The 57283-nt window shown below is 52.7% G+C and carries 54 protein-coding genes, 1 tRNA gene and 1 pseudogene (2 of these 56 cut by a window edge); 38 read left to right on the top strand and 18 right to left on the bottom strand.

The annotated features are described in order from the left end of the window. The 3 genes and pseudogenes from DK872_RS10895 to DK872_RS10905 all read left to right on the top strand — a co-directional run. A protein-coding gene (locus tag DK872_RS10895) for a 1-acylglycerol-3-phosphate O-acyltransferase (RefSeq protein WP_035889663.1) crosses the window boundary here: on the top strand, positions 1 to 716 show its 3' portion. 22 nt of this gene lie to the left of the window's left edge; only the last 716 of its 738 coding nucleotides appear in the window; the start codon falls outside the window, past its left edge; it ends in the stop codon at positions 714 to 716. Between the two features lie 72 nt (positions 717 to 788). Then, positions 789 to 2201 (top strand): cell division protein FtsP, encoded by a 1413-nt coding sequence (gene ftsP / locus DK872_RS10900; RefSeq protein ID WP_035889661.1) that lies wholly within the window; start codon positions 789 to 791, stop codon positions 2199 to 2201. 83 nt (positions 2202 to 2284) lie between these two features. Beyond that, positions 2285 to 4536: pseudogene (locus DK872_RS10905) on the top strand (YgiQ family radical SAM protein). Positions 4537 to 4596: 60 nt separating this feature from the next. Here the strand turns inward: DK872_RS10905 and dkgA are convergent. Further along, positions 4597 to 5424, bottom strand: a complete 828-nt coding sequence (gene dkgA, locus DK872_RS10910; protein ID WP_007370124.1) for a 2,5-didehydrogluconate reductase DkgA — start codon at positions 5422 to 5424, stop codon at positions 4597 to 4599. A gap of 101 nt (positions 5425 to 5525) precedes the next feature. Continuing rightward, positions 5526 to 6689, bottom strand: a complete 1164-nt coding sequence (gene yqhD / locus DK872_RS10915) for an alcohol dehydrogenase (RefSeq protein ID WP_035889659.1) — start codon at positions 6687 to 6689, stop codon at positions 5526 to 5528. A 197-nt stretch (positions 6690 to 6886) separates the two neighbouring features. On the opposite strand from yqhD, the gene DK872_RS10920 reads away from it, so the two are divergent. Next, a complete protein-coding gene (locus DK872_RS10920; RefSeq protein WP_007370127.1) occupies positions 6887 to 7786 on the top strand; it encodes an AraC family transcriptional regulator in 900 nt (299 codons plus the stop codon). Positions 7787 to 7817: 31 nt separating this feature from the next. Here the strand turns inward: DK872_RS10920 and DK872_RS10925 are convergent, their stop codons facing one another. Then, positions 7818 to 8477, bottom strand: coding sequence for a DedA family protein (locus DK872_RS10925; protein ID WP_007370128.1), 660 nt, complete (start codon positions 8475 to 8477; stop codon positions 7818 to 7820). 116 nt (positions 8478 to 8593) lie between these two features. Then, positions 8594 to 9781, bottom strand: a complete 1188-nt coding sequence (gene metC / locus DK872_RS10930; RefSeq protein ID WP_161518354.1) for a cystathionine beta-lyase — start codon at positions 9779 to 9781, stop codon at positions 8594 to 8596. A gap of 252 nt (positions 9782 to 10033) precedes the next feature. On the opposite strand from metC, the gene exbB reads away from it, so the two are divergent. After that, a complete protein-coding gene (gene exbB, locus DK872_RS10935) occupies positions 10034 to 10765 on the top strand; it encodes a tol-pal system-associated acyl-CoA thioesterase (protein ID WP_035889656.1) in 732 nt (243 codons plus the stop codon). A 6-nt stretch (positions 10766 to 10771) separates the two neighbouring features. Then, positions 10772 to 11197 (top strand): TonB system transport protein ExbD, encoded by a 426-nt coding sequence (exbD, locus tag DK872_RS10940; RefSeq protein ID WP_007370131.1) that lies wholly within the window; start codon positions 10772 to 10774, stop codon positions 11195 to 11197. Positions 11198 to 11281: 84 nt separating this feature from the next. Here exbD and DK872_RS10945 read toward each other — a convergent pair whose 3' ends face one another. Both DK872_RS10945 and DK872_RS10950 read right to left on the bottom strand, forming a co-directional pair. After that, positions 11282 to 11746, bottom strand: a complete 465-nt coding sequence (locus DK872_RS10945) for a hypothetical protein (RefSeq protein ID WP_035889654.1) — start codon at positions 11744 to 11746, stop codon at positions 11282 to 11284. Beyond that, positions 11739 to 12143 carry a hypothetical protein gene (locus tag DK872_RS10950; RefSeq protein WP_007370133.1) on the bottom strand — a complete coding sequence of 135 codons (405 nt, stop codon included), beginning with the start codon at positions 12141 to 12143 and terminating at the stop codon, positions 11739 to 11741. The genes DK872_RS10945 and DK872_RS10950 overlap by 8 nt, the downstream gene beginning before the upstream one ends. Positions 12144 to 12245: 102 nt before the next feature. On the opposite strand from DK872_RS10950, the gene DK872_RS10955 reads away from it, so the two are divergent. Both DK872_RS10955 and DK872_RS10960 read left to right on the top strand, forming a co-directional pair. Continuing rightward, on the top strand, positions 12246 to 12752 hold the full coding sequence (locus tag DK872_RS10955; RefSeq protein WP_007370134.1) for an ESA_00282 family adhesion-associated protein: 507 nt from the start codon (positions 12246 to 12248) through the stop codon (positions 12750 to 12752). Positions 12753 to 12839: 87 nt separating this feature from the next. Then, positions 12840 to 13334 (top strand): TIGR00645 family protein, encoded by a 495-nt coding sequence (locus DK872_RS10960; RefSeq protein ID WP_007370135.1) that lies wholly within the window; start codon positions 12840 to 12842, stop codon positions 13332 to 13334. Between the two features lie 54 nt (positions 13335 to 13388). Here the strand turns inward: DK872_RS10960 and DK872_RS10965 are convergent, their stop codons facing one another. Beyond that, positions 13389 to 14429, bottom strand: a complete 1041-nt coding sequence (locus tag DK872_RS10965) for an aldo/keto reductase (protein ID WP_035889653.1) — start codon at positions 14427 to 14429, stop codon at positions 13389 to 13391. Positions 14430 to 14593: 164 nt separating this feature from the next. On the opposite strand from DK872_RS10965, the gene yghX reads away from it, so the two are divergent. The 11 genes from yghX to hybG all read left to right on the top strand — a co-directional run bounded on the left by yghX (position 14594) and on the right by hybG (position 25232). After that, positions 14594 to 15481 carry a YghX family hydrolase gene (yghX, locus tag DK872_RS10970; RefSeq protein WP_161518355.1) on the top strand — a complete coding sequence of 296 codons (888 nt, stop codon included), beginning with the start codon at positions 14594 to 14596 and terminating at the stop codon, positions 15479 to 15481. Positions 15482 to 16468: 987 nt separating this feature from the next. Then, entirely contained in the window at positions 16469 to 18118 is a 1650-nt protein-coding gene (locus tag DK872_RS10975; RefSeq protein WP_007370141.1) for a methyl-accepting chemotaxis protein, read from the top strand. Positions 18119 to 18183: 65 nt separating this feature from the next. Further along, positions 18184 to 18471 carry a DUF2623 family protein gene (locus DK872_RS10980; RefSeq protein ID WP_035889649.1) on the top strand — a complete coding sequence of 96 codons (288 nt, stop codon included), beginning with the start codon at positions 18184 to 18186 and terminating at the stop codon, positions 18469 to 18471. Positions 18472 to 18712: 241 nt separating this feature from the next. Beyond that, positions 18713 to 19831, top strand: coding sequence for a hydrogenase 2 small subunit (gene hybO / locus DK872_RS10985; RefSeq protein ID WP_007370143.1), 1119 nt, complete (start codon positions 18713 to 18715; stop codon positions 19829 to 19831). A 2-nt stretch (positions 19832 to 19833) separates the two neighbouring features. Next, positions 19834 to 20811, top strand: coding sequence for a hydrogenase 2 operon protein HybA (gene hybA, locus DK872_RS10990; RefSeq protein ID WP_007370144.1), 978 nt, complete (start codon positions 19834 to 19836; stop codon positions 20809 to 20811). Next, complete coding sequence (gene hybB / locus DK872_RS10995) at positions 20801 to 21973, top strand: Ni/Fe-hydrogenase cytochrome b subunit (protein ID WP_161518356.1); 1173 nt, start codon at positions 20801 to 20803, stop codon at positions 21971 to 21973. Before hybA ends, hybB begins: the two co-directional genes overlap by 11 nt. After that, a complete protein-coding gene (gene hybC / locus DK872_RS11000) occupies positions 21970 to 23673 on the top strand; it encodes a hydrogenase 2 large subunit (protein WP_071921521.1) in 1704 nt (567 codons plus the stop codon). Before hybB ends, hybC begins: the two co-directional genes overlap by 4 nt. Beyond that, complete coding sequence (locus tag DK872_RS11005) at positions 23673 to 24170, top strand: HyaD/HybD family hydrogenase maturation endopeptidase (protein WP_071921520.1); 498 nt, start codon at positions 23673 to 23675, stop codon at positions 24168 to 24170. Before hybC ends, DK872_RS11005 begins: the two co-directional genes overlap by 1 nt. After that, the gene (gene hybE, locus DK872_RS11010; protein ID WP_071921519.1) at positions 24160 to 24642 is read left to right on the top strand and encodes a hydrogenase-2 assembly chaperone; all 483 of its coding nucleotides are present in this window, start codon (positions 24160 to 24162) and stop codon (positions 24640 to 24642) included. Before DK872_RS11005 ends, hybE begins: the two co-directional genes overlap by 11 nt. Next, the gene (gene hypA, locus DK872_RS11015; protein ID WP_007370149.1) at positions 24635 to 24973 is read left to right on the top strand and encodes a hydrogenase maturation nickel metallochaperone HypA; all 339 of its coding nucleotides are present in this window, start codon (positions 24635 to 24637) and stop codon (positions 24971 to 24973) included. Before hybE ends, hypA begins: the two co-directional genes overlap by 8 nt. 7 nt (positions 24974 to 24980) lie before the next feature. Beyond that, complete coding sequence (hybG, locus tag DK872_RS11020; protein WP_007370150.1) at positions 24981 to 25232, top strand: hydrogenase maturation factor HybG; 252 nt, start codon at positions 24981 to 24983, stop codon at positions 25230 to 25232. Positions 25233 to 25265: 33 nt separating this feature from the next. Here the strand turns inward: hybG and yghU are convergent, their stop codons facing one another. Further along, on the bottom strand, positions 25266 to 26129 hold the full coding sequence (gene yghU, locus DK872_RS11025; protein WP_161518357.1) for a glutathione-dependent disulfide-bond oxidoreductase: 864 nt from the start codon (positions 26127 to 26129) through the stop codon (positions 25266 to 25268). A 63-nt stretch (positions 26130 to 26192) separates the two neighbouring features. Beyond that, the gene (locus DK872_RS11030; protein WP_071921518.1) at positions 26193 to 26750 is read right to left on the bottom strand and encodes a thioredoxin domain-containing protein; all 558 of its coding nucleotides are present in this window, start codon (positions 26748 to 26750) and stop codon (positions 26193 to 26195) included. A 409-nt stretch (positions 26751 to 27159) separates the two neighbouring features. Here DK872_RS11030 and DK872_RS11035 point away from each other — a divergent pair, with 409 nt between their 5' ends. Continuing rightward, a complete protein-coding gene (locus tag DK872_RS11035) occupies positions 27160 to 27651 on the top strand; it encodes a hypothetical protein (RefSeq protein WP_227136372.1) in 492 nt (163 codons plus the stop codon). Positions 27652 to 27998: 347 nt separating this feature from the next. On the opposite strand, the gene DK872_RS11040 is transcribed toward DK872_RS11035, so the two are convergent. Further along, entirely contained in the window at positions 27999 to 28235 is a 237-nt protein-coding gene (locus DK872_RS11040) for a hypothetical protein (protein WP_007370154.1), read from the bottom strand. Between the two features lie 341 nt (positions 28236 to 28576). Between DK872_RS11040 and DK872_RS11045 the strand changes: the two genes are divergently transcribed. From DK872_RS11045 to DK872_RS11065, 5 genes are all read left to right on the top strand, one after another. Next, complete coding sequence (locus tag DK872_RS11045) at positions 28577 to 29593, top strand: iron ABC transporter substrate-binding protein (RefSeq protein ID WP_007370155.1); 1017 nt, start codon at positions 28577 to 28579, stop codon at positions 29591 to 29593. A gap of 22 nt (positions 29594 to 29615) precedes the next feature. Then, the gene (locus tag DK872_RS11050) at positions 29616 to 31190 is read left to right on the top strand and encodes an iron ABC transporter permease (protein WP_161518358.1); all 1575 of its coding nucleotides are present in this window, start codon (positions 29616 to 29618) and stop codon (positions 31188 to 31190) included. A gap of 1 nt (position 31191) precedes the next feature. Continuing rightward, on the top strand, positions 31192 to 32226 hold the full coding sequence (locus DK872_RS11055) for an ABC transporter ATP-binding protein (protein ID WP_035889639.1): 1035 nt from the start codon (positions 31192 to 31194) through the stop codon (positions 32224 to 32226). Between the two features lie 244 nt (positions 32227 to 32470). After that, positions 32471 to 32614 carry a hypothetical protein gene (locus tag DK872_RS11060; protein WP_007370159.1) on the top strand — a complete coding sequence of 48 codons (144 nt, stop codon included), beginning with the start codon at positions 32471 to 32473 and terminating at the stop codon, positions 32612 to 32614. Beyond that, positions 32614 to 33699 carry a pectinesterase family protein gene (locus DK872_RS11065; RefSeq protein WP_079517341.1) on the top strand — a complete coding sequence of 362 codons (1086 nt, stop codon included), beginning with the start codon at positions 32614 to 32616 and terminating at the stop codon, positions 33697 to 33699. The genes DK872_RS11060 and DK872_RS11065 overlap by 1 nt, the downstream gene beginning before the upstream one ends. 42 nt (positions 33700 to 33741) lie before the next feature. On the opposite strand, the gene DK872_RS11070 is transcribed toward DK872_RS11065, so the two are convergent. Further along, on the bottom strand, positions 33742 to 34329 hold the full coding sequence (locus DK872_RS11070) for a flavin reductase family protein (protein WP_007370161.1): 588 nt from the start codon (positions 34327 to 34329) through the stop codon (positions 33742 to 33744). A gap of 212 nt (positions 34330 to 34541) precedes the next feature. On the opposite strand from DK872_RS11070, the gene DK872_RS11075 reads away from it, so the two are divergent. From DK872_RS11075 to DK872_RS11085, 3 genes are read left to right on the top strand one after another with little or no spacing between them, the layout of a single operon-like run. After that, positions 34542 to 34874, top strand: a complete 333-nt coding sequence (locus tag DK872_RS11075; RefSeq protein WP_035889637.1) for a DUF1971 domain-containing protein — start codon at positions 34542 to 34544, stop codon at positions 34872 to 34874. Positions 34875 to 34884: 10 nt separating this feature from the next. Beyond that, a complete protein-coding gene (locus DK872_RS11080; protein ID WP_161518403.1) occupies positions 34885 to 35214 on the top strand; it encodes a DUF1869 domain-containing protein in 330 nt (109 codons plus the stop codon). Positions 35215 to 35237: 23 nt separating this feature from the next. After that, positions 35238 to 35594 carry a DUF1971 domain-containing protein gene (locus DK872_RS11085; RefSeq protein ID WP_072439397.1) on the top strand — a complete coding sequence of 119 codons (357 nt, stop codon included), beginning with the start codon at positions 35238 to 35240 and terminating at the stop codon, positions 35592 to 35594. A gap of 35 nt (positions 35595 to 35629) precedes the next feature. Here the strand turns inward: DK872_RS11085 and DK872_RS11090 are convergent, their stop codons facing one another. After that, positions 35630 to 36502: a LysR family transcriptional regulator gene (locus tag DK872_RS11090; protein WP_007370165.1), complete on the bottom strand. Its 873-nt coding sequence runs from the start codon at positions 36500 to 36502 to the stop codon at positions 35630 to 35632. 107 nt (positions 36503 to 36609) lie between these two features. Here DK872_RS11090 and budA point away from each other — a divergent pair, with 107 nt between their 5' ends. The 6 genes from budA (at position 36610) to pstS (ending at position 43684) form a co-directional block, all read left to right on the top strand. Beyond that, entirely contained in the window at positions 36610 to 37389 is a 780-nt protein-coding gene (gene budA, locus DK872_RS11095) for an acetolactate decarboxylase (RefSeq protein ID WP_090397809.1), read from the top strand. Between the two features lie 22 nt (positions 37390 to 37411). Then, on the top strand, positions 37412 to 39091 hold the full coding sequence (alsS, locus tag DK872_RS11100; protein ID WP_035889633.1) for an acetolactate synthase AlsS: 1680 nt from the start codon (positions 37412 to 37414) through the stop codon (positions 39089 to 39091). 17 nt (positions 39092 to 39108) lie between these two features. Further along, a complete protein-coding gene (locus DK872_RS11105; protein WP_007370168.1) occupies positions 39109 to 39879 on the top strand; it encodes a (S)-acetoin forming diacetyl reductase in 771 nt (256 codons plus the stop codon). Between the two features lie 217 nt (positions 39880 to 40096). After that, entirely contained in the window at positions 40097 to 40264 is a 168-nt protein-coding gene (locus DK872_RS27320; RefSeq protein ID WP_007370169.1) for a hypothetical protein, read from the top strand. Between the two features lie 405 nt (positions 40265 to 40669). Beyond that, a complete protein-coding gene (locus DK872_RS11110) occupies positions 40670 to 42223 on the top strand; it encodes an MFS transporter (RefSeq protein WP_007370171.1) in 1554 nt (517 codons plus the stop codon). A gap of 423 nt (positions 42224 to 42646) precedes the next feature. After that, the gene (gene pstS, locus DK872_RS11115; protein ID WP_161518359.1) at positions 42647 to 43684 is read left to right on the top strand and encodes a phosphate ABC transporter substrate-binding protein PstS; all 1038 of its coding nucleotides are present in this window, start codon (positions 42647 to 42649) and stop codon (positions 43682 to 43684) included. 66 nt (positions 43685 to 43750) lie between these two features. On the opposite strand, the gene DK872_RS11120 is transcribed toward pstS, so the two are convergent. Beyond that, on the bottom strand, positions 43751 to 45772 hold the full coding sequence (locus tag DK872_RS11120; protein ID WP_161518360.1) for a carbohydrate-binding protein: 2022 nt from the start codon (positions 45770 to 45772) through the stop codon (positions 43751 to 43753). Between the two features lie 654 nt (positions 45773 to 46426). Between DK872_RS11120 and DK872_RS27915 the strand changes: the two genes are divergently transcribed. Further along, complete coding sequence (locus DK872_RS27915; RefSeq protein WP_007370175.1) at positions 46427 to 48013, top strand: methyl-accepting chemotaxis protein; 1587 nt, start codon at positions 46427 to 46429, stop codon at positions 48011 to 48013. A 495-nt stretch (positions 48014 to 48508) separates the two neighbouring features. Here the strand turns inward: DK872_RS27915 and DK872_RS11130 are convergent, their stop codons facing one another. Continuing rightward, on the bottom strand, positions 48509 to 49267 hold the full coding sequence (locus DK872_RS11130; protein WP_161518361.1) for an SDR family NAD(P)-dependent oxidoreductase: 759 nt from the start codon (positions 49265 to 49267) through the stop codon (positions 48509 to 48511). A 101-nt stretch (positions 49268 to 49368) separates the two neighbouring features. Here DK872_RS11130 and DK872_RS11135 point away from each other — a divergent pair, with 101 nt between their 5' ends. Continuing rightward, positions 49369 to 50292, top strand: a complete 924-nt coding sequence (locus DK872_RS11135) for a LysR family transcriptional regulator (protein WP_144135342.1) — start codon at positions 49369 to 49371, stop codon at positions 50290 to 50292. 222 nt (positions 50293 to 50514) lie between these two features. Here the strand turns inward: DK872_RS11135 and DK872_RS11140 are convergent. Then, positions 50515 to 50590 (bottom strand) — tRNA-Phe (locus tag DK872_RS11140). A 105-nt stretch (positions 50591 to 50695) separates the two neighbouring features. Then, positions 50696 to 51412, bottom strand: a complete 717-nt coding sequence (locus DK872_RS11145) for a DUF554 domain-containing protein (RefSeq protein WP_007370179.1) — start codon at positions 51410 to 51412, stop codon at positions 50696 to 50698. A gap of 400 nt (positions 51413 to 51812) precedes the next feature. Between DK872_RS11145 and DK872_RS11150 the strand changes: the two genes are divergently transcribed. Continuing rightward, positions 51813 to 53948 (top strand): ornithine decarboxylase, encoded by a 2136-nt coding sequence (locus DK872_RS11150; protein ID WP_144134032.1) that lies wholly within the window; start codon positions 51813 to 51815, stop codon positions 53946 to 53948. Positions 53949 to 53978: 30 nt separating this feature from the next. Here the strand turns inward: DK872_RS11150 and DK872_RS11155 are convergent, their stop codons facing one another. Together DK872_RS11155 and DK872_RS11160 are read right to left on the bottom strand one after the other, a co-directional pair. After that, positions 53979 to 54671 (bottom strand): response regulator, encoded by a 693-nt coding sequence (locus tag DK872_RS11155; RefSeq protein ID WP_007370181.1) that lies wholly within the window; start codon positions 54669 to 54671, stop codon positions 53979 to 53981. After that, entirely contained in the window at positions 54661 to 56298 is a 1638-nt protein-coding gene (locus tag DK872_RS11160) for a sensor histidine kinase (protein WP_007370182.1), read from the bottom strand. The genes DK872_RS11155 and DK872_RS11160 overlap by 11 nt, the downstream gene beginning before the upstream one ends. 335 nt (positions 56299 to 56633) lie before the next feature. Here DK872_RS11160 and DK872_RS11165 point away from each other — a divergent pair, with 335 nt between their 5' ends. Further along, positions 56634 to 57283 carry the 5' end (the start) of a 2-hydroxycarboxylate transporter family protein gene (locus DK872_RS11165; RefSeq protein ID WP_035889290.1) on the top strand. 715 nt of this gene lie beyond the right edge of the window, so the window shows 650 of its 1365 coding nt (coding positions 1-650); its start codon is at positions 56634 to 56636; its stop codon lies off the right edge, out of view.

Raw genomic sequence — 57283 nt, forward strand, 5'->3', positions numbered from 1 at the left:
TCATCGTTGTTATTTACTCCATTCTGGTGTGCGTATTCGGGTCAATCTACTGTCTGTTCAGTCCGCGTAATCCTAAGCATGTCGCCACGTTCGGCCATATGTTTGGTCGGCTTGCGCCGGTACTTGGGCTGAAAGTAGAAACTCGCCTGCCGCCGGGCGCTGAGAAATTCGGTAACGCGATTTACATCGCCAACCACCAGAACAACTACGATATGGTTACGGCGTCCAGCATTGTGCTGCCGCCAACGGTGACGGTGGGCAAAAAGAGCCTGCTGTGGATCCCGTTTTTCGGCCAGCTTTACTGGCTGGCTGGCAACCTGCTGATCGACCGTGATAACCGTGCGAAAGCGCACGGCACCATTGCTCAGGTGGTGAAACAGATCCAGAAACGCAATATCTCTGTCTGGATGTTCCCGGAAGGCACCCGTAGCCGTGGACGCGGTCTGCTGCCGTTTAAAACCGGCGCATTTCACGCGGCGATTGCGGCGGGCGTGCCGATTATCCCGGTTTGTGTTTCTACCACCTCTAACAAAATCAACCTTAACCGCCTGCGCAACGGGCTGGCGATTGTTGAGATGCTGCCGCCTATTGATGTGGCGCAGTTTGGTAAAGATCAGGTTCGCCAGTTGGCGATGCACTGCCATGATCTGATGGCAAAGAAGATTGAAGAGCTTGATAAAGAAGTTGCCGAACGCGAAGCAGCCGGCCGGGTTTAATCTTTCGTCACAAAGCAAGTCCGGCGGCGGTATCGCTTTCGGCGTATTGAGTTAGTTTTACACGGAGCAAATATGTCACTCAGTCGGCGTCAGTTTCTTCAGGCATCAGGAGTTGCGCTTTGTGCAGGCGCGGTGCCGCTGAGGGCAAATGCTGCCGGGCAGCAACCCCCGCTGCCGGTTCCTCCTCTACTGGAATCGCGACGCGGCCAGCCGCTATTTATGACGCTGCAACGCGCGCACTGGTCATTTGCTACCGGTACCCGCGCGCAGGTTTCCGGCATTAATGGGCGTTATCTGGGGCCGACCATTCGCGTCTGGAACGGTGACGACGTTAAGCTGATTTACAGTAACCGGCTGGCGGAGAATGTCGCCATGACCGTCAGCGGTTTGCAGGTGCCAGGCCCGCTAATGGGCGGTGCCGCGCGGATGATGACGGCGAACAACGACTGGGCGCCGGTGCTGCCGATCCGCCAGAGCGCGGCGACGCTGTGGTATCACGCCAACACGCCGAACCGCAGCGCTCAACAGGTTTACAGCGGCCTTGCCGGTATGTGGCTGGTGGAAGATGAAATCAGCAAATCGCTGCCGGTGCCGAACCACTACGGCGTGGATGATTTTCCGGTCATTATTCAGGACAAAAGGCTGGATAACTTCGGTACGCCGGAGTACAGCGAGCCGGGGAGCGGCGGATTTGTCGGCGATACCCTGATGGTGAACGGCGCGCAAAGCCCGTATGTTGAAGTTTCGCGCGGGTGGGTGCGCCTGCGCTTACTGAATGCCTCCAACTCCCGCCGCTATCAGTTGCAAATGAGCGATGGCCGCGCGCTGCATGTGATTGCGGGCGATCAGGGGTTTCTACCTGCGCCCGTTTCCGTGAAACAACTGTCGCTGGCGCCCGGCGAGCGTCGCGAAGTGCTGGTGGATATGACCAACGGCGATGAAGTGTCGATCACCTGCGGTGAGGCGGCGAGTTTGATGGACAGACTGCGCGGCATTTTTGAGCCGTCCAGCATTTTAATCTCTACGCTGGTGCTGACGCTGCGTCCGACCGGGCTGCTGCCGCTGGTAACTGATACGCTGCCGATGCGTCTGCTGCCGTCCGATGTCCTGGCCGGCACGCCGACGCGCAGCCGCGATATTACGTTGGGCAGCGATCCGGGCATTAACGGTCAATTGTGGGACACGCAGCGTATTGATATCACCACACAGCAAGGGACATGGGAACGCTGGACCGTGCGCGCAGAAATGCCGCAGTCGTTCCACATTGAAGGCGTAATGTTCCTCGTGCGCAACGTGAACGGCGCGCTGCCGTTCCCGGAAGATCGGGGCTGGAAAGACACGGTGTGGATCGACGGGAAGGTTGAACTGCTGGTGTGGTTTGGTCAGCCTTCATGGCCGCACTTTCCTTTTCAGTTCCAGAGCCAGACGCTGGAAATGGCCGATCGTGGCTCGGTGGGGCAACTGCTGGTCAACCCGTCGGCGTAAATTCCACAGCCTGATAAAGCACTTATCAGGCTTATGTTTCCTGAGCTTTTTGGGCACCGGAAACAAGCGCGTAATACTCCTTCATTTCCCGCTACAATCCGGCGTATAATCGCCGGCCTTTGATTATTTTTTTACCAATTTTGGAAGCAAAATGAGCGCAATATCCCTGATCCAGCCGGATCGTGACCTTTTCTCCTGGCCCCAGTACTGGGCGGCCTGCTTCGGCCCTGCGCCTTTTTTGCCGATGACGCGCGAAGAGATGGATCAACTTGGCTGGGATAGCTGCGACATTATTCTGGTTACCGGCGATGCGTATGTCGATCACCCGAGCTTCGGCATGGCGATTTGCGGCCGTATGCTGGAAGCGCAGGGTTTCCGCGTCGGCATCATTTCGCAGCCGGACTGGAACAGCAAAGACGACTTTATGCGTCTGGGCAAACCAAACCTGTTCTTCGGCGTAACCGCCGGAAACATGGACTCGATGATCAACCGCTATACCGCCGATCGTAAGCTGCGCCACGACGATGCCTACACGGCAGATAACGTTGCCGGTAAACGTCCGGATCGCGCCACGCTGGTGTATACTCAGCGCTGCAAAGAGGCGTGGAAAGATGTGCCGGTGATCCTTGGCGGTATTGAAGCCAGCTTGCGACGTACCGCGCATTACGATTACTGGTCTGATACCGTGCGCCGCTCGGTGTTGATCGATGCCAAAGCGGACATGCTGATGTTCGGCAACGGTGAACGCCCGCTGGTTGAAGTGGCGCACCGCCTTGCCGCCGGAGAACCGATCGCGGAGATCCGCGATGTTCGCAACACGGCGATCATAGTTAAGGAAGCGTTGCCGGGCTGGAGCGGGGTGGATTCCACCCGTCTGGATACGCCGGGCAAAATCGATCCGATCCCGCATCCTTATGGTGAAGATCTGCCGTGCGCGGATAATAAACCGGTCGCACCGCAGGCACAGGAAGTGAAGCGCGTCACCGTTCAGCCGCCGCGCCCGAAACCGTGGGAGAAAACCTACGTGCTGTTGCCTTCCTACGAGAAGGTAAAAAGCGACAAGGTGCTCTACGCGCATGCGTCGCGTATTTTGCATCATGAAACTAACCCCGGTTGCGCCCGTGCGCTGTTACAAAAGCATGGCGATCGTTATATCTGGATCAACCCGCCAGCGATTCCGCTCTCCACTGAAGAGATGGACAGCGTTTTTGCACTGCCGTACCAGCGCGTGCCGCATCCGTCATACGGTAAGAGCCGTATTCCGGCGTACGAGATGATCCGCTTTTCGATCAACATCATGCGCGGCTGTTTTGGCGGTTGCTCTTTCTGTTCCATCACCGAGCATGAAGGGCGCATTATTCAGAGCCGCTCTGAAGATTCGATTATCAATGAAATCGAAGCGATCCGTGATTCGGTGCCAGGTTTTACCGGCGTGATTTCCGATCTGGGCGGCCCGACGGCCAACATGTATATGTTGCGCTGCAAATCGCCGCGCGCGGAGCAAACCTGCCGTCGTCTCTCCTGTGTTTATCCGGATATCTGTCCGCACATGGACACCAACCATCAGCCGACTATCGATCTTTATCGCCGTGCGCGTAGCCTGAAAGGTATCAAGAAGATCCTGATTGCCTCTGGTGTGCGTTACGATCTGGCGGTGGAAGATCCGCGTTATGTGAAGGAACTGGCGACGCACCACGTTGGTGGTTACCTGAAGATCGCCCCTGAGCATACCGAAGAGGGGCCGCTGTCGAAAATGATGAAGCCGGGCATGGGCAGCTACGATCGCTTTAAACAGCTGTTCGATACCTATTCGAAAGAGGCGGGTAAGGAGCAGTATCTGATCCCGTACTTTATCTCGGCGCACCCGGGCACGCGTGATGAGGATATGGTGAACCTGGCGCTGTGGCTGAAACGCCACCGTTTCCGTCTCGACCAGGTGCAGAACTTCTATCCTTCGCCGCTGGCTAACTCAACCACCATGTATTACACCGGCAAAAACCCGCTGTCGAAAATCGACTACAAGAGCGAGGAAGTGGTGGTGCCGAAAGGGGATAAACAGCGTCGTCTGCATAAAGCGCTGCTGCGTTACCACGATCCGGCGAACTGGCCGCTGCTGCGCGAAGCGCTGGAAGCGATGGGCAAAAAACATCTGATCGGTTCACGCCGTGATTGTCTGGTGCCTGCGCCGACGATGGATGAGATGCGCGAAGCACGCCGGCAGAATCGCCAGTCGCGCCCGGCACTGACCAAACACACGCCGATTGTGCACCAGCGCAGCAACGGCAAGAGCGCCGCTGCGGCACCGGCGAAAAAGCGCGCGCCGCGCGTTCGTTAAGCGCAATAAAAAACCCGGCAAAAAAGCCGGGTTTTGTTTATCAATAAACCGGATAAGACATTAACCGCCGAACTGATCCGGATCTGGCCCCAGCCGTTTGCCCTGTTCCAGTTTGGCGATTTCCGCCAGCTCATCTTTGTCCAGACGGAAATCCCAGACATTGAAGTTCTCGGCAATACGCGCCGGCGTGACCGATTTCGGGATCACTATCAGCCCGCTGTCGAGATGCCAGCGGATCACCACCTGCGCCGGTGTTTTGCCGTATTTATCCGCCAGATCGCGGATAATTTTCTGATCAAAAACCCCTTCGCCGCCCTGCGCCAGCGGGCTCCAGGATTCAGTCTGGATCTTGTGTGTGGCATTCCAGGCATGGAGCTGGCGCTGCTGCATCAGCGGATGCAACTCGATCTGGTTGATCACTGGCACTACGCCGGTTTCATCGATGATCTTTTGCAGATGATGAACCTGGAAGTTGCACACGCCGATGCTCTTCACCAGTCCCTGTTTTTGCAGTTCGATCATGCCCTTCCAGGCGTCCACGTAATGATCGATCGCCGGAACCGGCCAGTGCATCAGCCAGAGATCGATATAGTCGAGCTGGAGCTTTTTCAGGCTCTCCTGCAGGGCTTCTGCCGGTCGTTTCTGATCATCGTTCCACAGTTTGGTGGTGATAAAGAGTTCCTCGCGCGCCACGCCTGCACTGGCTAATGCTTTGCCAACGCCGTCTTCATTTTTGTAGGCCGTTGCGGTATCGATAGAACGATAGCCCACTTCCAGTGCTTTATGAATGGCGGTTACCACTTCCTCGTTGCTTGCTTTCCACACGCCAAGGCCGAGCTGCGGCATCAGGTTGCCATCGGAAAGCTTAATCACGGTGGGATGTGTCATGCATTTCTCCTTTCAATGGGCTTACCGGGACGAGCCCGGTAAGGTGGTTTGCATTAAGTGTGGTCGAAAAAACCAAAAACGGTAGCCGGGCTTTTCAGTGCTTAACGTGCCGCTTCGTAGATACGATGACTGACATCCAGCGTGATATCGTGATGTTCACCAAGCTGTGTCATGCCGTGTTCTTCCAGTTTTGCCAGCAACGCCGGGATGGAGCTACCGTCAAGGCCGTAGCCGGAAAGACGCGTCGGTACGCCCATACTTTCGAAGAAGTTGCGGGTGGCTTCGATTGCGGCATCAATGCGCTCATTTTCGGAACCTTCAGTGATATTCCATACGCGTTCTGCATATTGCAGCAGTTTTTCGCGTTTGGTTTCACGTTTTTCATTCCACAGCGCCGGCAGCACAATCGCCAGTGTCTGCGCGTGATCCAGCCCGTGCATTGCGGTCAGTTCATGGCCCAGCATATGGGTTGCCCAGTCCTGCGGTACGCCCGCGCCAATCAGACCGTTCAGCGCCTGTGTCGCTGCCCACATCACGTTGGCACGAACATCGTAGTTTTCCGGTTCCTGCAATGCTTTCGGGCCTTCTTCGATAAGCGTCAGCAGAATACCTTCGGCAAAGCGATCCTGAATTTTGCCGTTCACCGGATAAGTGACGTACTGCTCAACGGTGTGCACGAACGCATCGACCACACCATTCGCCACCTGGCGCGGCGGCAGAGTGTAGGTGTAAACCGGATCCAGCACGGCAAACACCGGCTGGACGAACGCCGAGTGGAATGCCTGCTTGTCACCCGTGGCTTTGCGTGAAACCACGGCACCGGCATTGGATTCAGAGCCGGTAGCGGGCAGTGTCAGCACGGAACCCATCGGAATGGCGCTTTTGATTTCTCTGCCGCCGGTTTGCAGGATGTGCCACGGATCGATGCCGTCAGCATAGTTTGCCGCAGCGGCGATAAATTTGGTGCCGTCCAGCACAGAGCCCCCGCCCACGGCCAGCAGGAAGGTAACGTTTTCTTCGCGGACGATTTTTACGGCTTTCATCAGGGTTTCGTACGTCGGGTTTGGTTCGATACCGCTGAATTCAAGAATGTCCAGCCCTTCCAGTGCGCTGTAAACCTGATCCAGTACGCCGTTTTTCTTCACGCTGCCGCCACCATAAGTGATCAGCACGCGCGCGCCAGTTGGGATTTGCCCACGCAGGTCGGCAATCGCGCCTTTACCAAACAGAATGCGGGTCGGGGTATGCAGATTGAAGTTGTTCATTGCTCGTTCCCTTCTAACTAGAGGTGAAAGAAAAAGGAGGCAGCGGACTGCCTGATGACGGTTATTGTGGGCGTGCGCGTCCACTCTCTCAATGCACATTCCTGCCGATGTCTTGCCTGTTTCTCCATGCGGCTGGAGAAAAAGCACAAAACTCTGCACACTGTGTTCGTCAAAATGTCTTGCCGGAGTAGCGAAAAATGAAGCGTGAAGAGATTTGCCTGCAACTGACAGAAAAAATTAAACGACTGAAAATTAATGAAAACCGTCTGGCTGAGTTATTGCCGGATATTCGCCTGCTGTATGGTACGCAGCCGGGAACCCGTACGCCGGTGATGTACCAGCCAGGGATCGTTTTTCTCTTTTCCGGCCATAAAATTGGTTATATCAATGAAAGGGTGTTCCGTTATGACACCAATGAATATTTGCTGCTGACGGTTCCGCTGCCGTTTGAGTGCGAAACCTTTGCTACGCCGGAGGTGCCGTTGGCGGGGCTGCGCCTAAATGTCGATATCCTGCAATTGCAGGAGCTGCTGATGGATATTGGTGAAGACGAATATTTCCACCCTGGCGCTGCGGCCAGCGGTATCAACTCAGCGGTGCTGTCGGAAGAGATCCTCTGCGCGGCAGAACGTTTGCTGGATGTGATGGAGCATCCGCTGGATGCCCGTATTCTCGGTAAGCAGATTATCCGCGAAATGCTGTACCACGTGCTGACCGGGCCGCGCGGCGAAGCGCTGCTGGCGTTGGTCAGCCGTCAAACGCATTTCAGCCTGATCAGCCGCGTGCTGAAACGTATTGAAAGCCAGTACACGGAAAACCTGAGCGTGGATCAGCTGGCGGCGGAAGCCAATATGAGCGTCTCGGCGTTTCACCACAACTTTAAGTCAGTTACCAGCACGTCGCCGTTGCAGTATTTGAAAACATTCCGCCTGCACAAAGCGCGGATGCTGATGGTGCATGACGGCATGAAAGCCAGCGCGGCGGCAATACGCGTAGGGTATGAAAGCCCGTCGCAATTCAGCCGCGAATTTAAGCGGTATTTCGGCCTGACGCCGGGTGAAGATGTGGCAAGGATCCGCCTGATACAGGGCGCGTAATTTACCCTCTCCCAAAGCGGAGAGGGGAGAATCAGGCATTGCAATACTTTTTCTTCAGCACCACGGTGACCGCGCCGACAAGGCCAATCACCAGCAGGAACAGCGGCAGCAGCATCAGGAAGGTCATCACCTGGTCTTCATGACGTTTGACGAAAGGGATCATGCTGATGGCATAGCCCAGCGACATCACCACGCCAACCCACAGCAGCGCGCTCAGCCAGTTAAACAACTGGAAGCGGCGGTTCGACAGGCCGGAAATACCCGCCATGGTAGGCAGCAGCGTGCGCACAAACGCAAGAAAGCGACCGGCCAGCAGCGCCAGCAGACCATGACGGTCAAACATATAAGTCGCCCGTTCGTGATATTTCACTGGCAGATGCGATAGCCAGCTCTTTACCACCCGCGTATTGCCGAGCCATTTCCCTTGCAGATAACTCAGCCAGCAGCCGAGGCTGGCAGCGGTGGTGAGGATCGCGAGGGTGGAGATGAAGTCCATGCAGCCGCGCGCAACCAGTGCGCCCGCGAGCAGTAAAAGGCTGTCGCCCGGTAAAAATGAGGCAGGAAGCAAGCCGTTTTCTAAAAACAACGTAGCAAACATAACCAGATAAACGACACCGACAACATGTGGATTTGCCAGCGCAGCAAAGTCGTGATGCCAGAGCGCAGCAATAATATCTTGAATAACAGCCATGGACTTTCCTGTGGTACTGCGTAGAGGAGGCTATTGTACTCCAACTCGCCTGAAACACCTTGATCCGGGGCGCAAGAAATAAGAAATTTCCCGCCTTGCTGCCCCGGTCGCCAGGTTTACACGATGCGCTGGAAGCCTGCCACTAAATCTTCAATCAGATCATCAACATTCTCTAAACCGATATGCAGACGGATTAATGTTCCGCTGAAATCGACGCCGCCATCCGGGCGAATCGCCGCGAGCTGTTCTGGCTGGTTCGCCAGAATCAGGGATTCATAGCCGCCCCATGAATAGGCCATGCTGAACAGTTTGAAGTGGTCGAGATATTGCGATAACTCTTCATTGCTCAGTCGCTTATTAAGCACGAACGAGAACAGACCGCTGCTGCCGGTGAAGTCGCGTTTCCAGTATTCATGGCCTTTACTGCCAGGCAGTGCGGGATGGTTAACGCGCGCCACTTGCGGATGCGTTGCCAGCCATTCGGCAATCTTCAGGCTGCTTTCATGATGCTGACGCAAACGGACGCCCAGCGTACGCAGACCCCGGCTGGTCATATAGGCGGTGTCGGAATCGACCATTTGTCCCATCAGGTAGGCATTTTCGCGCAGCTGTTCCCAACAACGTGCATTGGATACCGCCGTACCGATCATGCCGTCGGAGTGGCCAATCAGATATTTAGTGGCGGCCTGAATGGAGATATCAATGTCGAATTCCAGCGCCTTAAACAGGATCCCCGCCGCCCAGGTGTTATCGATCATGATGATCGCCTCTGGCGCGACGCTTCTTACCGCCTGAACGATGGCCGGAACGTCGTGGACTTCCATGGTGATTGAACCGGGAGATTCGAGAAATACCACTTTGGTGTTGGGCTGGATCAGCTTGACGATACTGGCGCCGATCAGCGGGTCAAACCAACTGGTAGTGACGCCCAGTTTGGCGAGAATTTTGGTGCAGAAATCCTGGCTTGGCTCGTAGGCCGTGTTGGTCATCAACACATGATCGCCCTGTTCGACAAACGCCAGAATGGTATTGGCCACCGCTGCCGCTCCGCAGGGGAAGAGCGCACAGCCCGCACCGCCTTCAAGTTCGCACATCGCTTCCTGTAATGAGAAGTGCGTCAGTGTACCGCGACGGCCGTAAAACAATTCACCATTGGCGCGATTGCGCGTGGCATGTTTTTTGGCTTCAACCGTGTCGAATACCAGTGAAGACGCGCGCTGGATAACGCTGTTCACCGAACCCTGCGTGTATTTTTTACTGCGCCCTGCGTTTACCAGAGCGGTATCTATATGCTTCGCCGTCATTGTTGCTCAACCTGTTTTTATACGTCTGGATGTCCAGACTACCATGATTGCGCATTGATGCATCGCCATGTTGGCGGCTGAGCGTTAATTTTTTCGCATTCCGTGCCTTGCGCGGCGGTTTGCTGTGTTAGCGCAAAGAAACAGGCTTCTCTTTACGGCACTATGTAAATACTAATGAGAACCACTATCAATTCGGTGGCATTTTGATATTATTACGCGCAGATTTTGTGATTTGCGTCTCGGAGATACACAGTGGGTAATAATTTGATGCAGACGGATCTATCCGTGTGGGGTATGTATCACCATGCCGACATCGTCGTAAAAATTGTGATGATCGGCCTGATTCTCGCGTCAGTCGTTACATGGGCGCTGTTCTTCAGTAAAAGCGCGGAGATGATCTCGCAGAAGCGCCGCCTTAAGCGCGAGCAGCAGAAACTGGCTGAAGCGCGTTCTTTGGATCAGGCCAGCGAAATTGCCTCCTCTTTCCACGCCAGAAGTCTGAGCCTGTCATTAATTAATGAAGCCCAGAATGAACTGGAGTTATCCGCAGGCAGCGAAGACAACGAAGGCATTAAAGAGCGTACCGGTTTCCGCCTCGAACGCCGTGTTGCGGCGACAGGCCGCCATATGGGGCGCGGCAACGGCTATCTCGCGACGATTGGCGCGATTTCACCGTTTATTGGCCTGTTTGGTACGGTCTGGGGCATCATGAACAGCTTTATTGGTATTGCGCAGACGCAGACCACTAACCTTGCTGTTGTGGCACCCGGTATCGCAGAAGCGCTGCTGGCAACGGCTATCGGCCTGGTAGCGGCAATTCCGGCGGTGGTAATTTATAACGTCTTTGCCCGCATGATTGGCAATTACAAAGCTATGCTTGGCGATGTTGCTGCACAGGTTCTGCTGCTGCAAAGCCGCGATCTTGACCTGGCGGCCAGCAATGCGCAGCCGGTTCGCGCCGCGTCGAAATTACGTGTAGGTTGATTCTCCATGGCAATGCGTCTTAATGAAAACCTGGATGATAACGGCGAAATGCATGAAATTAACGTGACGCCGTTTATCGACGTTATGTTGGTGCTGCTGATTATCTTTATGGTGGCCGCGCCGCTTGCCACCGTTGATGTAAAAGTGAATCTTCCGGCCTCTACCAGCCAGCCGCAGCCGCGTCCGGAAAAACCGGTCTACCTGTCGGTGAAAGCGGATAACACCATGTTCATCGGCAACGATCCGGTAACCGACGAGACGATGGTTAACCAGCTCAATGCCGTGACGGAAGGTAAAAAGGACACCACGATCTTCTTCCGTGCGGATAAAACCGTGGATTACGAGACGATGATGAAAGTGATGGATACCCTGCATCAGGCGGGCTATCTCAAAATCGGTCTGGTGGGCGAAGAGACGGTTAAAGCACACTAAACGCGGTGCTGATAAGCGAGAAAAGCTGGCAAAGGCCAGCTTTTTTTATATCGGATATATGAAGGAATAAAAAAAGCGACACGCTTATTTTAATTTTGTGCCTGCGGTTTTTTCTTGCTTCTCCGGCGCGGTTTTTTGGTTGCCTGATTCTGGCGCGACGGTGGTGACCGTCGTCGTATGGTATTCGCCGTCGCTGAGTTTGCGGCTCAGGCGCAGCGTCGCGGTTTCCCGCGCCAGTAAATGCTGGTAGTTAGCCTCCAGCCGCCCCATGATTTTGTCGCGCAGTTCCGGCTTTAGCTCGATGATGGCATTGATCACCGCGCCGTAAATTTCCTCTTTCACCTGTAACGGGTAGATTTCACGGCGGTTCTGCCATTTCAGGCGCACAAGCGCCGCAGGAATGGAAACCAGCTCATGGGCAATACGGGCAATGGTTTCATTTTTACTGAGTATCAGCGCCTCTTTATTGTGCTCTAAGATAAATTCATCGCTATTTTTGTCATTTAAAGTTAAATAAACATTATTATCGACATCGCTCACGTTATTCATCCCCAAGCTTATAAAATAGTGGCCCGTCCTTTTCGCGAGTAATCAGGTTAAGCCAAATCTCATTCCCGTTTTCATTAATTTGCTGCGTTTTTTCGGTAATTATTTGGCTTAATGCCTGGGGTTCAATCTCGCCCTCTTCCTGTAAGTCATTAAGCAGACGAGCGAATGTCTCGATTTTTACTACCCGCAGCAGACGCTCTTTTATATGGCGATCACGCTCTTCAAGTAACATATTTCTTGACTGCCCACCGCGGCTGGCATTAGCTAATATATCGTTGGCATGATCGTCGAGGGTTGTTTTCCCCTGAGCTAAATTAGCTTCTGTTCCTTCTTCTCCAGGGCTGGTTTCAGCAGTAGAAATATGAAATCGTGCCGGGACAAGATTCTCGGGAAGCATTTCTAATGTCCTTTAATATCAACAAGGAAGAGGGAGTGCGGGCGTGAGGTTCGTTGACAATATCACGGCGCACTTTTAAAATCAAAAAAAAGGAGCCTGCTCATGAACAGTATTTTTTATTCTGTTATTGCTATATTGCTGCTGACGGGCGGCGTACTTTTATTGATGCGTGAGTACAATAAAAAAACTCCCCTTAGTGAAATTGACAATCGCCCTCCGCAGTATCAGCCATTGTCGAAAGAGGAGGGCGAAGATCATTTCTCGGTATTAATGAACGCGATTACTCCGGTATGGTACTGGCGCGTCAACCATGAATATATTGATTTTCTTCATGCGACAATTAAACGTATGAACATGGCGGAATTAAATAGTACGCCGGGTTTATTTGAAGCACAGCGTCGCTGTAGCGATCTCAATTCAGCGGTGTATAAGTATTACGACAATATAAAAAAACGCTGTATCAACGGTGAAAAAGTCTCGCAGTCCGATCTGGATGTCCTCAATCTGCGCCAGTGTTTTCGCGAGTTCAGTATGGAAGCTTATCCGGCGCTGGTGGTGCTGGTCTGGCCTGAGAATCAGCGGCCATGGGTGAACCCGGAGGATGTGTAACCCCGCCAGGCCGGGTGTTGCAAATTGTTTGCCATCCTGAGATATACTGGGCGTCGGTTTCGCTATCTGACAGGACACTAACGCCACATGGAACGCTTTCTGGAAAACGCAATGTACGCCTCGCGCTGGTTGCTCGCCCCGGTCTACTTTGGCCTTTCCCTCGCTTTACTTGCGCTGACGCTGAAATTCTTTCAGGAGATTATTCACGTCCTGCCTAATGTCTTCAACCTGGCGGAAGCCGATCTGATCCTGACGCTGCTGTCGCTGGTGGATATGACGCTGGTGGGTGGGTTGCTGGTGATGGTGATGTTTTCCGGCTATGAGAATTTCGTGTCGCAACTGGATATTGCCGAGCACAAAGAGAAGCTGAACTGGCTCGGCAAAATGGACGCGACTTCGCTTAAGAATAAAGTGGCGGCTTCCATTGTAGCGATCTCTTCGATTCATCTGCTGCGTGTGTTTATGGACGCGAAAAACGTCCCGGACAATAAACTGATGTGGTACGTGATAATTCATCTGACGTTTGTTTTGTCTGCTTTCGTCATGGGATATCTGGATCGCCTGACGCGCCATAATCACTGATAAAAACCGCAAGAGAGTTGAAAGCCGGGCAAGCAGCGCTACCCGGCTTTTTTGTTACTTATCTGACGATGCCTGCCACAGATTCAACTCGCCGTCGGCAACATGTTGATCGATTTGCGCCAGTTCCTCTTCACTGAATGTAAGGTTATTCAGCGCCAGTACGTTCTCTTCGATTTGCTCCGGACGGCTTGCGCCAATCAGCACGGAGGTAACGCGCTGATCTTTCAATAACCAGCTCAATGCCATTTGCGCCATCGACTGCCCGCGATGTTGCGCCATCTCATTGAGTAACCGCAGGCTATTGAGGTTGCTCTGTGTCAGCATTTTCTCCGTCAAACCGCGCACTTTCTTGCCTTCACGCTGCATACGGGAACCTTCCGGAATGCCGTTCAGGTATTTGCCGGTCAGCAGTCCCTGTGCCAGCGGGGTAAACGCGATACATCCCACGCCGTTATCTTCCAGCGTATCGAGCAGGCCGGTTTTGTCGACCCAGCGGTTCAGCAGGTTGTACGAAGGCTGATGGATAAGTAGCGGGATCTTCCACTCGCGCAGCAACGCTGCCATCTGTTGCGTACGTTCAGTGGAGTAAGAAGAGATGCCGACGTACAACGCTTTACCGCTTTGCACCGCCTGGGCGAGTGCTGCAGCGGTCTCTTCCATCGGCGTTTTTTCATCTACGCGGTGCGAATAAAAAATATCCACGTATTCAACGCCCATGCGTTTCAGGCTCTGATCGAGGCTGGCCAGCAGGTATTTACGTGAGCCGCCGGAACCATACGGGCCAGGCCACATATCGTAGCCAGCCTTGGTGGAGATAATGATTTCGTCGCGATAAGCGGCAAAGTCATCGCGCAGCAGGCGACCAAAATTCTCTTCCGCACTGCCCGCCGGCGGCCCGTAGTTGTTGGCTAAATCAAAGTGGGTAATGCCAAGGTCAAACGCTTTACGCAGCAGGGCGCGTTGCGAGTCCCGCGCCTGCCCATAACCAAAACTGTGCCACAAACCGAGGGAAAGCGCGGGTAGTTGCAGGCCGCTTTTACCGCAGTATCGATACTGCATCTGTTCGTAGCGATTCGGATTGGCGAAACCGGGCATGATGTCTCCTTTCTTATCTGGCTTTTATATGAAAATCGAAACAGCGTTTTTATCTTACGTCCGTTTTCTGCTTATCAAAAGGTTATGGTTATATCTGCGCATTTTTTGGGCAAGAACCGTAACGCTATGCTTTGCTTAGAATGGCTAAATGGAGGAGACAGAGAATGACGCGTTTGACAGCGAAAGATTTCCCGCAAGAGTTGCTCGACTACTATGACTACTACGCGCACGGCAAGATCAACAAGCGCGAGTTTTTACAGATAGCTGGCAAATACACGGTCGGCGGCATGACCGCGCTGGCGTTGTTCAACCTGCTAAAGCCCAACTACGCGCTGGCAACGCAGGTCGAATTTACCGATCCGGATATTCGCCCCGAGTACATTACCTATCCCTCGCCCAACGGTCACGGCGAGGTTCGCGGTTATCTGGTTAAACCAACAAAAGCGACGGGTAAAGTGCCAGCCGTAGTGGTGGTGCATGAAAATCGTGGGCTGAATCCGTATATCGAAGATGTTGCCCGCCGCGTTGCCAAAGCCGGTTACATCGCGCTGGCTCCGGATGGTTTAAGCTCCGTTGGCGGCTATCCCGGCAATGATGATGAAGGACGCGAGCTGCAACAAAAAGTCGATCCTACAAAACTGATGAATGACTTCTTTGCCGCCATTGAGTTTCTGCAAAAGCATCCGGATGCCACTGGCAAAGTAGGCATCACCGGCTTTTGTTACGGCGGCGGCGTTGCTAACGCAGCGGCGGTTGCTTACCCGGAGCTGGCCTGTGCGGTGCCGTTTTATGGCCGCCAGCCGCCAGTCGACGGGGTGGCAAAAATCAAGGCGCCATTACTGCTCCACTACGCTGCGCTGGACAAAAACATTAACGAAGGCTGGCCTGCCTATGAACAGGCGCTGAAGGCCAACCACAAGGTGTTTGAAGCTTACATCTACCCGGCCGTTAACCACGGTTTTCATAACGATTCAACGCCGCGCTACGATCGTGCGGCGGCGGAACTGGCCTGGCAACGAACCCTTGGATGGTTTGAAAAATATCTGCATTGAGTGGATCGTTCCTGAAAAAATAGCAGGAAATCTCCATTAGCTGAATGTATCGTTAATCGGTAATTATTGATTTATAACTTTATAAGATGGATTTATTGTCGATTTTTATGCTGTTAAGTGGCGAATGACACATTCTGTAAAGATAATGGCGCATTTTTATTATCCGGTTTGCAAGTAAAACTGCGCTATTAATTTACGTTAGGTGCTCTCGTTCTTCTGCGAAAATTCCTGGATAAATGTCTGCGAAAAATCTTTCGGGCGAAATGCCAGTGAGCGATCGGAAATAGCACGGATGCCGCGCTGAATATAAATATTTCTTCTCGCTGCGGCTGAAACCGGGCGTATGATAGCGTTCGTAAGTTCACTGCTGTATCGCTTCAGGCCTGTATTCATGCGGCTTACGGCGATGTTTCCGCGTCAGTAAGTGTGTAAAAACATCACAATGGTCAGAATGATAAATAATTAGTTAACCATACTTAAAATAAATTTTAATACTCCTTAATCATCATTTTTATTTGTTGTAAAAAACCTTTTTCCATTATTAATGGCATTATTTTCCTGCGTTTTTTTATTCATTTTTTAACTTTTTAAAAATTCTTATTTTAACTTTAGGTAACATTTTAATTTTTCTTTTTTTATATATAAGCTAGGGAATTCTCTTTTCCATCTTATTAATTAAAGATTTTTAAATCATTACCTAAAGGAATAATTAGCTGATTAATTTTTATTTTCATTTTGTTAAAAAACAATAGGTTATGTTTATTTATTGTAAATAAATGCCGTGGTGATGACAACGATTAATAACCCAATGATGAGACAGAATAAGATTCTGTACGGCCCCGATGCAGGCTGACGAAAAAAGAGAAGGGTGAAATTTTTTTTATCATTTTTTTCACTTTTACCATGCAGAATTTTCTTGTCCATGCCGATAACGGAGATAACTCTCGCCCGCAGGCGAGAATGTACCTTCACCGCAAGGATAATATTATGAGTATGCTTCGTAACTTTACTATACGAGCCGTTATGCTGGCGATCCTCGGGATCTTCGGTCTGCTGTGGTCAGGCGTTGGTTTGTATAGCGTTTTTTCTCTGTCAAAAGTGGCCGACGGTAATGAGGTAGATCGCCAGTTAGTGTCACAGATGACTCTGCTTAGCCAGGGCAATGATCAGTACTTTCGGTTTGTGACTCGTCTCAGTCGCGTGATGGAAGCCAAAGCTGCGGGTGGCTCGCCGGATATGGCGCCGGTTCAACAGGCGCTGGACAATATGACCCGTTATCTGGCGGCGTTTAAAGCGATTTCACCAGGGCCGATAGATGCGAAAATCTCTGAACAAGTGATCAGTAACTGGCAGGCGCTGCTGGAGCAGGGGATCACGCCGCAATTTCAACTGGCGCAGCAGGGAACATCTGACGCTTATCGCCAGCAAGCGAATAATGTTACGCCGGGTTTAAGCCGCAGCTTTGGTTCAGCGACGGAAAACTTTAATAAAGCCGCGGGTGAGATGCTCGATCAGACGCGCGTTGTCGTTGATAGCCAGACGAAAACTACTCGCGTGGCAATTATTTCAGCGATGGTGATTGGCCTGTTGATCCTGCTCTTTACCGACCGCTATCTGGTCAACATGCTGGTGCGCCCGCTGGATCGTATCCGTGCGCATTTCACGGTGATGGCGCAGGGCGATCTCAGCCAGCCGCTGGAAGATTTTGGTCGTAACTGCGTCGGCAAAGTCGTGCCGCTGTTGCTGGCAATGCAGGATAGCCTGCGTGAAGCGGTTAGCAGTATCCGCAACGGTAGCGAAAATATCTGGCGCGGGGCGAGCGAGATCTCTTCCGGCAATAATGATCTCTCTTCCCGTACCGAAGAACAGGCTGCCGCGCTGGAGCAGACGGCAGCCAGCATGGAAGAACTGACTTCAACGGTCAAACTGAATGCGGATAACGCCAGTCAGGCCAGCCAACTGGCGGAAGTGGCGTCAGCCACCGCCAGTAAAGGCGGCGCGCTGGTTAAAGACGTTATCAGCACGATGGATGGTATTTCCGGTAGCTCGAAGAAAATTGCTGAGATCACCACTGTCATTAACAGCATTGCCTTCCAGACGAACATTCTGGCGCTGAACGCTGCGGTTGAAGCGGCGCGCGCAGGTGAGCAAGGGCGTGGCTTTGCCGTTGTCGCCGGGGAAGTCCGTAATCTTGCCAGCCGCAGTGCGGGCGCGGCGAAAGAGATCGAAACGCTGATCGCCGATTCAGTAAGCCGCGTCGAGAAAGGGGCACAACTGGTTAATGACACCGGCACCACCATGGAAAGTATCCTTAAGGCCGTGACCGAAGTGACCACCATTATGAAAGAAATTGCCTCGGCCTCTGCAGAGCAGAGTAAAGGTATCTCTCAGGTGGGCGTCGCGATCAGCCAGATGGATAGCGTCACGCAGCAGAACGCCTCGCTGGTGGAGCAGATCTCTGCGGCAGCGGCGGCGCTGGAGCGCCAGACAGAAGAGCTGCAACGTTCTGTTCAGAAGTTCCGTCTTTCCAGTAACGAGCAGCATAACCCTGCGACGACAGCGCTGGTAAAACCGGATTTGTCGCGCAAAACTACTTCTAAATCTGCCGCATCGTCGGATGAATGGGTGGCGTTTTAATCAGCGCTATCCCCCCGCAACAGATCGTTATATAATTTTTTATATAGCGATTGGGGGTGATAACGATGGAAAACCATTTTGGTAAAGGTTTAATGGCCGGGCTGAATGCAGCGCAGGCGGATAGCGCCAGCAATGTGGCGCATTTCTGCCCGGACTATAAGCGGGGTTTTGTCCTTGGGTTTTCGCACCGCATGTTTGAAAAGACAGGCGATCGACAGCTCAGCGCGTGGGAAGCAGGTATTCTCACTCGCCGCTACGGGCTGGATAAAGAGATGGTGATGGACTTCTTTCGGGAAAGTCACTCAAGCATAGTGCTCCGATTTTTTATGGCGGGATACCGCCTCGAAACATAACAATACGCTTCGCTCAATATGTAGTTCTCTTTTGTGAAGGTCACTTTTGTCGAGGGTGACTTTCATTTTTTTTGTTCATTTGTGCCCTAATACCCCTACGCTGAGTCCGTGTACTGTAATCCCCGTCTCATTTTTGCATAATGCCCCTGTTTTTTATGTGCTTAATTGTCGGAGCGATCGCAGCACTCTTCTTCCTGTTGGATGGAGAATATTCTTAGTTCGGGCTGAGGAATAAAAATAAATGGCAGGAGATAATTTACATTTAGCATCCCAGGGTGTGAGTCGTCGTGATTTTATGAAGCTGTGTGCCGCGCTGGCGGCCACGATGGGACTGAGCGGCAAAGCGGCAGCAGAGATGGCAGAAGCCATCAGCCATCCGCAACGTCCTCCGGTTGTCTGGATTGGTGCGCAGGAGTGCACCGGATGTACCGAATCGTTGCTTCGCGCCACTCATCCCACCGTTGAAAACCTTGTGCTGGAAACCATTTCGCTGGAGTACCACGAAGTGCTTTCCGCCGCGTTCGGGCATCAGGCCGAAGAGAACAAACACCATGCGCTGGAGCAGTATAAAGGCCAGTACGTGCTGGTGGTTGACGGCTCCATTCCGATGAAAGACGGCGGCATTTACTGCATGGTGGCCGGCGAGCCTATTGTTGACCATATTCGCAAGGCGGCAGAAAACGCAGCCGCTATTATTGCGATCGGTTCCTGCGCCGCCTGGGGCGGTGTGGCGGCGGCAGGTGTGAATCCTACCGGCGCGGTCAGTTTGCAGGCGGTGTTGCCGGGGAAAACGGTGATTAATATTCCTGGCTGTCCGCCGAACCCACAGAATTTCCTTGCTACCGTGGCGCATCTCATCACCTTTGGCAAACCTCCGGCGCTGGACAGCAAAAACCGGCCCGCGTTTGCTTACGGGCGCTTGATCCACGAACACTGCGAACGCCGTCCGCACTTCGATGCCGGGCGTTTTGCGAAAGAGTTCGGCGATGCCGGGCACCGGCAGGGCTGGTGTCTTTATCACCTCGGCTGTAAAGGACCGGAAACCTGGGGCAACTGCTCGACGTTACAGTTCTGCGATGTCGGCGGCGCATGGCCAGTTGCTATTGGTCACCCTTGTTACGGCTGTAATGAAGAAGGCGTTGGCTTTCATAAAGGCATCTCTCAGCTTGCTCATGTCGAAAATCCAACACCGCGCGCTGAAAAACCTGACGTGCAACTGAAAGAGGGCGGCACGGTGTCAGCAACGGCCGTCGGTCTGCTGGGTGGCGTAGTCGGTCTGGTGGCGGGCGTTGGCGTGATGACGGTGCGCGAGCTGGGACGGCAACAGAAGAAAAACGACGCTGATTCGCAGGGAGAATAGCCGTGAACAGACGTGATTTTCTCAAAGTAGCGTCCGGCGGGGCGCTGCTGGTGGGGGGATCGTCCGCCAGTTTTGCCGCTGCGCAAAACCGGCCGCCGATCCCCGGAGCGCTGGGAATGCTATATGACTCGACGCTCTGTGTCGGCTGCCAGGCCTGCGTCTCACGCTGCCAGGCGATCAACTCGCCGGTGCCTAATCCGCAGGGTGAACAAACCTGGTCGAACAACGACAAACTCTCTCCTTATACCAACAACATTATTCAGGTCTGGCACAGCGGTAACGGGCAAAACAAAGACCAGACCGAAAATGGCTATGCCTACATCAAAAAGCAGTGCATGCACTGTGTGGATGCCAACTGCGTGTCGGTCTGCCCGGTACAGGCGCTGAAGAAAGACGCTGTCACCGGCATTGTTCATTACAACCCGGATGTCTGTACCGGCTGCCGCTACTGTATGGTCGCCTGTCCTTTCGACGTGCCGAAATATGATTACGACAACCCGTTCGGCCAGATCCACAAATGCCAGCTCTGCAATCAGAAAGGCGTCGAACGTCTTGATAAAGGCGAGCTTCCCGGCTGCGTGGAAGTTTGCCCGGCAGGGGCGGTGATTTACGGCACCCGCGAGGAGTTACTGGCCGAAGCCAAAAAACGCCTCACGCTGAAGCCGGGTTCCGAATATCGCTATCCCCGCCAGACGCTGCATGCCGACGATGTTTACCTTCACGATGTCCCGCACTACTACCCGCACTTGTACGGCGAGAAAGAGGGCGGCGGCACACAGGTGCTGGTGCTGACAGGCGTGCCTTATACGGATCTTGGTTTACCGGCGCTGGACTCCCTGGCGACCGGCGCGCGATCCGAACACGTTCAGCATACGGTGTACAAAGGCATGATGTTGCCGCTGGCGGTGCTGGCAGGTCTGACGGCGCTGGTACGGCGTAATACAAAGGCGCACCACGAGGAGGATGACCATGAGTCATGATCCACAAGCCATGGGCGGTAAGCTGCTGAGCAAACCCGTGCTACTGTTCGCCCCGCTGATCGTGCTGTGCGCGATCTTTATTCTCAAACGTCTGATCTTCGGTCTTGGATCGGTCTCCGATCTGAACGGCGGTTATCCGTGGGGGATCTGGATCGCCTTCGACCTGCTGATCGGCACCGGTTTTGCCTGCGGCGGCTGGGCGCTGGCGTGGGCGGTCTATGTCTTCAACCGCGGCGATTACCATCCGCTGGTACGTCCGGCGCTGTTGTGCAGCCTGTTCGGTTACTCGCTGGGTGGGTTATCCATCACTATCGATGTTGGCCGTTACTGGAATCTGCCGTATTTCTATATTCCCGGATACTTCAACGTCAATTCGGTGCTGTTCGAAACGGCAGTCTGTATGACCATCTATATCGGCGTGATGGCGCTGGAATTTGCGCCTGCGCTGCTGGAAAGGCTGGGCTGGAAGGTCTCGCTGCGCCGTCTAAACAAGGTGATGTTTTTTATCATCGCCCTTGGCGCGCTGCTGCCGACGATGCACCAGTCATCGATGGGATCGCTGATGATTGCCGCCGGATACAAAGTCTATCCGCTGTGGCAAAGCTACGAAATGCTGCCGCTCTTCTCACTGCTGACTGCTTTTATTATGGGCTTTTCGATCGTTATCTTTGAAGGCTCCTTAATGCAGGCCAGCCTGCGCGGCAACGGCCCGGATGAGAAGCGCCTGTTCAATAAACTGATGGGCGTGCTAAGCGTCCTGCTGGCGCTGTTCCTGCTGCTGCGCGTCGGTGAAATCAGCTGGCGCGGCAAGTGGCATTACGCATTCGCCGGGGATTTTTACAGCCTGATATTCTGGCTGGAACTGGCACTGCTGGCTTTCCCGCTGCTGGCACTGCGCGTTTCCCGCTGGCGCAATGATTCCCGCGTTCTGTTCCTGGCCGCGCTCAGCATGCTGTTAGGCTGCGCGCTGTGGCGACTCTCCTATTCGCTGCTGGCGTTCAATCCCGGCAACGGATACGGCTACTTCCCGACCGGGGAGGAGCTAATGATCTCTATTGGTTTTGTGGCAATTGAAGTCTGTGCATACATCTTACTCATACGTCTGTTGCCGATTATTCCTCCGTTAAAAACACCTGCGCGACATGAGGCGAGCGAAGCATGAGTCAACGTATCACCATCGATCCGGTGACCCGCATTGAGGGTCATTTACGCATTGATTGCGAAATTGAAAACGGCGTTGTATCAAAGGCCTGGTCATCGGGCACCATGTGGCGCGGAATGGAAGAGATCGTGAAGGATCGCGATCCGCGCGATGCTTGGATCATCATGCAGCGTATTTGTGGTGTTTGTACCACCATTCACGCGATCGCCTCGGTGCGGGCAGTAGAAAGTGCGCTGAAGGTTAATGTGCCGCTGAATGCGCAGTACATCCGCAATATCATTCTTGCCGCGCACTCGATCCACGATCACATCGTCCATTTTTATCAGCTCTCGGCGCTCGACTGGGTGGATATCACCTCGGCGTTGCAGGCCGATCCGGCAAAAGCCGCCGCGCTGCTGAAAGGGATCTCTGACTGGCCGCTGAATAGCGAAGGCGAGTTCAAAGCGGTGCAGGATAAGATCAAAGCGCTGGTTGCCAGCGGCCAGTTGGGTATTTTTGCCAACGGTTACTGGGGACATCCGGCAATGAAGTTACCGCCGGAAGTGAACCTGATAGCCGTCGCACACTACCTGCAGGCGCTGGAGTGCCAGCGCGATGCTAACCGCATTGTGGCGCTGCTCGGCGGCAAGTCACCGCATATCCAGAATCTGGCGGTCGGCGGTGTCGCCAACCCGATCAACCTCGACGGTATTGAAGTGCTGAACCTTGAACGTCTGATGTACCTGAAGTCGTTTATCGATCGCCTCGAAGGCTTTATTGAACAGGTTTATAAAGTCGATACCGCTGTCATTGCTGCGTTCTATCCCGAGTGGTTGTCGCTCGGCAAAGGCGCGGTAAATTACCTCAGTACGCCGGAATTCCCCACCGATGCGAAAAATGGCAGCTTCCTGTTCCCCGGCGGTTATATCGAAAACGCCGATCTCAGCACTTTCCGGGCGATCACCACCGGTGACGATCCGTTTATGGTGAAAGGGATCCAGGAGAGCGCAAAACACGCGTGGTACAAAGACGAGGCGCCACAGGAGCCGTGGCAGGGCACGACATTACCGCAGTACACCGGCTGGCAGGAAGAGGGCAAATATTCCTGGGTGAAATCGCCCACCTTTTACGGCAAAACGGTGGAGGTTGGTCCGCTGGCTAATATGCTCTGCAAACTGGCGGCGAAGCACGAAACCACGGCGACGAAGCTGAATGATATTGTCGCTATCTACCAGAAACTGACCGGCAAAACGATCGCCGTGGCGCAGCTACATTCAACGCTGGGGCGCATTATTGGCCGCACCGTTCACGCCTGCGAACTGCACGGCGTGTTGCAAAATCAGTATCAGGCTCTGATCGATAATATCGGCAAAGGCGACATGCAAACCTATGCGAAAACCGACATTCCGCAGAGCGGCGAGTTTAAAGGCGTCGGCTTTCTGGAAGCGCCGCGCGGCATGCTTTCCCACTGGGTGGTGATCAAAGACGGTAAAATCGCCAACTATCAGGCGGTTGTGCCCTCGACCTGGAATGCCGGGCCGCGCAACTTTAATGATGATGCCGGGCCGTACGAACTGTCGCTGGTGGGCACGCCGGTTGCGGACGTGCAAAAACCGCTGGAAGTGGTGCGCACCGTGCATTCGTTCGATCCCTGCATGTCCTGCGCAGTGCATGTGCTGGACGCGGATGGCAACGACGTTGTGTCGGTGAAGGTACTGTGATGTCGATTTTAGTGCTGGGCGTCGGCAACATTTTATTGACCGACGAAGCGATTGGCGTACGGGTTGTGGAGGCGCTGGCGCAGCGCTTCCATCTGCCGGAAGACGTTGAAGCGCTGGATGGTGGTACCGCCGGAATGGAATTGCTCGACGCGATGGCTAACCGCGATCACCTGATTATTGCCGACGCGATCGTCAGCCGGAAAAGCGAGCCTGGAAGGGTCGTCATCCTGCGTGATGACGAAGTGCCGACGCTGTTCAGCAATAAAATTTCCCCGCACCAGTTGGGGCTGGCGGACGTACTGTCGGCACTGCGTTTTACCGGTGAGTTTCCGGCGAAACTGACGCTGATTGGCGTTACGCCAGCCTCGCTGGAGCCGCATATCGGCATGACGCCAATCGTGGAAGCCAGCCTTGATAGCGCGCTGGCGGCGGTGATTGACGCGTTAGCTGAATCCGGCGTTGTGCTGACGCCACGGGAGACTGCTCATGCACAATGATGAATTACCAGGATTTGACGTTTCGCCGCACCGCGAAGTGCAGCAGGCTTTTAAGGCGATTGCCGCCCATGAAATGCAGGGGCTGCCGTTTGTGCACCCGCAAATGGACGTGTACGCCACGCCATTTACTCTGTTTGAAAACCAGTGGCTTGGCTGCGTGTTGACGCCGTGGATGCTGAGTTTGCACATCTATCCCGGCCCGCAGCAATGCTGGCCGGTGCGGCGCGTCAGCGAGCGGCTGGGGTTGCAACTGCCCTACGGCGAGATGACTTTTTCCGTTGGCGAATTACCGGCGCTGGGGCAGTACCTGAGTTGTTCCTTGATGTCGCCATTAACGCCCGATCTCAGTCCGCAACAGGGCGTACAACTGGCGGATAACTGCCTGAAGATGGCGCTCTCGCTACCAGTAACGGATGCCAGCTTGAGCCGCCGCGCGCTGCTGTTCGGCCAGCGAGGCGCGCAGCATGCATGAGTTATCGCTGTGCCAGAATGCGGTGGAAATTATCGAACAGCAGGCGAAGCAGCATGGCGCGCAGCGCGTGACCGGCGTCTGGCTGGAAATCGGCGCGCTGGCCTGTATCGAAGAGAGCGCCCTGCGGTTCGGTTTCGATATTGCCTGTCGCGATACGCTGGCACAGGGGTGCGCGCTGCATATCATCCATAAACCCGCGCAAGCGTGGTGCTGGAACTGTAGCGCGTCGGTAGAGATCACCCGGCACGACGAGTGCCCGCGCTGTCACTGCCCGACGTTGCATATTGAGCACAGCGACGGCGTGCAGATCAAAAGTATTGAAGTGGAGTAAGACAACGATGTGTATAGGCGTACCGGGCCAGGTGGTGGCCGTTGGCGAAGATTTTCATCAACTGGCGCAGGTCGATGTGTGTGGTGTGCGTCGCGACGTTAATATCGCGCTGGTGTGCGAAGAATCGCCACAGCAATTGCTCGGCCAGTGGGTGCTGGTACATGTCGGTTTTGCTATGAGCATTATTGATGAGCAGGAGGCGCTGGCGACGCTTGCGGCGCTTCGGCAAATGGAGAGCGACGAGCTGGCGGCGGGATAAGAAACCGGGCGGCATTCCACCCGGTGTGGAAGATTAGGCGTTGCGTTTATCTTCGGTCTGCGTATCGAAATCGCTGGCGTCATGGCGCTCGTGCAACTGCTCGTTCGGCGCGCCGAACGTACGGTTAACGATGCGACCGCGTTTCACTGCCGGGCGGGCGAAAATCTCCTGTGCCCAGCGCTGCACATTTTTGTAGCTGCCCGCATCGAGGAATTCGGCGGCGTCATACACATTGCCAAGTACCACGTTGCCGTACCACGGCCAAATCGCCATATCGGCAATGGTGTACTCATCACCCGCGATGAATTTATGGTTGGCCAGTTGTTTATCCAGCACGTCCAGCTGGCGTTTGGCTTCCATGGTAAAGCGGTTGATGGCGTACTCAATTTTAACCGGCGCATAGTTGTAGAAGTGGCCAAAACCGCCGCCGAGGAATGGCGCAGAGCCTTGTAACCAGAACAACCAGTTCAACGTTTCTGCGCGTCCTGCCGGATCTTTTGGCAGGAAGTGGCCGAATTTTTCTGCCAGATACAGCAGGATAGCACCGGATTCAAATACGCGCGTCGGCGGCGTCGTGCTGTGATCGCGCAGCGCCGGGATTTTGGAGTTCGGGTTGACGTCGACAAAACCGCTGGAGAATTGATCCCCTTCGCCGATACGAATCAGCCAGGCGTCGTACTCCGCCTCGCTAACCCCTTTTGCCAGCAGTTCTTCCAGCATGATCGTGACTTTCTGACCATTCGGCGTGCCGAGCGAATAGAGCTGGAGCGGATGTTTGCCCACCGGCAATGTTTTGTCGTGCGTCGGGCCGGAAACCGGGCGGTTGATATTCGCGAAAGCGCCGCCGCTGGATTTATCCCACGTCCAGACCTTCGGTGGCTGGTAGTTGTCTGACATTTTGGTCCGCCTTTTCGTTGATGTGTTGAAGTTCAGGTTAAGTGAGTATAAATGGTTGCGGGTTCAGGCAAGGATGCGCTGCGCCCAGACACTGATATCATCACCGCTGCCAAGATCGGCCTGCACCAGCCCATTGACCATAAAGGTTGGGGAAACATGAATGCCGTTCTGGCGCGCATATTTGCAGTGCCATTTGATTTCGGTTTGCAGCTCCGGACGGGCAAAAGCGTCTGCCAGTTTCACGCCACTGTAGTTTTCAATGCGCTCAATAATCTGCTGCGGTGTGGCATCCATATTCGGGCCGCTGCAATGATCCGTAAATTCAAACTCTTCACGATGATCGGCAACTGCACGCAGTACCTTATGCGCGGCGTTTTTGCCTTCGGGCAGCGTCGAAGCCGCGAGGATACAGCGCACAATCACACCAGAGAAGAGATGCCAGGGCTGTGATTGCAGGCGAATTTTGACCGTCACGTTCTCTTCGCCGACAGTTTCTAACAGCGCTTCCAGTTTGTTAAACGCCCGGACGGAGAAGGGGCAGGTGGGTTCGATAAAGATCTCGAAAGTTCGGGGGCCGTGGCCCCAGCTTAGCGGTGCGGCATGTAAAGGTTGTTGACTCATGGTCACTCCTGCTGTTTTTCATTTTGTGAGAGTTTGAGAGTAGCAGCATGCCGCAGACGCGGGGAGTTCGTTTTGCGTCGGATGCGGTTATCGTGCGGTGTTCGACGGTCGTAGCATTTCCACACGCGAACGTTTTAACAATAAGAAATAAATACTGCTGTAATGTGCATAATTAATTTTTAAGAGACGACTTAAATAATATTTAACTTAGTAACTTCACCTTAACGTAAATTATTATATTATTGATCTGTATTTGCTTATTTAAATTTTGTCTGTAGCGCTGATTATTTCATCATTATTTGTTATTAATCCGTTTCTCTCTGCTGTCGATAATCGTTATGAGGGTTTTTTTTCGACTCAGATCGGAGGAGTCATTAGCGGATTATCTGGGTAACCATCAGCGGAGATAATGATGCAGGAGATTCAGGCGATTCAGGCAACCACGCACCTTGCCAATGCAACACAAGAAAGTACGGCGGCCAAAGCCGATCCACACACCACCAGTGAAAGCGGAGCGGGTAACAAATCTCATCAGGATGAAAGTACTAAAGTGACGCTCTCCAGCCGCGCCGAAAGCCATAAAGAGGCGAAGGCTATAAAGGCGGAGCAGCAGCTCGCAGAAAAGAAAGAAGTCGAAAATCATCAAATTGATTATTCGCTGGCGATGACCGGCATTCCGCAATTTGGTGGACGTCTGGTAACGGTTGTTAAATATCCTGACGGTAGTACGGAAATGATTGACGCCTTTTCCGGCAAAAAAGTAACACAACAGGAACTGGACATCGCCCGGGCCGAGAAAGAAAACAGCGAATATGTGCAACGCAAGCAGGAAGCCAAAAAAGTCGCGCAGGAAGTGCAGACATTCACGCCTGGAGAATCGCAGCCAACGGATCTGGAATAATCCTCTGGCGGTAAATTTGTAATAAAGGCGAAGGCTATTCAGAATTTATCCATAAAATATATCTTATATGTTATGGGTGGCCTGAGCTGAATATCATAGCTGTGTTGTTGTGTATTTAGTTTAAGTCAGTATCGGTGCCATTTTGCTTCAGCAATTTAATGCTGAGGATTGCGGCTGTCTGGCGTTTTGCTGCGAGAGAGGGCACATCGCTGCCGTTTTTGGGACGACAGAATGCGCCATTTACTTAGCATGCTTAATATTGGCTTTATGAGGAATTTGCCGGGATAAACGGTGGGTTATTATGATGAAGATGAGTGGTACAGCCACATTAATTATGTGGTTAATTTCTACGGTATCTGGCGTTTGGTTTTGTTGTGTTTTTCTTTGTAGTCGGCAATTGCCTGATTGATGTTTTCTGTTTCGATAACATCGACCTTTTCATCATTAAAGAACACTTCATAGTGGCCGGATACATATTTAAAAGTGAAAATTTTCCCCTGATAGCGAACGCGTCTCTCCTTCACCGACAAGCCTCTGCTGCGCATAGCCACTTTTGCCATTGTATCTATCTTTTTATTTTTCATAGCTATTTTCTTTACCTTTTCAGGCTGTTATGCGATGCCTGTATTTTATTCCGCGTGTTCAGGTGCTAATTTGTTATCCTCTCAAAGAAAATCAACAGTTGCCAGAACCTCATGCTTAATAATAGATGAAATATTTCTGCGTAACTTAAGGTTGTCTTAATCTTAAGAATATCCTGTAGTTAATAACTGGAGGATTAATTTAGTTAACCACATTTTTATGGGATTTAATTTCGAAACGCTCTTTTTGATAATTATTTCGATTCTCATTTCACCTTTGCTAGTATTAAACTTCTGGCGGCTCGCATGCGCTGACTATTACACTTATTTTAAAAGGAATGAGGATGAAGAATCGCTTTTTGCCGTTCTGTTCAATCGCACTGGTCATCTCTTCGGTTTTCGCCGCGTCTGCGGCATCTGCCGCCAATAACGACGACGGGATCGTGGTGTACAACGCGCAGCACGAAAACCTGACAAAATCCTGGGTTGATGAATTCACCAAAGAAACGGGTATTAAAGTGACGCTGCGTAACGGTGGCGACACGGAACTGGGCAACCAGCTTGTTCAGGAAGGAAAGGTTTCTCCTGCTGATGTCTTCCTCACCGAAAACTCACCAGCAATGACGCTGGTCGATAATGCCAACCTGTTCGCGCCGCTGGATGCCGATACCCTGAAGCAGGTGCCGGCGCAGTTCCGCCCGGCGCATGGCCGCTGGATCGGTATTGCCGCGCGCAGCACGGTGTTTGTTTATAACCCGACAAAAATCAGCGCGGCTCAGCTTCCGGCATCGATAATGGATTTAGCCAAACCGGAATGGAAAGGCCGTTGGGCGGCATCTCCGTCAGGCGCAGACTTCCAGGCGATTGTCAGCGCGATGCTCACGCTGAAAGGCGAAAAGGCCACGCTCGACTGGCTGAAAGCCATGAAAACTAATTTCGTGCCTTATAAAGGCAACAGCACCGTCTTAAAAGCGGTGAATGCCGGGCAGATTGATGGCGGCGTTATCTACCACTATTACTACTTTGTTGATCAGGCCAAAACCGGCGAGAACAGCAAAAACACCCAGCTTTACTACTTTAAGCATCAGGATCCGGGCGCTTTCGTCAGCATTTCCGGCGGTGGTGTTTTAGCCTCCAGTAAGCACCAGAAACAGGCGCAGGCCTTCATCAAGTGGATCACCGGTAAAACCGGGCAGGATATGCTGCGTACCAATACCGCTTTTGAATATGCCGTCGGTGCGGGCGCGGCTTCCAACGCGAAATTGGTGCCGCTGAATCAACTGGATGCGCCAAAGGTCGAGCCTTCTGCGCTGAACAGCAAAAAAGTGAGCGAGTTAATGACCGAGGCCGGTCTCCTGTAATTGCGGTATGAATGAGCGTTTTATGTCCAGTTTGAGTCTTCCGGCGACACGCCGCGCGGCCAGCCAAACCGTCCGGCGCCGCCCTTCCGGGGTGCTGGTGGTATTAGCCACTTTTGCGGCACTGCTTGCTTTACTGCCTGTGGGATTTGTTATTGGGGTGGGTATTGATACCGGTTGGCCAACGGTGAAGGCGCTCATTTTTCGCCCGCGTGTTGGCGAGCTGCTCAACAACACCTTTTTGCTGATTGCCTGCGCTGTTCCGGCCTGTGTGGCGGCAGGAATTGCCATGGCCTGGTTGACGGAGCGAACCACGCTGCCTGGGCGACGCGTCTGGTCGCTGCTGGCCATTGCGCCGCTGGCGATCCCGGCGTTTGTGCAAAGTTATGCCTGGGTCAGCGTCGCGCCGGGTTTCAATGGTTTGCCCGCCGCCGTTTTTCTCGCGGTGCTGGCCTATTTTCCCTTTATTTATATGCCGGTAGCCGCCGTATTACGTCGGCTGGATCCGGGTCTTGAAGATGTAGCCGCCTCGCTGGGCACACCGCCGTGGCGCATCTTTTTCCGCGTGGTTTTGCCGCAACTCAAGCTGGCGATTTGCGGCGGCGCGCTGCTGGTTGCGCTGCATTTACTGGCGGAATATGGCCTGTTCGTGATGATCCGTTTTGATACCTTCACCACCGCCATTTATGACCAGTTTCAATCCACCTTTAGCGGTCCGGCTGCCAACATGCTGGCGGGCGTGCTCGCCCTCTGCTGTCTGGCGTTGCTATTACTGGAGACCGCCGCGCGCGGTAAAGCGCGTTATGCTCGCGTCGGCGCAGGCGCGGCGCGTAAACAGCACCGCGTTGTGCTTGGCCGCGGGAGTTCAGCGTGTGGATTCGCGCTGATGCTGGTGATGGCGATCCTTGCGCTCGGTACGCCGATGGTAGTGCTCGCCCGCTGGCTGTGGCTTGGCGGGTTGGCGAACTGGTCCAGCGCCGATTTGTGGCTCTCTTTGCGTCAGACGTTATTTCTGGCATTTTGCGGCGCGCTGCTGACAACGGCATTTGCGCTGCCGACGGCCTGGCTTGCGGTGCGCCATCCGCGTCCGCTGATTCGCGTGCTGGAGGGATGTAACTACGTCACCAGTTCGCTGCCGGGCATTGTTGTCGCGCTGGCGCTGGTCACCGTCACCATTCATTACGCAAGGCCAATCTACCAGACTGAAGTGACGCTGTTTCTGGCGTATATGCTGATGCTGATGCCCAGAGCGCTCATCAATCTGCGCGCCGGGATTGCGCAAGCGCCGGTGGAACTGGAACAGGTGGCGCAAAGCCTTGGTACTTCGCCCGGCAGAGCGCTACTGAGCGTCACGCTGCGGCTGGCGGCTCCTGGTGCTGCGGCGGCTGCAGCGCTGGTCTTTCTCGGTGTCAGCAATGAACTGACCGCCACGCTGCTGCTTTCACCCCTTGGTACTCGCACGCTGGCGACCGGTTTCTGGGCGCTCACCAGCGAGATCGATTATGTTGCGGCCTCACCTTACGCGCTGCTGATGATTTTGATTTCCCTGCCGTTGACCGGCCTTCTTTATAAGCAATCACAAAAACTGTCGGGTCTTTAAGATGTTAGAACTGAGCAATATTTCCAAATCCTTTGGCTCCGCACGTGTGCTGGACAGTGTGAACCTGCTTATTCCTCCCGGCAGCCGTACGGCGATTGTTGGTCCGTCTGGCTCGGGGAAAACCACGTTATTGCGGTTGATTGCCGGGTTTGAGCGGCCGGACAGCGGACAGATAATGATGCACGGAAAGCCGCTATTTGCTGGCGATCAGTTTGTTCCCGCTCATCAACGTAAAATTGGTTTTGTTCCGCAAGAAGGTGCGTTGTTCCCGCATTTGCGCGTCGGGGAAAACATTGCCTGGGGGCTGAGCGGCTCCCGTCATGAGAAGCGTGCGCGCGTGGATGCGTTAATGGCAATGGTGTCGCTGGATAGCAAACTGGCCCAGCGCTGGCCGCATGAGATCTCCGGCGGTCAGCAGCAGCGTGTCGCTCTGGCGCGTGCGCTGGCGCAACAACCGGCGCTGATGCTGCTCGATGAGCCTTTCTCCGCGCTTGATACCGGTTTGCGTGCCGCCACGCGTAAAGCGACGGCAGATTTACTCACTCAGGCGGGTGTGGCGTCGATTCTGGTCACTCACGATCAGAAAGAGGCACTGTCATTCGCCAGCCAGATTGCGGTGATTCGTCACGGGCGCTTTGCCCAGATTGGCTCGCCCTTTGAGGTCTATTCGCAGCCTGCGGATGAAGAAACGGCGCTGTTTTTAGGCGACGCGCTGATTCTGCCAGCCGAGGTGGCGCAAGGGAAAGCGCGCTGCCAGCTTGGCGATATTCTGGTTGATGATGTATCTGCTTCCGGCACGCGGCGCATTATGCTGCGCCCGGAGCAAATCAGCGTTGAGCCGTGCGACAGCGCAGCAGGGCTGCCGCAGGCGCACATTGTGGATATCGATTTCGTGGGTTATCTCTCCGCGCTGACGCTCGCTTTTGCGCATACAGATGAACGCATCACCGTGCAGACCGTTACCCGGCCAGGCTGGTTGCCGGGTATGAAGGTCAATATCCAGATTAACGGCTGCGCGCGCGTGTTTGCTTTGTGATCTCCCGCCCGCTTTGCTCGGGCTTGTTTGCCATCTGTCATATTTTTGAATCTGATCTCAAAACAGTGTTTTTTAATGTGTAAAACTTCGTTTCGTTTTTATCTCTATAATAATTAACACCTTCTTTTAGCCGGATATGCATTGCGCGCTCCGGCATTTTGTTAAGTTCGCATTTTCCAGGAAACAGAAATTTTCAATTACACCGGGCTGTAAGGCCGGGAGGATCTGTTTCAGGAGAATACCTATGCAATACCCTCTGGGATTTACTGCGCTGTTGGGCTGTCTGCCCGTAATGGCAAATGCTGTCACGCTGGTGGCCCGGCAAATTCGCCAGACACCTTCGTTGTGCGTGCTGACTGACACACTGAAAAACGAAGGAGAGTTTTGATGAAGACACTGCGCTATTCCGTGCTGTTGCTGGCCTGTATTGGTGCCAGCCCGTTCGCTGCGCTGGCAGAAGAGTGGAACGCGGTCGTTTCCGCCACACCGCAGGCGGGCGAGTTTGCCACCATCAGCCAGGCGTTGGCCGCTGCGCCGAAAAGCGGTACGCCGTGGCGCATTCTGATCAAAGAGGGACGCTGGAACGAGCGGCTGGTGATTGAAAAACCGGTCACGCTGGTGGGGCAGTCAAAAGATCGGACGCAGATTGAAGCGAATACCCCGGCGGGCGCGCTGGATGCCAGCGGGAAAAAGTGGGGAACCGGGCGTACCAGTACGGTGGAGATCCGCGCCACTGGCGTGACGATCGAGAACCTGACCATCCGCAACAGCTTTGATTTTCCGGCCAATGCCGCGCTGGCGGATACCGATCCGAAAAAACTGAAAGATACGCAGGCGGTAGCGCTGATGATTTCAGAAGGTGCAGATAAGGCACGTTTCCGCCATGTCCGGCTGGAGGGGTATCAGGACACGTTCTACAGCAAAAGCGGCAGCCGCAGTTATTTCACCGATTGTGAAGTTAGCGGTCATGTCGATTTTATCTTTGGCCCTGGCATTGCGGTGTTTGACCGCTGCGACATTATTGCCCGCAACCGCAATGATATCGACCCGCCGTACGGCTATATCACCGCGCCCGCCACCCAACAGGATCAGAAATTTGGCCTGTTTATTATCAACAGTAAATTAAGCAAAGAGCCGGGCGTGCCGGCAAACAGCTTTGCGCTTGGGCGTCCGTGGCATCCAACCACTGAATTCAGTGACGGGCGTTATGCCGATCCGCATGCCATTGGCCTGGCGGCATTTATTCACTGCGAGATTGACGACCATATTTACGGTTGGGACAAAATGTCCGGCAAAGATAAAGCCGGGAATAAAATCTGGTTCAACCCGGAAGATAGCCGTTTTTATGAATCCGACAATCGCGGGCCTGGCGCCGGGCAGGGCGGCGCGCGCTACCAGCTCACGAAGGCGAACGCAGCGCAATACAGCCTGGCTGCGATTTTCGATGGCTGGGATAAAACCCTGCTGGAGTAAATTTTCAGGCATTGCCCCCGGCAACGGGGGCAATTTTCGTTATCAGTTGCCGTATTTAACGTTAAAGCCCAGCGCATCACCGACCGTGTCGTATTCGCGGAAATTAAAAATAAGCGGCTTCCATTGGGTGGAATCGACAATGCCGTTTTCACCTAAGAGTGGGTTTTCTACCCACAGATTGACAATATCCAGCTCGGCGAGAATAAAACGGCCTTTATCGCTGATGGACACTAAACGGCATTCCGCCTGAATCGGGCATTCAGCAATGCGCGGCGGCGCCACGTCAATTGAGGCTTCCGCAGTCAACCCGGCTTTGGCGAATTTATCATGGCAAATTTCCACGCCCCATTTGGTCTGGTTTTCCGACAGCGTATCGCCGCCAGTCAGCCTGCCAACCTGCTCGACTTTCTCCCACAGGGTATGATCGGGAATATTGATGACCGCATCGGAACCGGCAATTAAATTGCTGTGTGTTTTGCTACCTTTACTTATTCCAATAATAATTTTCTCGCCAAGTGAAATTGATGATGAAGCTGCGCAAATATTATTTTTCCCTTCGCTATCTTGCGTTGTGACCATAAAAACGGGAAAGCCGTAATAGAATGAATTGAGTTTTGATTTGCTTTTCATTGTCCCTTTTCTCTTATATTTAAAGCCGTAATGAGACTATTTTTCACCCTGTTGATGGTCTTTTACAATAACCCTTTTTGAGTAGCGAAAATTAGCAAGAAATAACCACTAAAAAAAGTAGTCTACAAATCATAAAAGAGGTATATGATATGCAACATATGCTTTTCCCCCTCCCGGTGAGCTCCGCTTGCTGAGAACTTTGAGGATGAAACATGCAACGTATCACCATACCCGCAAACTATGTTCACACTCGTACGACGCCATTCTGGACGAAAGAAACCGCCCCGGCGTCTATCTGGAAACGCCATCTGGACGCCGGTACCCGGCAGGGTGTTTACCCGCGACTGAGCGTGTCGCAAGGGGCGATCCGCTATAACGGTTACGCGGATGAAACCAGCCCGCAGCCGGTGGAAACCGTGACGATCGATGCCGGGGAATTTGCCGTCTTTCCGCCGGAAAAATGGCACAACATTGAAGCATTAACCGACGACACAATATTTAGCGTCGATTTCTATGTTGACCCGAAAATTTTGCTGGAAGAGTGAGATATTTATCATGACGACTGAAAATAAAGGATATTTTTTAGCGGTTTCTCATTCCGGCAAGCATGAAACGAAAGAAAAAATATGGCTGAAGCCGATGTCGTTATATGTACCGGATGTCGCCGCAGAAGCGGTTGCGGAGCTGACTTCTGGGTTTAGCGAAAATAACAGTGAATATGTTCTGACGGTCACGAACAATAATAATGGCGTTTCTGTTGATAAAGAATTTTCCAGCCTTGAAGCGTTGAAAGATCCGCTTAATGCCGCCGATTCGGTAAAAGAGTTGATTAACATTGTCCGTGGTTACGAATCGGATGAAGAAACCAATGTGTGCGGCTGGTAATACGACACTTCAGGAGGTTCACGATGGCATATCAAATTCCGGTTCACTTCCGCCATACCCGCTCCACGCCTTTCTGGACGAAAGAGACGGTACCGCAGGCGCTGCTCACCCATCACAATACGAAAAAGGGCGTTTATGGCCGTTTATCGGTAATGCAGGGCGCAGTGAAGTATTTCGGTTTTGCCGGTGAGTACGACACCACGCCGGAAGTGGAAGTGGTGATTGAGGCCGGGCACTTTGGCATCAGCCCGCCGCAATACTGGCATCACATTGAATTACTTACCGATGATACGTACTTCAATATCGATTTCTTTGCCGATCCGCACGAAGCGCTGGAAGGAAAAGGGATCGGTCAGGTGGTCAATACGCATCGCCGCTAAATGCCACGCGCCCGGCGCAGACCGGGCGTTTTTGTTCAGAAGTTATCAATAAACCGCTTCACCGCCGGTGAACGCTCGAATTTTCTCCATGCCAGCGCCACGTCTGTTTTCAACACTTCACCTTTGATGCGGTGGAACGTCACCAGCGGATGACTAAAGCAGGACATGGATTGCGGGACAATGGCGAAACCAAATCCTGCGCTGACCATGCTCAGCGATGAAGAAAATTGCGATGCCTGCTGCGGGTGGCTCATATTAATGCCGGCGCGCAGACAGGCGTTGTAAATCAGTTCGTACAGCCCTGGCGCCACCGCCTGCGGGAAGATCACCAAAGGCGTATCACGCAGCTCCGACAGCGCGAGATCGGCTTCATCAGCCAGCGGATGTGAGCGGTGTAACGCAATCAGCATCGGCTCTTCATCAATCAATTTCAGATTAAAGATTTTGCTGTTTTCACAGGGCAGGCGCACAAAAGCGACATCGATCAGCCCTTCATCCAGCTCCTGCATGAGCGTCGCCATATTGTCCTCTTTCTGATGGAGCATGACCTGCGGATAGTCATGCTGAAACTGGCGCAGCACGGCAAAAATGCGGATGTGAAAAGCGTTGGAACTGGTCACGCCGAGATAGAGTTTGCCGTTGATCCCCCGCGCGATACCTTTGGCTTTTTCCAGTGCGGCATCACTTAAGGCGAGGATCTGGCAGGCATCTTCGTAGAAGGCCTCGCCCGCCTCGGTAAGCTCCACACCGCGCGTTAAACGGTGAAATAACGGCGTCCCCACTTCCTGCTCAAGACGGCGAATTTGCTGGCTCAGCGGCGGCTGCGACATGCCCAACATTTCCGCCGCGCGGGTGAAATGTTGCGTCTGCGCAACGGCGACAAAATAGCGTAGATAACGAAGTTCCATATCGAAAACATCTCAAACCTTGATGGTTTGTATATTGGAATCTCTCGCTGAAGCGAGTCAATATTTAATCAGCTTTTCTAAAGGTCTACTCAATGAGGTATTAGAGGATGACTAATCTAAATGATTGTTCCTGCAAAGAAAATTTAAGTGAAACAATTCGTGCTTTTTCTAAAAGCAAACCTGAATGTGTGATATATCAAACATCGCTAATGAGTGCGCTATTAAGTGGGGTTTACGAAGGAAATACCACGATTAAGGATTTACTCAATCACGGCGACTTTGGACTCGGCACGTTTAATGAACTGGATGGCGAACTGATTGCCTTCAACAGCGAAGTCTATCAGTTGCGTGCAGATGGCAGCGCCAGGGAGGCGCGCCCGGATCAAAAAACACCGTTCGCCGTGATGACCTGGTTCCGGCCGAGCTACAGCCAGCAGTTCGATGCTCCCATCAGCCGACAACAACTGCACGAGATCATTGATAAACAGATTCCTTCCGACAACCTCTTTTGCGCCCTGCGCATTGAGGGCCATTTTCGCCACGCGCACACCCGCACCGTGCCGCGTCAGACGCCACCTTATCGGGCAATGACCGACGTGCTCGACGATCAGCCGGTCTTTCGCTTTAACAGCCGCGCGGGCGTATTGGTCGGTTTCCGCACACCGCAGCATATGCAGGGAATCAATGTTGCCGGTTATCACGAACACTTTATTACCGACGATCGACGCGGCGGCGGTCATTTGCTGGATTATCAGTTGGATCACGGCACGTTGACCTTCGGTGAGATTCACAAACTGATGGTTGATTTGCCAGCGGATGAGGCGTTTCTTCAGGCCGATCTGCACCCGGATAATCTCGATGCCGCAATTCGTTCGGTAGAGAGCTGAGACACGGACAAAGGAGTGACTAATGAGCAATGAAAACCATACGCAGCAGTGGGCGCATGGCGCCGACATGGTGGTGAAACAACTGGAAGCTCAGGGCGTTAAACAGGTTTTCGGCATTCCAGGCGCGAAAATCGATAAAGTTTTTGACTCCCTTCTGGATTCATCCATCCAAATAATTCCGGTTCGTCACGAAGCCAATGCCGCCTTTATGGCGGGTGCAGTCGGACGTATTACCGGCAAGGCGGGTGTGGCGCTAGTCACCTCCGGGCCCGGCTGCTCCAACCTTATCACCGGCATGGCGACCGCGAACAGCGAAGGCGATCCGGTGGTGGCGCTGGGCGGCGCGGTTAAACGCGCCGACAAAGCCAAACTGGTGCACCAAAGCATGGATACCGTCGCGATGTTTAGCCCGGTAACCAAATACGCCGTGGAAGTCCCTTCTTCTGATGCCATTGCAGAAGTGGTGTCGAATGCGTTTCGCGCCGCAGAGCAGGGGCGCCCGGGCAGCGCTTTTGTCAGCCTTCCGCAGGATATTGCCGATCAACCCGCCAGCGGCGCGATCCTGCCTGCCGGCTCGCCTCCTGCGTTAGGCGCTGCGCCGGATGCGATGATCAACGACGTGGCAAAAATGATCGCCGCGGCGGAAAACCCGGTGTTTCTGCTGGGGCTGATGGCCAGCCGACAGGAGAATATCGAGGCGCTGCATCTGCTGCTGGAAAAAAGCCACATTCCGGTCACCAGTACTTACCAGGCGGCAGGCGCAGTCAACCAGCAACATTTCAGCCGTTTCGCCGGACGCGTTGGCTTATTCAATAACCAGGCCGGGGATCGGCTTCTGCATCTGGCGGATCTGGTTATCTGTATTGGTTACAGCCCGGTGGAATATGAACCTGCGATGTGGAACACCGGCAACGCCAGACTGGTGCATATTGATGTGCTGCCCGCCTATGAAGAGCGCAACTATATTCCGGACGTTGAGCTGATTGGCGACATCGCCAGCACGCTGGACAAACTGGCGGCGAAGATTGAAAAACCGCTGATCCTCACCCCGCGCGCGTCGGAGATTTTGATTGATCGCTGCAACCAGCGCGATTTGCTCAACCGCAAAGGCGCGCAGCTTAACCAGTTTGCCATTCATCCGCTGCGCATTGTGCGGGCGATGCAGGACATCGTGAATAACGACGTGACGCTGACAGTCGATATGGGCAGTTTTCACATCTGGATCGCCCGCTATCTCTATAGCTTCCGCGCTCGCCAGATGATGATTTCTAACGGTCAACAGACGATGGGCGTCTCCCTGCCGTGGGCGATTGGCGCCTGGCTGGTTAACCCCGGGCGCAAAGTGGTGTCGGTTTCCGGCGATGGCGGTTTTCTGCAATCCAGCATGGAGCTGGAAACCGCTGTGCGTCTCGGCGCGAATGTGTTGCACATCATCTGGGTGGATAACGCCTACAACATGGTGGCGATTCAGGAAGAGAAAAAATACCAGCGTCTCTCCGGGGTGAATTTCGGCCCGGTGGATTTTAAAGCCTATGCCGAAGCATTTGGCGCGAAAGGTTTTGCCGTCGGGAGCACGGCGGAACTTGAACCGACACTGCGTGCAGCGATGGACACCGAGGGCCCGGCAGTCGTCGCCATTCCGGTGGATTACAGCGATAACCCACTGTTGATGGGCCAGCTCAACCTTAACCAGATTCTTTGAATAACCAAGGAGAAGTGATGAAAAAAGTCGCATTCGTGACCGGCGCCGGTCAGGGAATTGGTAAAGCCATTGCGCTGCGTCTGGCGAAAGATGGTTTTGCCGTCGCCGTTGCCGACTATAACGCCGCCACCGCCAAAGCCGTGGCCGACGAGATCAACAGCCATCAGGGCAGCGCGATTGCTGTAACAGTAGATGTTTCCGATCGCGAACAGGTTTTTGCCGCGGTGGAAGAGGCCAGAAGCAAGCTAAAAGGCTTTGATGTCATCGTCAATAACGCAGGCGTTGCGCCTTCAACCCCCATTGAATCGATCACCCCGGAAGTGGTGGATAAGGTTTATAACATCAATGTTAAAGGTGTGATTTGGGGGATTCAGGCTGCGGTCAGCGCTTTTAAAGCGGAAAAACACGGTGGCAAAATCATCAATGCCTGCTCGCAGGCGGGGCATGTCGGCAACCCGGAACTGGCGGTTTACAGTTCGAGCAAATTCGCCGTGCGCGGTTTAACCCAGACCGCCGCGCGCGATCTGGCGCCGCTGGGCATTACGGTTAACGGTTACTGTCCGGGGATTGTGAAAACCCCGATGTGGGCCGAAATCGATCGCCAGGTCTCTGATGCCGCGGGCAAACCGCTCGGTTACGGCACCGAACAGTTCGCCAAACGCATCACGCTTGGGCGCTTGTCAGAACCCGAAGATGTGGCAGCTTGCGTCTCATATCTTGCAGGGCCGGATTCAGACTATATGACCGGTCAGTCCCTGCTGATTGATGGCGGTATGGTATTTAACTAATACGTTTGATGGCTCGGACACAGCCTTGCCTCTGCGATCGTGCAGGGGCTTTTTTATATCCCGCAATGAAGGTCATTCTCATCAACAAACACTGTTAGCGACAATGATCTGCTGTGGTATATGCGATTTTCGGCAATCCAGCGCAAAAATTCTCGTTTTGGTTATGGAAGCGTTTGCGCTTAACTGAAAAGGTCAACCTTAGCCGGAGAACTTGCGGATGAAGAAAATATTGCAACAGTGGCTTGAGCGCCTTGCTCCCGTGCTGCCTGTACACGTGGAGGAGGGGGAATATGATTCTGGTCGCCATGTGGCGCTGATGATCCCATTCGGCCTGCTCTACGGCCTTGATTATCATCCTTCTGTATGGATTTACGATGAAAAATGAGCGCTTCCATCTGGTGATGCGCTACAGCTACTGGAATGAACTGTGCGTACCGGATTAGAACCCGCCCTAAAACAGGCGGGTTTTTTATTTTCTTACCCCACCAAAATCCATTTTGAAATTGCGTTTCACCTCTCATTTCCGTCTTTTTAAGGGATTTTTTTCTGCACCCTTCGCCCCCGGTCACAATTCAAACACCTTATCTTGTATGGTAGTAGACACAAAAACCGTAAGGGAGATACCGTGAAAGCCGTGATGTATTTGCCTTAACGCTCCCGGCTTTACGCTGGACATGGTTGAATGAAGATTTGCTTATGGAGTTTTGATGTCCATGAAAAATAAACAACAAACTCATTGGGTTAACGGTTTCCCGCTGGCGGGTAAGCTGCATAAACGCGGAGAGACGCTATGATCCGCAAAAACCGGAAAGTCACTATTCCCGTCAGTATCGGCTACGGCATGACGGATATTATGGGCGGCGGCGCATTTACCGTTATTGGTGCATGGTTACTCTTTTTCTATACCACCTTTGTTGGCCTGTCACCGATTGAAGCGGCTTCGATTGTGGCGATTGCCCGTATTGTTGATGCTATCGTCAGCTTATTTATGGGGCGCTTCACCGACCACTTTTACAAAAACTATTTCGGCAAGAAATTTGGCCGCCGCCGGTTTTTCTTGCTAATCGGCGCACCATTAATGCTGGTTTATATTTTGTTATGGCTCGACGGGATGAATTTTCTCTTTTATCTCGCCGTGTACCTGGCATTTGAAGTGATCGCGGCAATGGTGCTTATTCCCTGGGAAACGCTGCCCTCGGAAATGACCAAAGATTTTAATGAACGCACTAAACTTTCCACCTGTCGTATGTTTCTTTCCGCTGCTGGTACATTCCTCGCCACGTTTATTCCTGGCGTGTTGATTGGCTGGCTGGGGGAGAAAAATGCCGATGCCTATCTGATTAACGGTATCGTTTTTGCCGTGCTGTTTATGCTCTGTGTGTTTATTTCCTGGCGAGTCACCTGGGAACGTGAATTAACGCCGGAAATGCTGACGGAGATGGAAAAAGGCTACCAGCCGACCAGCGCGAGCCAGAAATTGCAGGCGGTTTTCACCCTGTTTAAAGATTACGCTTCAACGCTTAAAGTGCGGGCTTTTCGTAAACATCTGGCTATCTATCTGTTCTCATTCACGGCAAAAGATGTCTATAACACAGTGTTTGTTTTCTTCTGTGTCTACTGCCTGCACGTCTCCTCTTCACTGGCGGGAACCCTGTTGTCGATGAGTATCGTCGGGCTGCCGGTAACGCTGGCGGCGGGTGTGGCGATGATTAAATATGGCCCATCGCGGCTTTATGTTTTCGCCTACAGCGTAATGATCCTGTGTCTGGGCGGTTTCTTCCTGGTGTACCAGTTCCCGACGGAGAACAAGGTGCTATTGCTGGTGATTCTTGCCGGGGTGTATCAGGTTGGCCGCTGTGTGCTGGAGTTCACGCCGTGGAACGTTTTCCCGTTCATTCCGGATATTGACGAAATGATTTCCGGCCAGCGCCGGGAAGGGCTGTTTGCCGCCGTAATGACCTTCTCACGCAAAACCACCGTCGCGATTGCCACCTTTATTGTCGGTCTGTTACTGCAAAGCGGTGGTTTCGTTAAAGGCAGCCAGGTACAGCCGCAGGAAGCGGTGACCACCATTGTGCTGCTGCTGTTTGTCGGCACCGTTGGGTTATTGCTGGTGGCATTGTGGCAGGCGCTGACATTCCATTTGAACAAGCGCACGCACAAGATTTTCGTTGATGAACTCGATCGTCTGAAGGCGAACGGTCTGAAACAGAATGTTGCGCCGCAAGCGCGGGCGGTGGTGGAAGATTTGACCGGTTATACCTATGAAAAACTGTGGTGTAAAGATTCTGCGGGCCAGTCTGAACCGGTCACGCTAAATAACGCGATAGCACTGCGGAAATAACAAGTGTAAGTAAAGACCCGCCCGGAAAATAACAGGATGGAAAGTCTTCCGGGCGGCGATAAATATCGTCAGCGCCGTCAGTCGAGAATTGTAACAATACGGTCATGTGTAGAAAAATACGCTTACACTCTTTTGGGGCTTTTGTCATATAGCTGCGATTTTTTCACTATCTAATAATCCCCGGCTACTGCAACTTCGCCCAATCTGTGATTGCCGGGTTGCACATTTTAACCCTTAGGTTAATTTCATTTTTATTTTGCTTTTCATTCACTCCTCCGGGTAATTGCCCGGAGGTTTTTTTCTGCTGATTGATACCGCTCTATTTTTTGTCATGACACAAAATTGTCATATAAGCGCTCTATCCTTCCCTCCGTTCGCAAAATTATTCAAAAATCTATCAACTTTTTCGTTTTTGGAGGGATTATGGCAACGTTTAATGCATCTGTTCGCCTGATGGCCGCAGCACTTGCGCTTTCTACGACTACCGTTTTCGCAGCAACCAATGTCACTGGCGCAGGCGGCACCTTCCCGGCTCCGGTATACGCAAAGTGGGCCGCTGAATATCAGAAACAAGTGGGTTCTCAGGTCAACTACCAGGGAATTGGTTCGTCTGGTGGTATCAAACAGATCATTGCAAAAACCGTTGATTTTGGCGCATCCGACGCCCCGATGAGCGATGAAGATTTGGCAAAAAATGGCCTGTTCCAGTTTCCGACTGTGATTGGCGGTGTTGTGCTGGCAGTGAACATCCCGGGCGTAAAATCCGGCGAGCTGACTCTGGATGGTAAAACGCTGGGTGATATCTACCTGGGCACCATCAAAAAATGGAACGATCCGGAAATCACTAAGCTGAACCCAAAAGTAAAACTGCCGGACACCAATATCAACGTTGTGCGTCGTGCAGATGGCTCCGGCACGTCATTCGTCTTCACCAGCTACCTGTCTAAAGTGAACGCAGACTGGGCAAGCAAAATTGGTAAAGGTTCAACCGTTAACTGGCCAGTCGGTCTCGGTGGTAAAGGCAACGATGGCGTAGCCGCTTTCGTACAGCGTCTGCCTGGTTCCATTGGTTACGTGGAATACGCCTATGCCAAACAGAACAACCTGACCTGGACCAAACTGTTTGATGCCGACGGGAAAGTGGTTGAACCGTCGCAGCAGAGCTTCAGTAACAGCGCCAAAGGGGCTGACTGGAGCAAATCTTTCGCCCAGGATCTGACCTTCCAGAAAGGCAAAGACGCGTGGCCGATCTCCTCCACGACCTTTATCATGGTCTACAAAAAACAGGATGACGCAGCGAAAGGCGCAGAAGTGCTGAAATTCTTCGACTGGTCTTACAAAAACGGTAACGCGATTGCGAGCAGCCTCGATTATGCGCCGCTGCCGGAGTCTGTAACCAGCCAGGTTCGTGCCGCCTGGAAAGCGAATGTCAAAGACGCTTCGGGTAAAGCGCTGTTCTAATTTTTTATCACCACGGAAAAAGCCCGATACTTGCGTACCGGGCTTTTTTATTGTCAATGCTCGCTATTAACGAGCGCTTTCAAGCTTCCAGAGTGCCGGAACGCTGACCGGATCCCAGCCGACAATAGCGCTATGCGCTTGCAGGCAGGAATAGGTTTTGCCGTTGAACGACACGCGATCGCCGACTTTATATACGGCACCCTCTGCCCATGGCGTAACATCACCCGGCGCTGGCGTTTCTTCCGCATCATCCGCTAGCGTTTTCACATTCAGCGAAGCGCTGAGGTCGGACACTAAACCGTTGCTGAACTCTGCTGCGACCTGGTAAACGTATGCAGTGCCTGGCTTCAGATTGCTGTCGGTAAACGACTCTGACTGCGGGCTTTCGAGCAGCTCGCCATTACGGTATACCTGATAGCGAGCGACATCACCGGCCACTTTTTTCCAGCTTAAGGTCACAGTGGTGGTGGTGATATTGCTGGCCTGAACGTTCTGCGGAATGCCCGGTTTTTCGGACGGGGTTTCATCCCCTTCCTGGCTGATCGAGCACTGGCCATTCTCCTGCTGAATGAAAAGATGCACCGGTGCCGTGCCGTCCAGGCTGCTGAGCTGATCCTGGATCAGCGTTGCACAATCCATACCTGCGCCATTTTCAAATGCGGCCTGCTGCACCTGGCTACCCGGCATCAGCGCGATTTTAGCGTTCGGCTCCAGCCAGTCGTGCGAGACGATCGTACCCACATTATCCGCCACGGAGAGGAACAGACGTTGGTCGTCACTGTTAGTCAGCGTAGAAACCAGCGACTCGTCAATAGGGCTCTTCTCGGCGAACTGGGTGACCGGCAGTTCCACCATCAGCGCTTCCAGAACTTTGGCAAAATCGTGAGACCAGGAAATCTCGCCGTTTTTCGCCAGTTCATCGAAGCGGGCCATCGCGGCAGGCTTGGCTTTCGCCATCTCCGCATTGCTGTAGAAACCATAGCGGGCCAGCAGGTCAAAGTAGTTGCTGACATCAAGGCGCGTCAGTTGCGTTTCATAGCGGGTTTCTTCTTTCAGGCTTGCTTCGTTAAGCATTTGAGTGACATATGGGATCTGGCGAATATAGCGAGTCCCGAAATCATTCAACTGAACGAAACAGGCCGGATCGCTCTCCAGATGGTCTGTCAGAGCCATACAATGCTGGAAACTTTGCTCGCTTTTCAGCAGCAATTCTTTAACGGAATAGGGGCCACGGTTGTACATGTAGCTCATTACCATCGCTAATGTATCTTTATCCTTACTGTCCTGAATAAAGTCCTGAATACGCACTGTCGTATCGGTCTTATTTTTATCCCACGGCAGAGAACCGGTGTTAATCCCAATCACCGAACCGTTATAAAAGCCGCTGGTTACGGCTGAACCAATAATATTGCGTGCCGGGCCGGAGAAGGAGTCGAGGATTTTTTTCGGTTGCATCATACCAAAAATACGCGGGAAACCGCCGCCGCCAGTTCCCTGTAATTCACTCCAGGCGCTGCCCGGATATTCAATTTGTAGGACGCCGTCATCTCCTTCTTCCGATGGAGCAGGAAGATCGCGGCCTAATGAACTTTCCTGAAGCCCTTTAGAGACAAAGTAGTTCGGTCCCATATTACGCGCGAAATAGTTACCAAAGCTCTCGCCCACGCCGAAAGGACGCTGCAAATCAAAGGTACCGTTCTCTTTGTCCAGCCCGAACTGCATCTGGATCATGGTGCTGACATAGGCCTGCGCGAAGGCCATTGCCCACAGTTTGTGTTCAACCATGGTGGCACCGGAGCTATCACCCAGCAGATCCAGTTTCACCACGCCGGAACGATCTTTTTTCCAGTTAAGATCATGATGTTCGCAGTTATCCAGATCAATTTCATAACGGCCTTCACTGTCTTGCTTAATATTGCAGTGATACGGCAGTGATAATTTATCTGCCAGATGTAGATCATAATCAATCTGGCCAGAGGAATCTTTGGGTAATAACTGGCGATACATATCAAGAGAGATATTTTCGGTAGCCAATGCATTATTGGCACTGAATAGCGCCACGGCCAGTGCGATAATTTTAATTTTCATGAATAACCCTTTCCTTGCGTTAAATAATGATGGGAGTTTACTGGCAAGGAAAACGAGAAAGTATGAGTGGAAGGCGCTATGAATATCAGTAATTTCTTCAGAGTGATAAGAAATATAATTATCGACAGGGAACTATTCTTTTGTAGTCAGGTAACGAGCTTAACGATTGTCTGTCTGTCGTGGGAAAGACCGGTTCGCGGCACGGCATGAAAAGTAGCGGCGTACTATGGGGCCAGGAAGTGACCCCGGTGAAAAGTTTAATTCTGTTTTTTCTGCGTTTTGTTGCCTGTAGCTGAATGGCGTCTTTTTTTAACCAAAAAATAAATAATGAACACAATTGCTGCACCGGTAATCATTCCTAACGTATGCATTTTTCCTCCTGATTGATTAATGTTGCTAATGGTCGAAAGCCATCGCGTTTGTAAACACTGCGGAAGTAAACTTGTTATTCCGACATACCACAAGTTCAATTGCAGCCAGTATTAATTTTTAAGCTTTTTCATGCCGCGGCTCAGGGGGTAATAGTCAATAAGAGGAGCGTAATGGCAGACTCGCAAAATTTACAGAAAGAGGTTAAACAATTCAGCGGCCTTGCCGATGATGGTGTTACCGATAACACGAGGGTTTACGGAACACGCAGGTAAGGATGTATTAATGAAAAACATTTCTGTCAGGGTGGCGCTGTCAGGCGCAATATCGATATTTGTATTGATTATTGTGGCTATCTCATCCGTGGGTTTTTTCGCATTTACCCGTTCAACAAACACGACTGAATTTATTCACAATTCTGACAGTCGGGTGATCCTGATTAATGATATCTACAAAGACTCAGCCCGTACGCGTGCTGGTTTTGCGCTGGTCTATGCAAGCTTGTTAAAAGAGGGAAAAACCGAGGCATGGGTATTTAAAAATATTCAGACCACCCACGAAAGGATGCTGGTCAACCTGCGAAGATTTGAAACTCTGCCGGTGATGGATAGCCGGGATGAAGAGATAAAAACCGAGTTGGTTACCTCGGCTGGCGCGCTGAATACACTCCTTGATAAGGCTGAGCAATTACTTAAGGCTGGGGACGTACAAGGTTACTACGATGTTAACGTGCAGCAAATTGATAAAGCTGGCGGGCGTTTCTCAGCCGCACTGGAAAAATATCAAAAAAGCACCAATGAAATTGTTAATAATTTGGTAGATGAGCAACAAAAACAATACCGTCAGTTATTATGGGTTATGTTTGTGGGATTGTTGCTCGCTCTTTTAATTAGTGTTGCTGTTTTGTATGTTCTTCGTAATGTAATATTACGGCCTCTAAATTATGCTATTGAACATCTTGATACTGTCGCCAAAGGCGATTTAACAACAAATATTCAGATGGCCGGTAATAATGAAATCGGCAAACTTCTCAACGCTATTCGCGGTATGCAGGAGAGTCTGCGTAATTTAGTGGCGCAGGTTCGAAACGGGGTGGATGAAATACATGTGGGTTCCCGGGAGATTGCTGCAGGGAATTTAGATCTTTCATCCCGCACGGAAGAACAGGCATCCTCGCTTGAAGAAACGGCGGCATCAATGGAACAGCTTGCCTCCATCGTGAAGCAGAATGCTGACAACGCGTACCAGGCGAATTTGCTGGCCCTTAAGGCGTCAGAAATTGCCGAATCGGGCGGAAAAGCGGTATCGGAAGTGGTTCAGACCATGGACGAAATTGCTACAAGCTCCAGCAAAATCGCTGACATTGTCTCCATGATTGACAGCATCTCTTTCCAGACGAATATTCTGGCGCTCAATGCCGCCGTTGAAGCAGCCAGGGCCGGAGAGCAAGGGAAAGGTTTCGCGGTCGTCGCCAGTGAAGTGCGTACGCTGGCTCAGCGTTCCGCTTCAGCCGCTAAAGAGATCAAAGATTTGATCCAAAACTCAACGGACAGGGTGAATGCGGGAACTGAGCAAGTCGGGCGGGCAGGGGCTGCCATGCTCGAAATTGTGACATCTGTTAAACATGTTACTGATACCGTTGCGGAAATATCCCACGCTTCGCGCGAACAAGCCTCCGGGATAGATCAGGTTAATCTTGCCGTTTCGCAGATGGATGGTGTCACTCAGCAGAACGCCTCGCTGGTTGAACAAGCCGCTGCCGCAGCCAATTCACTGGAGCTGCAAGCCAGCGCGCTGGCGGAGGCGATATCCACTTTTCGTGTCAATCATGATACGACCAGCCGTTCCAGCGGCAGATTAACTGTGGCTTAGACTCCCTCATAACTTTCCCGTTTCTCGGTTATCTGTTCCGGCATGGGTTGTTTGTCATCACCCGTGCCGTAGGAGAATTACCGTCGTGTGGCAAAAAACTTAACGGTAACCGGGATATGTGGTTTGGCGCGACGAAATAAAAAGTTGGTATACCTGAGCACAGTGCCATAGCTGCAGGCCAGGCAGCAGAAAGCAAATCCTGGCGCTGGTACCATCGGGGGCATGGTTTCTGCATCTATGATTTTTTGAGCAATGCCCGCACCACATGGCCTGCGCAAAATACTCGTTTACCTTCCGAAAACGTCATCTGAAGTACAGTATCCGGAATGCCAGAATCACCTGATTCGGATGGTGCAGGATATTTCCCTGACAGAGAATGAGCGGCTGTAGTAGATGACGGGCTGGAAGCCGATGAAGGTCAGGAGAAATCACAGTGATTGCCAGCGACCATGTCATAAAAATGATTTTCATCACATGGTCCTGAACGAAAAGTGGTTACCTCATTCCACCGATAGTGAAACCGCCATCCACCATAATTTCCTGCCCTGTAACATAACTGGCATCATCAGAAAGTAACCATGCCACTGTTCCTGAGATGTCTTCAGGAGCACCATTGCGTTGTAATAATGAACGTGAAGCCAGCGCGTTAACCGTTTCTTCGGGTAGTGCTGATGCTGCCATCGGGGTGAGAATAACTCCGGGGCTGACAGCATTGACTCTTATACCTCGGGGGCCACATTCCACGGCCAGTGTACGCATTATTGCAAGCAATGCTGCTTTCGTTGCTGCATAAATCCCGGCGCCGGGCATCACACTTCCGGTGGTCCAGGAAGCATTGATCAGAATTGCGCCTTTCTTTATCAGGGGCAGACAGTGGCGGATCGTCAGAAATGTTCCATTGAGATTGGTTTCCAGTGGCTCACTGAAGTCCGCGATATCTGCTTCAGCCAGCGGTTTAAAAGCCCCGAGATACCCTGCATTCGCAAACAGGGCATCAACTTGCCCGCAAACAGAAGCAACAGCGGTAAAGGTCTTTTCCACCTGGCTTTGGCTTCTGATATCACAGGGGAAAACATAAGAAAGGCCATCTGCTCGTTTTATTTCATCACGTACTTCTTCGAGCATCCCTGCCTGCCGGCCAAGGAGCATAACCTTTGCGCCTTCTGATGCCAGCCTTATTGCTGCTGTCCGTCCCATCCCACTACCGGCACCGGTAACCACAACGGTTTTGTCCACGAAACGCAATCTGTTCATAAATTCTCCGGGTGTCATTAAGTTCAACCGGGATAGTAATAAAATAGTTTTTTAAGGATAATTGGCCTATAAATTTAATGACTTTAAAGTAAAGGTATCGAATGGATCTTTTCCGGGCGATGACGGTTTTTGCTGAAGTGGCCAGATCCGGATCGATGAGTGCTGCCTCAAGAAAGCTGCTCATTACCCCGGCGATGGTGGGTCAATATATAGCGGCACTGGAGGATCGGCTGGGAATGCGATTGCTGAACCGGACAACGCGGAAGCAAAAGCTGACCGATTTTGGCCTCAGTTATCTGGAGCAGTGCCATGACATTCTGGAAAGGGTGGTGGCCTCCGAAACGCAGGCTGAAGGATTGCAGCACTCCTTTGGCGGGAAACTGAGGCTAACCGCTCCCATATCTTTTGGTACCGAATGTCTCATACCCGCGCTGCAGCGTTACAGGAAAATGGCACCGGATGTTGAGATTGACATTACTCTGACCGATCGGGTTATCGATTTGGTTGATGAAGGGATCGACATTGCTTTCAGAATTGGGGAGCTGAATGACAGCAGTATGATTGGCAGACCATTGATGCCATACCGGATGGCAGTCTGTGCATCACCGGAATATCTGCAAGCATATGGCACACCGGCACATCCTTCTGAGCTTTTCGAGCATCAGTTGCTTTCTCTCTCGACGTCGTCCCGTTCGCCATGGAGGCTGAGCAGAGGTGAGGAAAAAATTGAAATCCCGGTACACAGTAAACTGACGATTAACAATGGACAGGCGCTGAGGGTAGCGGCCCGGTCAGGTCTTGGGATTGTTATGCAGCCAGAAATACTTCTGTCGGAGGACATGATTTCAGGGAGACTGGTACGCCTGTTTCAGGAATGGCATATAAGAGAAAGACAGGTATGGCTGTTATATCTCAGGGATAAAAGAATGACACCCAAGATTCGCGCCTTTATTAATTTCTCACTTGAGGCGTTTTCTGCCGGTAAAGTTGAGGCAAATCCACATAATCAGCCCCTGACGCCATAAGCAGTCTGACCGTAGCCAGAAAAGCAAAAACCGCCTTTTGAGCGGGTTCTTTGAAGAAGTGGTGCCCGGACCCGGACTAACGCCGTCAGGCGTTGAACAGCGCGCTTGTCGCGCTGGCCCCGAAGGGGTGAGCCGCTTGCGGCGAATAATCGAACGGAGTTCGATGGAGAGTCCGGAAGCAGAAAAGCAAAAACCCAGCCATAGGCTGGGTTCTTTAAATAGTGGTGCCCGGACTCGGAATCGAACCAAGGACACGGGGATTTTCAATCCCCTGCTCTACCGACTGAGCTATCCGGGCAACGGGGCGCATTAAACCTGATTCCCCACGCTCCGTCAACGAAATTTCTTTAATTCGTAGCGGACTGCACAATCTATCACCACTTTGTTGATACTACACGCTAACTCAGGCAAAAAATGCCGTCCACAGCGCGGATACGGGCATCGCAATCACCAGCGCAGGCAGCATATTCGCCACCGCAAACATCTTGATGCCGCAAATACGTAACCCGGTCGCCAGCAGTAAAACACCGCCCACGGCGGTGAAATCGCCCATCATCGCAGGTGTGGTCAGCGGCAGGATCAGCGTTGCGCAGGTGGCGAGCGTCAGTTGAATAATCAGCATCGGCACGGAAATCACCGCGACGGCAAAACCCAGTGAAGTGGCGAAGATCACCGCCGTAAAGAAGTCGAGAAACGCTTTGGCGATCAAAATGCTCGGATCGCCGGTCATCCCTTCACGCATGGCGCCAAAAATCCCGGTGCCGCTGGCGCAGAACAGAATGATGATCGCCACCAGGCTCTGAATAAAAGATTCATGCGCGCTGTTGGCTTCACCGTCTTTGCGTTTTTGCACCAGATTGCGCAGCGCGTTGACACCGCCGCTGATCCCGCGTTCCACGTAGCAAAGCTCGCCAATAAGCGTACCCACCAGCGTCGCCAGCACCATCACCGGCAGGTTCACGCACTTGATGACCAGCAGGATGCCGATACCTAACGAGGCGAGTCCAAAAATCGACGGCATTGAATTACGCACCCGCTCCGGCAGCCGGTGGCTGAGCAAGGCGCCAATTGTTCCACCGATCAATACGGCGGCGGCATTGATAAAAGGACCTGTTAACACGCCATCACTCCTGTGTTTCATATAACTGAATAATATGCCGCGCAGAATAGCATTTTTATGCGCGGTTGAGGCTGCGTTGGTTGCGCCAGTGGGGGAAAGGTGCCATGATTGCGCGAATTTTCTTCTACCTCAACGGGGCCGCCTGATGACGCACCATTCAGCCGTTAGCCAGAGAGATTGCGCGCCTGCGCAAACGGGCGCCCGTCTCATTTTATCGCCTACTTCACTCACCATGCGGTGAGGGTAACGCACGCTCACTGTAGGACAACAGTAAGATCAGAGACGTTCTGCTTTTACTGATGTCTGGCGGTTGGAGCTGGTTCCAGTCAGACACGTTCGTTGGGCGAAGCTGCAGCTTCGTCCGGGGTCTTTTACTCCCCTGAAACGGGTATTCGTGCTTATGAAATCGATGAAAATTGCCGTCAGCTGCGAGCTGGTATCCCTGCTTTCCACCCACCGAGAAGTGGTGACGCTGGAGAGTACCGACTTTACGGATGTGGCGGCAGTCGTCATAACAGTTGCGGAGAGTCGTAGCGGCATTCTGGCGCTGCTCAAACGGACAGGCTTTAACGTGCCGGTATTCTTGTTCTCCGGTGAGCCGGTCGATATGCCGGAAGGCATTACGGCGGTTATCTCTGGTAAAGATCAGGAGTGGCTGGAGCTGGAAGCAGCCGCCGTCGATTATGAAGACAATTTACTGCCGCCGTTTTTCGATACGCTGCGCCAGTATGTCGAGATGGACAACAGCACCTTTGCCTGTCCGGGTCATCAGCACGGTGAATTTTTCAAAAAGCATCCGGCAGGACGCCAGTTCTATGAATTCTTCGGCGAGAACGTCTTTCGCGCCGACATGTGTAACGCCGACGTCAAACTGGGCGATCTGTTGATCCATGAAGGATCGGCGAAGCATGCGCAGAAATTCGCGGCGAAAGTGTTTAACGCTGACAAAACCTATTTCGTCCTCAACGGTACATCCGCCGCTAATAAGGTGGTGACCAACGCGCTGCTGACTCGCGGCGATCTGGTGCTGTTCGATCGCAATAACCATAAATCCAATCACCACGGCGCGCTGATCCAGGCCGGAGCAACGCCGGTTTACCTGGAAGCGGCACGTAACCCGTTTGGTTTTATCGGCGGCATCGACGAGCACTGTTTCGATGAGAAATACCTGCGCGATCTGATCCGCGATGTCGCACCGCATAAGGCTGATCATCCACGCCCGTTTCGCCTGGCAGTGATCCAGCTTGGGACTTACGATGGCACTATCTACAACGCCCGTCAGGTGATCGACAAGATTGGCAGCCTGTGTGATTACATTCTGTTTGACTCGGCGTGGGTTGGTTACGAGCAGTTTATCCCGATGATGGCGGACTGCTCGCCGCTGCTGCTGGATCTGAACGAAAACGATCCGGGTATTTTTGTCACTCAGTCGGTGCACAAACAGCAGGCCGGTTTCTCGCAAACCTCGCAGATCCACAAGAAGGATAACCATCTGCGCGGTCAGGCGCGATTCTGCCCGCATAAGCGGCTGAATAACGCCTTTATGTTGCATGCCTCGACCAGCCCGTTCTATCCGCTGTTCGCCGCGCTGGATGTGAACGCCAAAATCCATCAGGGCGAGAGCGGGCGCCGCCTGTGGGCCGAGTGTGTGGCGCTGGGGATCGAAGCGCGCAAGGCGATCATTGCCAACTGCAAAATGATCAAACCTTTCGTGCCGCCAGAGATCGCTGGCCGCCCGTGGCAGGATCATCCCACCGAGGTGATTGCCCGCGAACGCCGCTTCTTCAGCTTTGAGCCGGGTGACAAATGGCACGGCTTTGAGGGCTATGCGCGCGAACAGTACTTTGTCGATCCCTGCAAGCTGCTGCTGACCACGCCCGGTATCGATGCGGAAACCGGGGAATACGCCGATTTTGGGATCCCGGCGACCATTCTGGCGCACTTCCTGCGCGAGAACGGCATTGTACCGGAGAAGTGCGATCTCAACTCGATCCTGTTCCTGCTGACGCCAGCCGAGAGCGCAGAGAAGATGGCGCAGTTGGTGGCGATGCTCGGTCAGTTTGAACAGCATATTGAGGATGACACGCCGCTCGCCGATGTGTTGCCGACTATATTTAACAAATACCCGGTGCGCTACCGCGATTACACCCTGCGTGAGCTGTGCCAGGAGATGCACGATCTGTATGTCAGCTTTGATGTGAAGGATCTGCAAAAAGCGATGTTCCGCAAAGAGAGCCTGCCAGCGGTGGTGATGAATCCTCAGGACGCCAACAGCGAGTTTATTCGCGGTAACGTTGAACTGGTGCGTATCAGTGAGGCAGAAGGGCGCATCGCCGCTGAAGGCGCGCTGCCTTACCCGCCGGGCGTGCTGTGCGTGGTGCCGGGTGAAGTGTGGGGCGGGGCCGTCCAGCGCTACTTCCTAGCGCTGGAAGAAGGCGTCAATCTGCTACCGGGCTTTTCTCCGGAGTTGCAGGGCGTCTATTCCGAAACCGATGCCGACGGGATCAAACGCCTGTACGGCTATGTGCTGAAGTAACCTCGCTCCTTTGTCCGATAAGGGACAGCATTACGCGGCCACCCGGCGATACATACGGCGCGGGTGGCCGATTTTTCCGTACTGCATCTCGACCACCAGAAAACCAGCCTCCACGCAGTGTTCGAGGTAGCGACGGGTAGTGGTTTTACTTAATCCTGTCTCACTGACCACCTCATCAACGGAAAAACAGCGTTCGGCATCGTCGGCAAACAGCTTTTGTACCAGCGCCAGCGTGTTCTCCTCAATGCCCTTACTGCCATTGTCCTGGCGGTAGTTTTTGGCCTGCAATTGATAGAGTGAATCGACGTTTTGCTGATCGACGATTTTCCACACCCGTTGCTGGTCGGCAAACTGTACAAAGCGCTCCAGCGACTGGCTCAACCGCTTCCACGACACCGGTTTGAGGATATAGTCGAACGCGCCATTGCGGATCGCCTGGCTACAGGTATCCATGTCGCTGGCGGCGGTAATAAAAATCACTGAGCAGTTGGCGCGGATAATTTGCGTATCGCTAATCAGCGTAATGCCTTTGCCATCCGGCAGATAGTTATCCAGCAGAACCAGCTGCGGTTGCATGCTGTCCAGCATGACTTTTGCTTCTGCCAGCGACGAGGCGATTCCCACCAGCCGCAAGCGCGGATGTTTGCCGATAAGCTCCGCATGAAGCTGCGCAAGGGCGTGTTCATCTTCCACTATCAGCACGTCTATCAGTTCATGTTGCATAATTCTGATCTTCCAGGGTCGGTACGGGACGCAGTACGTTGCCCGTTTCAGGAATAAACAAAGAGAAAATGGTACCGCGCGGTTCGTTGGCCGAGACCTCAATCGACCCGCCGACATGCGCGACATAGTTGGCGATCAGGTACAGCCCGATACCATGATCGCCACGGCGTTTGGTGGTTATCCCGCGCTCAAAAATGTGCTCGCGGATTTCTGGCGCGATCCCCACGCCGCGATCCGCCACCTCAATAATCAACTCGTGTTCATGCTGCAGGATCAGCACCTCGACCGGCTCGTGCGGCAACTCTGCGCGCTGTGTCGCTTCAATGGCGTTATCCAGCAGATTGCCAATGATCGAAATCAGCTCTGCCTCGCCCAGCGTGCGGCAGGGGCGATCCATCCGGCACGACGGATCAAACGCCAGTTCGACACCTTTTTCGCGGGCGCGTGCCGCTTTACCCAACAACAGGCCGCACAATGTCGGCGAACTAAAGTGCGATGAGATAAAGTCCAGCAGTTCCTGCGCATGCTCTGACTGCGCCTGAATATAGCGAATGGCGTCGTCGTAACGCTCCATGTGCAGCAACCCCGACAGCGTGGCCATGCGATTGAGTTGCTCATGGCGCATAATGCGCAGGTTATCGACATAGCGTTTTACCTGGCTTAGTTGCGCGCTGAGGCTGTCGATCTCATTGCGGTCGCGGAAGGTGATCACCCAGCCCTGTAACTTATTCTCCAGCATAATGCGCACCCGGCTGGCAATGACCGTCAGCTGGTTGAACCTGCAAATCTCATCGTGCGTGTCATTCTCCAGCATCACCTCGCGGGCGAAAAAGGGCACTGGTGCAATGACTTCGGCGATGGTTTGTCCGCGTAGCGCGCGCGTCGGCTGGCTTAAACCCAACAGTTTACGCGCCGCCTGGTTAATCACCTCAATACGCAGTTCGCTATCAATGGCGATTACCCCTTCGTAGATCGACTCCATCATCGCTTTCTGCTGGCGCACCAGCAGGCCAATTTCGCGCGGCTCCAGTGAGAAGATCTGCTTTTTGATACTGCGGGTAAAAAACCAGGAAAAAACAAACAGTGCGACCAGTAACAGCACTGCGGCGATAAAAATGTTGATCACTTTACCCAGAGTGATCGTGTCGAGATAGCTGGTCAGGTAGCCGACGGAAACAATCCCCACCACATGCCCGGTATCATCAAATATTGGCGCTTTGCTGCGTAGTGAAATCCCCAGCCCTCCTTTGCGAATGGTCGTTGTACTTTTTCCCTGTAGTACCTCGGCATTGTCACCGCCAATCAACGTTTTTCCGACGACATCAGAATGCACTGAGTGAAATAGATGCAGCCCTTTGTCATCGCCGATAACAATAAAGCTTGCATCGCTGTGCGCTACTACTTTATGCATAAATTGCGCGATGGCTCGAATATCTTTATCAGCAACCGACCGGCGTAAATTCGGAATGATCGCTATTTCTTCCGCCTGTATTTTGGCTCTTGCGCTCATCTCCTGGTATAGCTGGCGACCAACATCCTTGTAATAATAAACGCCTAATAAAACGAAGAGGCCGGAGAAGAAAAGCACCAGTGAAATAAAAAGTTTGATTTGGAAAGAGACTTTCATGACATCACGCACGGCAGCCAACAATGCGCCAATGTAGCATCTTTTCTAACATGCGTGCGGAGTTTACTGGAAACTTGTGATCCCTTGCACAGCGTGGTCTGGTGCTTAAAAACGGCCTGTTAAATATTCTTTTTTGGAAATGTTATTAAGTTGTATTTCTATATAAAAAAACCATAAAAACCACAGCAATAAATAAGCGATGAATCACACAAAATAAAAGAAACCATAAAAACCATAGGTGCCATTAAAACAACGATTTTATTATGCATTCCCTCACATAAAGTGCGTTTTTAGCCCTTTACTCTGTACGCACAAAATAACCAAGGGGCTTAATTATGAGCACAACTGACGATTCATTCTCTGTTACCTCTGAATCGCTTGAGATTCAAAAGAAACCACTGAAAGAGAAATGGTGGCACATTATGGATACCTGGAAAATTGGGATTATTCCGCTGCCATTATTCCTGTTAGCCGGAGCATTAATTGCCGTCGACTGCCTGGGCGGTAAGTTACCGAGCGATATCGTGGTGATGGTGGCCACGCTGGCATTCTTCGGTTTTGCCTGCGGTGAGTTCGGCAAACGTCTGCCGATCGTCGGCAAACTGGGCGCGGCGGCCATTTGCGCAACCTTTATTCCGTCGGCGATGGTTTACTACGGCTTGCTGCCGGATGTGGTCGTGGAATCCACCACCAAGTTCTACAAATCCACCAACATTCTTTATCTCTATATCTGCTGCATCATTGTCGGCAGCATCATGAGCATGAACCGCACCACGTTGATCCAGGGCTTTCTGCGTATTTTCTTCCCGATGCTGTGCGGCGAAATCGTCGGCATGCTGGTGGGGATGGGTGTGGGCCTGGCGCTCGGTATGGAGCCGTTCCAGATCTTCTTCTTTATCATTCTGCCGATTATGGCGGGTGGTGTCGGTGAAGGGGCGATCCCGCTCTCCATCGGTTACGCGACGCTGCTGCATATGGATCAGGG

It is taken from the genome of Kosakonia sp. MH5 (genome assembly GCF_009935945.1).
GTDB lineage: Bacteria > Pseudomonadota > Gammaproteobacteria > Enterobacterales > Enterobacteriaceae > Kosakonia > Kosakonia radicincitans.

Excerpts from the sequence above, each read along its gene's own strand:
- DK872_RS11110 (WP_007370171.1), top strand. The coding sequence starts at position 40,670 with ATGATCCGCAAAAACCGGAAAGTCACTATTCCCGTCAGTATCGGCTAC.
- DK872_RS10965 (WP_035889653.1), bottom strand. The coding sequence starts at position 14,429 with ATGCCCGGTTTCGCCAATCCGAATCGCTACGAACAGATGCAGTATCGA.
- DK872_RS11045 (WP_007370155.1), top strand. The coding sequence starts at position 28,577 with ATGAAGAATCGCTTTTTGCCGTTCTGTTCAATCGCACTGGTCATCTCT.
- yghX (WP_161518355.1), top strand. The coding sequence starts at position 14,594 with ATGACGCGTTTGACAGCGAAAGATTTCCCGCAAGAGTTGCTCGACTAC.
- hybE (WP_071921519.1), top strand. The coding sequence starts at position 24,160 with ATGCACAATGATGAATTACCAGGATTTGACGTTTCGCCGCACCGCGAA.
- DK872_RS10950 (WP_007370133.1), bottom strand. The coding sequence starts at position 12,143 with ATGCTTCCCGAGAATCTTGTCCCGGCACGATTTCATATTTCTACTGCT.
- yqhD (WP_035889659.1), bottom strand. The coding sequence starts at position 6,689 with ATGAACAACTTCAATCTGCATACCCCGACCCGCATTCTGTTTGGTAAA.
- DK872_RS11005 (WP_071921520.1), top strand. The coding sequence starts at position 23,673 with ATGTCGATTTTAGTGCTGGGCGTCGGCAACATTTTATTGACCGACGAA.
- DK872_RS11155 (WP_007370181.1), bottom strand. The coding sequence starts at position 54,671 with ATGCAACATGAACTGATAGACGTGCTGATAGTGGAAGATGAACACGCC.
- DK872_RS11150 (WP_144134032.1), top strand. The coding sequence starts at position 51,813 with ATGAAATCGATGAAAATTGCCGTCAGCTGCGAGCTGGTATCCCTGCTT.
- DK872_RS11085 (WP_072439397.1), top strand. The coding sequence starts at position 35,238 with ATGGCATATCAAATTCCGGTTCACTTCCGCCATACCCGCTCCACGCCT.
- DK872_RS11120 (WP_161518360.1), bottom strand. The coding sequence starts at position 45,772 with ATGAAAATTAAAATTATCGCACTGGCCGTGGCGCTATTCAGTGCCAAT.
- hybO (WP_007370143.1), top strand. The coding sequence starts at position 18,713 with ATGGCAGGAGATAATTTACATTTAGCATCCCAGGGTGTGAGTCGTCGT.
- DK872_RS10920 (WP_007370127.1), top strand. The coding sequence starts at position 6,887 with ATGAAGCGTGAAGAGATTTGCCTGCAACTGACAGAAAAAATTAAACGA.
- exbD (WP_007370131.1), top strand. The coding sequence starts at position 10,772 with ATGGCAATGCGTCTTAATGAAAACCTGGATGATAACGGCGAAATGCAT.
- ftsP (WP_035889661.1), top strand. The coding sequence starts at position 789 with ATGTCACTCAGTCGGCGTCAGTTTCTTCAGGCATCAGGAGTTGCGCTT.
- hybG (WP_007370150.1), top strand. The coding sequence starts at position 24,981 with ATGTGTATAGGCGTACCGGGCCAGGTGGTGGCCGTTGGCGAAGATTTT.
- DK872_RS10945 (WP_035889654.1), bottom strand. The coding sequence starts at position 11,746 with ATGAATAACGTGAGCGATGTCGATAATAATGTTTATTTAACTTTAAAT.
- DK872_RS27320 (WP_007370169.1), top strand. The coding sequence starts at position 40,097 with ATGAAGAAAATATTGCAACAGTGGCTTGAGCGCCTTGCTCCCGTGCTG.
- DK872_RS11040 (WP_007370154.1), bottom strand. The coding sequence starts at position 28,235 with ATGAAAAATAAAAAGATAGATACAATGGCAAAAGTGGCTATGCGCAGC.
- DK872_RS11130 (WP_161518361.1), bottom strand. The coding sequence starts at position 49,267 with ATGAACAGATTGCGTTTCGTGGACAAAACCGTTGTGGTTACCGGTGCC.
- DK872_RS27915 (WP_007370175.1), top strand. The coding sequence starts at position 46,427 with ATGAAAAACATTTCTGTCAGGGTGGCGCTGTCAGGCGCAATATCGATA.
- metC (WP_161518354.1), bottom strand. The coding sequence starts at position 9,781 with ATGACGGCGAAGCATATAGATACCGCTCTGGTAAACGCAGGGCGCAGT.
- DK872_RS11090 (WP_007370165.1), bottom strand. The coding sequence starts at position 36,502 with ATGGAACTTCGTTATCTACGCTATTTTGTCGCCGTTGCGCAGACGCAA.
- dkgA (WP_007370124.1), bottom strand. The coding sequence starts at position 5,424 with ATGACACATCCCACCGTGATTAAGCTTTCCGATGGCAACCTGATGCCG.
- DK872_RS11050 (WP_161518358.1), top strand. The coding sequence starts at position 29,616 with ATGTCCAGTTTGAGTCTTCCGGCGACACGCCGCGCGGCCAGCCAAACC.
- DK872_RS11065 (WP_079517341.1), top strand. The coding sequence starts at position 32,614 with ATGAAGACACTGCGCTATTCCGTGCTGTTGCTGGCCTGTATTGGTGCC.
- DK872_RS11105 (WP_007370168.1), top strand. The coding sequence starts at position 39,109 with ATGAAAAAAGTCGCATTCGTGACCGGCGCCGGTCAGGGAATTGGTAAA.
- DK872_RS10975 (WP_007370141.1), top strand. The coding sequence starts at position 16,469 with ATGAGTATGCTTCGTAACTTTACTATACGAGCCGTTATGCTGGCGATC.
- DK872_RS11060 (WP_007370159.1), top strand. The coding sequence starts at position 32,471 with ATGCAATACCCTCTGGGATTTACTGCGCTGTTGGGCTGTCTGCCCGTA.
- pstS (WP_161518359.1), top strand. The coding sequence starts at position 42,647 with ATGGCAACGTTTAATGCATCTGTTCGCCTGATGGCCGCAGCACTTGCG.
- DK872_RS11070 (WP_007370161.1), bottom strand. The coding sequence starts at position 34,329 with ATGAAAAGCAAATCAAAACTCAATTCATTCTATTACGGCTTTCCCGTT.
- DK872_RS11135 (WP_144135342.1), top strand. The coding sequence starts at position 49,369 with ATGGATCTTTTCCGGGCGATGACGGTTTTTGCTGAAGTGGCCAGATCC.
- DK872_RS10925 (WP_007370128.1), bottom strand. The coding sequence starts at position 8,477 with ATGGCTGTTATTCAAGATATTATTGCTGCGCTCTGGCATCACGACTTT.
- DK872_RS11055 (WP_035889639.1), top strand. The coding sequence starts at position 31,192 with ATGTTAGAACTGAGCAATATTTCCAAATCCTTTGGCTCCGCACGTGTG.
- hybB (WP_161518356.1), top strand. The coding sequence starts at position 20,801 with ATGAGTCATGATCCACAAGCCATGGGCGGTAAGCTGCTGAGCAAACCC.
- DK872_RS11080 (WP_161518403.1), top strand. The coding sequence starts at position 34,885 with ATGACGACTGAAAATAAAGGATATTTTTTAGCGGTTTCTCATTCCGGC.
- DK872_RS10960 (WP_007370135.1), top strand. The coding sequence starts at position 12,840 with ATGGAACGCTTTCTGGAAAACGCAATGTACGCCTCGCGCTGGTTGCTC.
- DK872_RS11160 (WP_007370182.1), bottom strand. The coding sequence starts at position 56,298 with ATGAAAGTCTCTTTCCAAATCAAACTTTTTATTTCACTGGTGCTTTTC.
- DK872_RS10955 (WP_007370134.1), top strand. The coding sequence starts at position 12,246 with ATGAACAGTATTTTTTATTCTGTTATTGCTATATTGCTGCTGACGGGC.
- hybC (WP_071921521.1), top strand. The coding sequence starts at position 21,970 with ATGAGTCAACGTATCACCATCGATCCGGTGACCCGCATTGAGGGTCAT.
- DK872_RS11030 (WP_071921518.1), bottom strand. The coding sequence starts at position 26,750 with ATGAGTCAACAACCTTTACATGCCGCACCGCTAAGCTGGGGCCACGGC.
- alsS (WP_035889633.1), top strand. The coding sequence starts at position 37,412 with ATGAGCAATGAAAACCATACGCAGCAGTGGGCGCATGGCGCCGACATG.
- budA (WP_090397809.1), top strand. The coding sequence starts at position 36,610 with ATGACTAATCTAAATGATTGTTCCTGCAAAGAAAATTTAAGTGAAACA.
- DK872_RS11075 (WP_035889637.1), top strand. The coding sequence starts at position 34,542 with ATGCAACGTATCACCATACCCGCAAACTATGTTCACACTCGTACGACG.
- yghU (WP_161518357.1), bottom strand. The coding sequence starts at position 26,129 with ATGTCAGACAACTACCAGCCACCGAAGGTCTGGACGTGGGATAAATCC.
- DK872_RS10980 (WP_035889649.1), top strand. The coding sequence starts at position 18,184 with ATGGAAAACCATTTTGGTAAAGGTTTAATGGCCGGGCTGAATGCAGCG.
- hypA (WP_007370149.1), top strand. The coding sequence starts at position 24,635 with ATGCATGAGTTATCGCTGTGCCAGAATGCGGTGGAAATTATCGAACAG.
- DK872_RS11035 (WP_227136372.1), top strand. The coding sequence starts at position 27,160 with ATGATGCAGGAGATTCAGGCGATTCAGGCAACCACGCACCTTGCCAAT.